This window comes from Micromonospora sp. NPDC047644 (assembly GCF_040704315.1).
Lineage (GTDB): Bacteria > Actinomycetota > Actinomycetes > Mycobacteriales > Micromonosporaceae > Micromonospora.
In genome coordinates, this window is sequence record NZ_JBEYSY010000001.1 from 113,327 (window position 1) to 170,062 (window position 56,736).

Sequence of the window (56,736 nt, forward strand, 5' to 3'; positions counted from 1 at the left end):
GACGGTCTGGCCGGCGTGGACACCGTCGCGACCCTACGCGCGCTCTTCTCCGCACCCGCCTTCGCGCAGACCCGGGGCACGCTGGTGAAGCAGCCGGTGGAGTGGTTGGTCGGTGCGCTGCGGCAACTCGGTATCCGACCGTCCGCGCTGCCCGAGCAGCAACGCAGGCAACTGCTGGCCGGGCTGAACGCGCTCGACCAGGTGCCGCTGCGTCCACCCAGCGTGGGCGGTTGGCCGGCCGGGTCCGCCTGGCTGACCACCTCGTCGTTACAGGCCCGGCTGCGGACGGCCGGGGTGCTCGCCGCCGCCACGGCTCCAGCGGTGCTGGCCCGGCTGACCGCCGCGCCCACCGCCGGGCGCCCGGACGCGCTGGCCCGACTGCTCGTGGTCGACGGCTGGGGCGCGCGCACCCGCGCCGCTCTCACCCCGCTGGCCGGTGAGCCCCGCAAGCTGCTGGCCGCCGGCCTGGTCAGCCCCGAATACACAGTCAGCTGAGCGGAGGAGTCGACATGGACACTGTGACCCGACGCAGGTTCCTGCTCACCAGTGGGGTGGTCGGCGCTGGCGCGTTGGCCGCCGGGGCCGGCGCGTACAGCCTGCGGGACCTGCTCGACACCAGCGGGGACCGCGACCCGCAGTCCCGCACGCTGGTGCTGGTGACCCTCTACGGCGGCAATGACGGCCTCAACACGGTCATTCCGTACGGCGACCCGGCCTACCGGGCGGCTCGCCCGGAGCTGGCGTACCCGGACGGGGAGGTGCGGCGGTTGGACGACGACTTCGGCCTCAACCCGGCGCTGGCCGGCCTGCACCAGCGCTGGTCCGGCGGTGGGCTGGCGATCGTGCGTGGGGTCGGCTACCCGAAGCCGGACCGCAGCCACTTCCGTTCGATGGACATCTGGCACACGGCACAACCGGACCGGCCCGGCAACACCGGCTGGCTGGGACGGTGGCTGGACGGTACCGGGGGCGACCCCCGGCTGGCGGTCTCCTTCGAGCCGGCGCTGCCGCCGCTGCTGGCCGGGGCGCGGAGCGCCGGTGCGGCAGTGCCGGTGACCGACCGCAAGGCCGCCAAGGGCCTGCCGGCGCAGACGCTGACCGCGTTCGAAGCCGCCGAGCCGGGTGAGTCCGCCGCGCGAGCCCGGGCCGCCGCCTGCTTCGCCGACCTGCGGTCGGTGGACGAGATGATCCGCCAGGTACGCGACTCCGACAACCCGGACACAGCGGACCCGGACGGCGAGCAGGCTCCGGCGACCGCCACCGGCGGGGCGAAGACTCCGCTGGACGCGCAACTGGACCTGGTCGCGCAGTGCGTCGAGGCGGGAGTGTCCACCCGGGTCTTCTCGGTGTCGCTGGGCGGCTTCGACACGCACGCCGACGAGAAGCAGTTGCAGGCGGTGCTACTGGGTCAGCTGGACCGGGCGTTGACCGGGTTCGCCGACCGGATGAGTCGCACCGAGGCGGGCCGGAAGGTGGTGGTGGCGGTCTACTCCGAGTTCGGCCGTCGGGTACGCGCCAACGCCTCCGACGGCACCGACCACGGCACCGCCTCGGACGTGCTGCTGCTCGGGGCGGGCGTCCGGGGCGGCTGGCACGGCGCACCGCCGAGCCTCACCGACCTCGACGACGGCGACCTGAAATACACGACGGACTTCCGGGACGTCTACGCCACGCTGCTGGAGCGGGTGCTGGACACCGACCCGGGCCCGGTCCTCGCCGACTGGCGGGGACGGGTCGACAAGCTCTTCTAGTCGTCTTCTTCCGGGTCCTGGTTGGCCTGCTCGCCCAGCACGAACGCCTGCATGGCCAGCTCGTCGCCGGCCGGCGAGACGAAGGCGGGCAGCTCACGCGGGCCCAGCTCCTGCACGTAGGACCAGAACAGCCGCACCGCCTCGGCCGGCGTGTCGGCCTCGATCGGCAGGTCGAGGCTGACCAGCCAGGTGCGGCGCGCCGGGGGTGGGCCGAGCTGGTCGGCCAGCGCCCGGAAGGCCGCCGGCTCCACGGCGGTGACCGGCCCGTCGAGCGTCAGCAGGTCGGCCGGCACCGGCTCGTCGAAGGCCCGCCGGGTGTACGCGACCACGAGCGTGCCCGGCTCGACCGGGGACTGCGGGTCGTCCGGGTCCTCGCGGTGGCGTCGTCCCGGCTCGGTGACCCGGCCGAGGGCCACCAGCCGTGGCGGCGCGTCGACCAGCACCGCCACCTGATCGCCCGGCCCTGGCCGGGTGACGTCGGTCAGCCCGGTCAGCTCCAGCGTGTCGTGGTGCACGAGCCGCTCGGCCTCGTACCGTTCGGCGGGCAGCAGCACGGCCCAGGTGCCCGTCCCGTCGGCGTTCCCGGCCGCACCGGTTCGGTGCGCGGTCTCGGTCGTCATGCCTGCCATCTCATCACGCCGGCTGTGCAAGGGTGACGTGACAGCCGACGATGTGATCGTCGACCATCCCGGTGGCCTGCATCAGCGCGTACGCGGTGGTCGGGCCGACGAACCGGAAGCCGCGCTTCTTGAGCGCCTTGGCCATCGCCGTCGACTCGGATGTGATCGGCGCCAGCTCGGCGAACGAGGCGGGGCGCGTCGGCCGGGGCTCCGGCGCGAAGGACCAGAGCAGCGCGGACAGGCCCTCCGGCAGCTCCAGTGCGGCGCGGGCGTTGGCGACAGCCGCCTCGATCTTGGCCCGGTTGCGGACGATCCCGGCGTCGGCGAGCAGCCGGGTGACGTCGGCGTCGTCGTAGCGGGCGACGGTCGGGATGTGGAAGTCGTCGAAGGCCAGTCGGAACGCCGGACGCTTGCGCAGGATGGTCAGCCAGGACAACCCGGACTGGAACGCCTCCAGCGTCATCCGCTCGTAGAGCGCGTCGTCTCCGCGCAGCGGTCGCCCCCACTCGGTGTCGTGGTAGACGGCGTAGTCGGGGGTGCTCGACCCCCAGGCGCAGCGGGCCAGCCCGTCGGGGCCGATCACCAGGTCAGTCACCCCGTACACGCTAGGGCATCCGTCCGACAGCCCATTGCCACCGGCCGCCCGGCTGCCTATGGTGCTTGTTACCGACCGGTAGGTCGAGGTCACCCAAGGGTGCGCCCCGACCGGTGACGGCGAGCGGAGGCCGCGCGGTGAAAGAGTTCCCGGACGTCATCGCCTGGTCGATCCCGGCCTTCGTGCTTCTCATCGTGTTGGAGCGAATCTCCTACCTGCTGCACCGCGACGACGACGAGGTCGGCTACGGCGGCGCCGACACCGCGACCAGCCTGACGATGGGGCTGGGCAGCATCTTCGCCGACCTGCTCTGGAAGGTGCCGATCGCCGCCGCGTACGCGCTGCTCTACGCGCTCACCCCGCTGCGGGTCGCCGAGCTCTGGTGGACCTGGCCGCTGATCCTGCTCGCGCAGGACTTCTGCTACTACTGGTCGCACCGCGGCCACCACGTGATCCGCATCCTCTGGGCCTCGCACGTGGTGCACCACTCGTCGCAGCGGTTCAACCTCTCCACCGCGCTGCGCCAGCCGTGGACCGGCCTGACCAGTTGGGTGTTCTACATCCCGCTGATCCTGGCCGGCGTCCACCCGGCCGTTGTCGCGTTCTGCGGCTCGGTCAACCTGCTCTACCAGTTCTGGATCCACACCGAGCGGATCGAGAAGATGCCGCGTTGGTACGAGGCGGTGTTCAACACCCCGTCGCACCACCGGGTGCACCACGCGTCGCAGGGCAGCTACCTGGACCGCAACTTCGGCGGCATCCTGATCGTCTGGGACCGGCTCTTCGGGTCGTTCGCGCCGGAAGGGGAACGTTGCGTGTACGGCCTGACCAAGAACGTCGGCAGCTACAACCCGGTCCGGGTGGCCTTCCACGAGTACGCCTCGATCGCCCGGGACCTGCGCGCCGCGGTGACCTGGCGGCACCGGGTCGGGCATCTCTTCCGCGCACCGGGCTGGCAGCCCGCACCGGGCTCCCCGGTCAGGGCAGCCGGCCCTGCTCGACCAGACGGGCAAACCTCTTCAGCGCCTGGGTGAGGCCGAGCTTGGAGCCGGGCCAGAGCACCGGCCACGCCAGTCGACCGGCCCGACCGCCCGGCAGGTGGAACCACTCGTGCCAGACGACCTGGGTGCGGTTGCGGTCCAGCTGGGTGCAGCGCAGCACCCCCGGGCCGCGCAGCAGCTGACCGTGGTGCACAACGCCGATCTCGTACGGTTCGTCGACCCGCACCACCAGCATCTCGTCGCGCAGCGTCGCCCGGCCGAGCGCGGTCACCGCCTCGATCCGGCTGCCCTCACGGCCGTCGCCCTCGACCACCCGGACGCGGGTGAACGGGATCCAGTCGGACTGACGTTCCCAGGCGAGCAGCGCGGCGAACACCCGATCCGCCGGGGCCTCGACGATCACTGTGGCGGTCACCTCTCCCGCGCCGGGTCGGGCCGCCTCGCGAAGATCGTCAGCGCCCTCCGGCTCGGTCACGCCGACTCCGACCGAACCACCGCGTCGTGCTGGTCGGTGCCGGCGGTCCGCGCACGATCGGCCGACTCGTCGTCGGCGGGCGCCACCCCGTCGGAATCCGCCGGGGACGAGCTGGCGGCGGGCAACGGGCCGGGAGTCGTCGAGCCGACCGGGGCCGAACCCGCCTCGCCGCTCAGCGGCACGTCCGTGCCCGGCTCGGCCGACTCGCCCGGCTCGGCCGCGTCCGCGGGAGTCACCTTGCTGGCGGACTGCTCGCGGGCCTGCCGCAGCACGTCCGCGTCGTCGGTGCGCCCCTCACGCAAGGCGATGACCTCCGACTCCAGTACGCCGATCAGCTCGGACTTGTAACCGATGTCGTAGGCGGCACGCCGCAACGCCTTATCGACCTGGTCCATCCGGTACCCGCGCAACCCGGTGTCGAAACGGACCGCCCCCACGTCGGATTCGCGCAACGGCCGGGTGCCCGGCAACGCCACGGCCTGCGAATCCGGCTCGGCCGGCACCAGGCCGGGATCACGCCCGCTGACCAGCACCGTCACGCCGAATATCACCGCCGCGACCGTCAACGCCACGACCAGGAGGAGCAGAAGCTGACCCATGTACTGATCGTGGCATGGCAGCCGGCCGGGAGCGACCCCGCCACCCGCCTCGATCACGATCGGTGCCGACGCCCGCCCGGGACGATGGGCGGGCGACCGACTAGCGTCGGGACCGGCTGACGCGGCGGCGGCGGCGCGAACTTGCAGGAGGCGGGCATGGCCGGGGCGCTTCGGCTGGGTGGGCACACGTTCGCCCCCGGCGAGCTGGTGGTGATGGCGATCATCAACCGCACCCCGGACTCGTTCTTCGACCGCGGGGCCACCTACGCCGCCGACAGCGCCCTGCGCGCGGTGGAGCGGGCGGTGGACGAGGGCGCGGCCATCATCGACATCGGCGGCGTCAAGGCCGGCCCCGGCGCGGACGTGGACGTCGCCGAGGAGATCCGGCGCACGGTGGACACCATCGCCGCCGTCCGCGCCGCGTTTCCGGACGTGGTGATCTCCATCGACACCTGGCGGGCCGAGGTGGCGACGGAGGCCGTGGCGGCCGGCGCCGACCTCCTCAACGACACCTGGTCGGGCCCCGACCCGGCGTTGGTCCGGGTGGCCGCGCGGACCGGCGCCGGCCTGGTCTGTTCGCACGCCGGCGGGCTGACGCCACGGACCAGGCCGCACCGGGCCGCCTTCACCGACGTGGTCGCCGACGTGGTCGCGACGGTGACCGGGCTCGCCGAGCGCGCGGTGGCGGCAGGGGTACGCCCCGACGGCATCCTCATCGACCCGGCGCACGACTTCGGGAAGAACACCCGGCACTCTCTGGAGATCACCCGCCGACTGGACGAGCTGACCGCGACCGACTGGCCGGTGCTGGTGGCGCTCTCCAACAAGGACTTCATCGGGGAGACGTTGGGCCTGCCGGTGGCCGAACGGCTGGAGGGGACGCTGGCCACGACGGCCGTCTCGGCCTGGTTGGGTGCCCGGGTGTTCCGGGCGCACCAGGTCGGCCCCACCCGCCGGGTGCTCGACATGGTGGCCTCGATCCGAGGCGACCGCCCGCCCACCGCCACCCGCCGAGGGCTCGCCTGACCGGTCGTCGCCGCGACTGACAGCGAACGGTCCGCGGGACCGACACGATCGCCGGAGGCAGTGGCGCTCAGGTCCAGCGGAGGATGTTCCTACGCCAGGCGTAGAGGATGCCGAGTGCGAGCACGGCCACGAAGACCGCCATCTCCACCACCGTCACCAGACCGAAGCCCGGCCGGTCGAAGACCACCGCCCAGGGGAAGAGGAACACCGCCTCGACCGCGAACAGCACGTAAAGGTAGGCGTACACGTAGTAGCGGATCTGCATCTGTGCCCAGTCGGCGCCGACCGGGTCGAGCCCGCACTCGTAGTTGGCCCGCTTGCCGAGCGGCTCGGCCGGACGCGCCGGGCGTAACACCCGGTTGGCCGAGAACGCCGTAACGAAGAAGAGAACGCTGGCGAGCAGCAGGAGCCCGAGCGTCGCGTACGAGCCCAGGTATCCGTTCACAGTCGGCAGCCTACCGTCCGCCCGGACGGGCCGTCCCAAACACGTTACGGATTTGTTTCCAGATGGGACTAGTGCTCCAGGGCAACTGTTACCGAATACTGGACCCCCACCCATGTCACCGGAGGACAGATGGCCCGCGTGAAGGCATCGCCCGGTAACCGGGCGGAGGGGCGGCGTTCCACGCCCCTGCTGGCGACCGCGCTCGCGCTCGGCCTGCTCACGGCGCTCGCCGTGGGGCCGGCCTGGGCCAGCGCGGCCACACCGGACGCGGAGCCGGTCACCACCTCGGCCGAGCCGGTGAGCGAGCCGGGAGGCGAGGAGCCGCCGACCACACCGGCGGAGGAGCCCACCCCGACCGAGGACCCGGGCGGTGAACCGGAGCCGACCGCGCCGGCACCCGAGACCGCCGCGCCACCACCGGAGACGACACCACCGGCACCGGTGACCAGCGCCCCGGAGATCCCGCCGGTGCCGACCACCACCGCGACCGCGCCGGGCGGCACCACCCGACCGCCCACCCCGGCTCCCCCGGTGCCACCGACGGCGCCCCCGGCCCCGCCGACACCGCCGGGGCCGACGGTCCGCCCGCCCGCCCCGGGTTCGGCGCCGCCGCCGCAGAGCCCGCTGGGCGTGCAGGTCACCACCGGCGACGTCAGCCTCACCGAGGAGTACTGGAACACGCCGAGCACGGCGGCCACCCTCCAGGTCACCGTGCACAACACCGGCACCACGACCGAACAGATCCGACTCTCGTACACGCTGCCCGTCGGGTTGACCGACGCCGGCACGAAGGGCTGCGCGGCCGCCGGTGGCGGGACGTACCGGTGCGGTGCCTGGACCGCCCAAGCGGGCGTCCGGTTCAGCACCGTGCTGCGGCTGCGGGTCGCTGGCACGGCGTGGAAGCAGATGCCGCTCAGCGGCTCGGTCCAGGTCATCGCGGACGCGCCGGAAGCGGCAGGGGAGGCGACCGACGACCAGGGCTTCGCGGTGCTCTTCCCGGCGGGCCCGCCGGTGCCCGGGATCGCGCTCGCCGCCGACGAGGTGGCCTTCGACATCAGCGGCGGCCCCAGCACCCTCACGCTCCGGCTGGGCAACACCGGCGCGGTGGACGCCGCCGGCCGGGTCGAGGTCGTCCTGCCGGCCGGGGTGACAGTGCCGACCCCACCGCTCGGCTGCGTCGCTGTCGACCCGACGCGTACCCGCTGCGACGCCGGCCTGGTGCTGGCGGGCACGACCGCCGAGGTGCAGCTGCCGGTGGAGGCGACGCCGCAGGCGCAGCGGGAAGCGCCGCTGTCCGGTGCCGTGATCGGGCAACTCGATCCACGCAGCGGCCCGACCCGCCGGGTGCAGATGAGCTTCCGGATCACCGCGGCAGCCGCACTGGCCACGCCGGTGGTCTCCCCGCCCGCGCCGACCGGCTCGCAGGGCGTACTCCCCGCCGGTGCCACGAGCGGAGACGGCGGGTTGACCTCGGTTCAGCGCACCGCGTTCATCCTGATCGCGGTCTCCACGCTGCTGGTGGTGCTGGCCCTCACGCTGGCCACGACCTCGCTGCGCCGCCGGTTCGGCGGTCCACCTCCTGAGCCCGCGCCCAACCCCGCCGACTGATCGATCGACGACCCCGGCACCGCGCGACCGGGGTCGTGGTCGCGACCGGGTGGTGATCTGAATTACGGCGGGCGGTGCGTAAGCCCGCAAAGGCGGGCATTTCACATACAGATCCGGTCCCAGTCGGCGGACCTCCGGGGATGGTTAGGGCTCCCTTAGACGTAGGCTCTCAGGAGAGGAACGACAGCGGCCGGACCAGCCTGGGGCGGTGCGGTGAAGCGTTGCGTCGAGGAGGTTCCGTGGCCGGGCAAGCCCCGCAGTCGCGAACGAAGGTGGCACAGTGACCAAGCAGATCCGTCAACTCGACCGCGTGGTCATCCGGTTCGCCGGTGACTCCGGCGACGGCATGCAGCTGACCGGCGACCGGTTCACCTCGGAGACGGCGCAGCTCGGCAACGACATCTCCACACTGCCAAACTTCCCCGCCGAGATCCGTGCTCCCGCCGGCACCCTGCCCGGCGTGTCGAGCTTCCAGGTGCACTTCGCCGACTACGACATCCTCACCCCGGGCGACGCGCCCAACGTGCTGGTGGCGATGAATCCGGCGGCGCTCAAGGCCAACCTGGCCGATCTGCCGCGCGGCGCGGACATCATCGTCAACACCGACGAGTTCACCAAGCGCAACCTCGCCAAGGTCGGTTACCAGAGCAGCCCGCTGGACGACGACTCGCTGGCCGGTTACGTGGTGCACCCGGTGGCGCTGACCTCGATGACCGTCGGCGCGCTCGCGGCCTACCAGGTCTCCAAGAAGGACGCCGAGCGGTCGAAGAACATGTTCGCCCTCGGCCTGCTCTCCTGGATGTACTCCCGGCCCTACGAGTCGACGCTGCGCTTCCTGGAGCGCAAGTTCGCGGCCCGTCCGGAGCTGGTCGCCGCGAACGTCGCCGCCTTCAAGGCCGGCTGGAACTTCGGCGAGACCACCGAGGACTTCGCAGTCCGCTACGAGGTCAAGCCGGCCAAGATGAAGCCGGGCACCTACCGCAACATCACCGGCAACGCGGCTCTCTCGCTGGGGCTGGTCGCCGCCGGGGTCCGCTCCGGGCTTCCGGTCTTCCTCGGCGCGTACCCGATCACGCCCGCGTCGGACATCCTGCACGAGTTGAGCAAGCACAAGCGCTTCGGCGTTCTCACGATGCAGGCCGAGGACGAGATCGCCGCCGTCGGCGCCGCGCTGGGCGCCTCCTACGGCGGTTCGCTCGGGGTGACCACCACCAGCGGCCCCGGCGTGGCGCTCAAGAGCGAGACGATCTCGCTCGCGGTGGCGCTGGAGCTGCCGCTGGTGATCGTGGACGTGCAGCGCGCCGGCCCGTCGACCGGCATGCCGACCAAGACCGAGCAGGCCGACCTCAACATGGCGCTCTACGGTCGGCACGGCGAGGCGCCGGTCGCGGTGATCGCGCCCCGGTCGCCGTCGGACTGCTTCTTCGCGGCGCTGGAGGCGGCCCGGATCGCGCTCACCTACCGCACCCCGGTGATCCTGCTGTCCGACAACTACGTCGCCAACGGTTCCGAGCCGTGGCTGCTGCCCGACGTGGAGTCGCTGCCCGACCTGCGGGTCGAGTTCGCCACCAAGCCCAACGGCGAGGACGGCACCACCTTCCTGCCCTACCTGCGTGACCCGCAGACCCTGGCCCGGCCATGGGCGATCCCCGGCACCGCGGGCCTGGAGCACCGGATCGGCGGTCTGGAGAAGGCCGACAAGACCGGGGACATCTCCTACGACCCGGCCAACCACGACTTCATGGTGCGCACCCGGGCCGCGCGGATCGAGACCATCGGAGTGCCGGACATCGAGGTGGAGGACCCGGACGGCGACGCCCGGGTGCTGGTCCTCGGTTGGGGCTCGACGTACGGACCGATCGGCGCGGCGTGCCGCGGGGTCCGCCAGCGTGGCCTCTCCATCGCCCAGGCGCACCTGCGGCACCTGGCGCCGATGCCGGCCAACCTCGGTGAGGTGCTCCGCTCGTACGACAAGGTGGTCATCCCGGAGATGAACCTGGGTCAGCTGGCCCACGTCATCCGGGCCCGCTACCTGGTCGACGCGATCAGCTACAACCAGGTCCGCGGCCTGCCGTTCACGGCCGCCGAGCTGGAGACGACGCTGGAAGAGGTGCTGAAGAATGTCTGAGCCCGTCGCCGTCAAGCTCACCGCGAAGGACTTCAAGTCCGACCAGGAGGTGCGCTGGTGCCCCGGCTGCGGCGACTACGCGATCCTGGCAGCCATCCAGCAGTTCATGCCGGAGCTGAACATCCCCCGGGAGCGCACCGTCTTCGTCTCCGGGATCGGCTGCTCGTCCCGCTTCCCGTACTACATGAACACGTACGGGATGCACTCGATCCACGGTCGGGCCCCGGCGATCGCGACCGGCCTGTCGGTGTCCCGGCCGGACCTGTCGGTCTGGGTGGTCACCGGCGACGGCGACGCGCTCTCCATCGGTGGCAACCACCTGATCCACGCGCTGCGTCGCAACGTCAATCTCAAGATCTTGCTGTTCAACAACCGGATCTACGGTCTGACCAAGGGCCAGTATTCTCCGACGTCCGAGGTCGGCAAGGTCACCAAGTCGACACCGGCCGGCTCGGCGGACGCCCCGTTCAACCCGCTCTCGCTCGCCCTCGGGGCGGAGGCCAGCTTCGTCGGCCGCACCATCGACTCGGACCGCAAGCACCTCCAGTCGGTGCTGCGGGCCGCCGCGGAGCACGAGGGCTCGGCCTTCGTGGAGATCTACCAGAACTGCAACATCTTCAACGATGGGGCGTTCGAACAGCTCAAGGACCCGTCGACCCGGGACGACTACCTGATCCGCCTGGAGCACGGGCAGCCGATCACCTTCGGCGCTGCTCGCGAGCCGAACGGCCAGCCCGGCGGAGCGGACGGGCAGTTCTGTGTGGTGCACCCGCCGGGTGGCTTCGGCCTGGAGGTCCGGGAGACCAGCTCGGTCCGCCCGGAGGAGATCGTCGTGCACGACGCGACGGTGACCGACCCGGCGTACGCGTTCGCGCTGTCCCGGCTGCCCGGCCTGGACCTGCGTAACACTCCGATCGGGGTGTTCCGCTCGGTAAACCGACCGTCCTACGACAGCGTGGTGCAGGCTCAGCTCGCGGCCGCCAAGGCGACTGTCACCGAGACCCCCGAGCAGCAGCTCGCCGGCCTGCTGGGCAGCGGCGACACCTGGACCATCCTCTGACCCGTCGTTATTGACGAGAGCGGCCGTCCCCGATCCGGGGGCGGCCGCTCTCTCGTCGTACGGACGATGCCTCAGCGCTGGGCGCCGGCCGGCGTCCAGAGGTTGTCGATCTCCTTCTCGGTGGCCGCGAGACTCGCCTCGTGCAGCGGGATCAGCTCGGCCATCGCCGGCACCGACGGTGCCAGGGTCAGTTCGGTACCGATGAAACGCGGGTCCAGGCCGGTCATCGACAGACCGTGCGGGAGCCACTGCTCGGCGTGGTCCCAGCCATGGCGAGGGGTGCCCTCGCCGTAGCCGCCGCCACGGGTGGCCAGCACCACGAACTCGCGGCCGCCGAGCAGGCCCTCCTGGGTCGTCGGGTCGTAGGTGAGGCCGGCGACGATCAGGTGGTCGACCCAGGACTTCACGCTGCTGGGCACGCCGTAGTTGTAGAGCGGCAGCCCGAGCAGCACCACGTCGGCCCGCTTGACCTCGTCGACGACCTGAAGGCTGAGCTCCCATGACTCGCGCTGCGCCGGGGTGTGCTGCTCCGGTGGCGTCATCCGGGCGAGGCCGCCCTCCGAGTCCAGGTGCGGCAGCGGCTCCGCGCCCAGGTCCCGGTAGGTCACCGTGCCGTCCGGGTGAGCCGCACGCCATGCGTCGACCGCCCGGGCGGTGAGCCGCCGGCTGACCGACCAGTCACCGCGGATGCTCGAGTCGATATGCAGCAGATGCATTATTCCTCCTCTAGTAATCGTCTGTGAAACACCAACTATTTATAGCAGGCCGATGTTCCGCAGACTCGGTAGACTGGGTCACATGTCCGCGCAGCCGCTCGATTCCTCCGAGCACCGCTCGGGCGCACTCCTGGACCATCTGGCCCGGCGGATGCGACTGCGGTCGGAGTCGGTGCTGGCGCCGCTGGGACTACGCCCCCGGCATCTGGTCGCGCTCACCGTGCTGCGTGCCGGCGGCGGCACCGGTCAACAGGCGCTCGCCACCATCCTGGAAATGGACAGCACCAACATCGTCGGGCTGCTCAACGACCTGGAGGCGAAGCAGCTGATCGAGCGCCGGCGCTCACCCGAGGACCGCCGCCGACACGTCGTCGAACTCACCGAAGACGGTGCGAAACGCCTCAGCGAGGCCGAATGCGCGCTGGCCAGCGCCGAGGACGAGGTGCTGGGCGCGCTGGATCGGACCGAGCGGGAGACGCTCTACGAGCTGCTCAGCCGGGCCTCCACCGGCACGGCGGTCACCTGCACCGAGGCGATCTGCGCCACCGACGACACCTGCTGACGCGGCCTCACCCAGCGGCGAAGCCGTCACGCGGCGGCAGAGCCGTCACTCTGCCGACAGCGCGCGGCGGGCACACCACGCCAGCGGCCGCGCCCGGCCGCCGACGGGGGCGGAGGGTCAGGCGGTGGTCGCCGACTGGGGACGGTCGTCGCGTACGTGCACCAGCATGTCGCCGGTCTCGATCACCGCGCCGGCCCGGTCGGCCAGGGTGACCACCTTGCCCCGTCGCACCAGGGCGATCACCAGCGAGTCCAGCTCGCGCGGCGAGCGACCCACCTCGTCCCGCTCCGCCGAACGCATCGCCAGCGCCATGCCCTGGCCGGGGGTGAGCAGGTCCTCCACCACGTCGATGAGCGGCGGCGCCGAAGTGGAGAGGCCGAGCAGCCGGCCCGCCGTGGCCGAGGAGACGATCACATGGTGTGCGCCGCTCTGCTTGAGCAGCGGGGCGTTCTCCGCCTCCCGGGCCGCCGCGATGATGCGGACCTGACCGGCGGTGAGCTGCCGTACGGTCAGCGCGACCAGCACCGACGCGTCGTCGCTGTCGGTCGCGATGATCACGGCCTTCGCGTTCTTGACATGCGCCTCGTTCAGCACCGACGAGCGGGTCGCCGAGCCCTCGATCGCCACCAGCCCGGCGGAGGTGGCCTGTCGCAGGGCGGCGGCGCTGCGCTCCACCACCACGATCCGCGAACGGTCCAGACCGTTCTCCATCAGGGCGGAGACAGCGCTACGCCCCTTGGTGCCGTAGCCGCAGATGATGACGTGGTCCTTCACGGCTCTCCTCCACCGCGACAGGCGACGGCCGGTCCGGTACTGCTCGGTCAGAACTTCCAGGGTGGTGCCGACCAGGATGATAAGGAAGATCACCCGGGCCGGGGTGATGAAGAGGACGTTGACCAGCCGGGCCGACGGCGCGGCCGGAGTGATGTCCCCGTAACCGGTGGTCGAGAGCGACACGACCGCGTAGTAGAAGCAGTCGAGGAGGGTGAGACCGTCCTCATTCACATCGCGGTAGCCGTCCCGGCCGAGGTAGACCGCGGCGACCACCGCGAAGACCAGGCCCAGGGCGGCGGCGAGCCGAAGGCTCAGCGCGCTCAGCGGCCCCCGACGCTGCGCGGGAAAATGGATCACCGTCGAACCTGCTCCCCCGCTGTCGCCTGCACGCCCACAACATAGCGGGTACGGCATCGATCGCACGTCCGGGTTGCACACCGGACAACCCGCGCCGGTGAGCGCCCCGGGTCCGCGCCGTCGGAGCGGCGCGGACCCGGACGGGTCGGCCCAGACGGCCGGGGACGGGCATGATGAGGGTGTTCCCGACGACGACCGCGAAAGTGAGGCCGGCATGTCGTTGCTGCGACGAGTCATCGGCGGGGTGCTGCGTCGCCACCGCCAGCGTCAGGGCCGCACGCTGCGCGAGGTGGCCGAGTCGGCCGACGTGTCGGTGCCCTACCTGTCGGAGGTGGAGCGGGGCCGCAAGGAGGCTTCCTCCGAGGTGCTCGCGGCGATCTGCCGGGCGCTCGGCATCAGCCTCGCCGACCTGCTCGGGGAGGCCCGCGACGACATGCGCCGGGTCGAACCCCGTCTCCCGGCGGCACCCCGCGCCGCGCTGACCCACCTGGAGCCCGTCGAGGCGGTCCGACGTGAGATCGGCAATGCCACCCTTCTGGTAGGTCCGCTCGGCGGCGGGCTGCCCCTGCAGCGGGTGCCCAAGGCCGGCGAGCCGACCATGCGGGTCGGCGTGGCGGTCTCCGCTGGTGGCTCGCGCCCCGGCCCGCGTACCCCTTGCCTGGCTGGCAGGGAGTCGGCCCCGGTCGGCGGGCGGCGGTTGACCGCCGCGTAGGCCGGCCGTTCTGCCGTCGGCGGATCTGCCGGCGGCAGAATCCGTGGGCTGGCCGTCGCGACCGCCGGCACGCTGGAAGGGCCGGTCCACCGGGTGGTCCCACCGCCCGCCGGCACGGCGGAAGGCGGCGGTACATGATGGGGTACGGGGTGCAGATGCTCAACGGCGGGCAGCCGACCTTCGGTGACCAGGTGTTCGAGCGGCTGCTGCGGGAGCGGATCGTCTTCCTCGGCACCGAGGTGACGGAGGAGTCGGCCAACCAGATCTGCGCGCAGATCCTGCTGCTGGCCGCCGAGGACGACGACCGGGACATCTACCTCTACATCAACTCGCCGGGCGGTTCGGTGAGCGCGGGGATGGCGGTCTACGACACGATGCGCTACGTCCGCAACGACGTGGCGACGCTGGCGCTCGGCTTCGCCGGCTCGATGGGGCAGTTCCTGCTCTGCGCGGGTGCGGCCGGCAAGCGGTACGCGCTACCGCACTCGCGGATCATGATGCACCAGCCGTCCGGTGGGATGGGCGGAACGGCCGCCGACATCACCATCCAGGCGGAGAACATGCTGCACGTGAAGCGGACGATGCAGGAGCTCATCGCCCAGCACAGTGGACGTACCCTCGACGAGATCCAGCGCGACTGGGACCGGGACCGGTGGTTCACCGCCGAGCAGGCCCGGGAGTACGGCCTCATCGACCAGGTGGTCACCCGAGCCGAACAGCTGCCGACGCTTTGATCAACGGCTGGTGGCCGGGAACCCGGGCCGCCGCCCCGGGGCTGGACGGCGTCAAGCTCATCTACGCCGCCTGAGTCGCCCACCGCCCCGCTCAGGGGCGGCCGTTGATGCTCGCTCGCGCGCTCGGTGCCAGCGGGTTGGTGGCGGTCAGGTCCCGGGGCAGCAGGTCGAACCCCTGCCAGTGCACGCGCATCGGGCTCTGGTCCTCGTCCCGCGGCAGGTGGTGGAAACCGATCCGAACCCAGAGCACCGGGTCGGTGAGCGTCTCGCCGTTCACGTAGTCCACCACGGACCGGGCCGCGCACTCCGGGTCCAGGTTGAACGAGGCGAACTTCTCGCAGGCCCGCGCCTCGGTGACGGTCAGGTCGGGTGCCATCTCGGGCCGGCTCTCGTAGTCGTCGTTCGCGCCGGTCACGAGTTGGTAGGAGCGCGGGTGCCCGTCGGCGTTCGGCGCGGCGTCGCTGACGACGCGCCACCACCTGCGGTTCGCGCCGGTCAGCGCCCGTTCGGTGGGAATGGCGGTGCGGGTGGTGGCGAGGATCGCCGAGCGACGGCCCTGCTGCCCGGTGGGCGCGGTGTCGAACTGCTCGACGCGTTCGCTGCCCAGGCCGGGATCGACCCGCCAGATTGCGTTGTGGTGATGCGCGGCCGCGTGGTCGGAGGTGCCCGGGCCGATCGGCTGGCCGTACCGCGCGGAGGTGTAGTCGGTCGGGGACAGATCGCCGGTGGCGCCGAGCCGGGCGGTGAACCGGCCGTCGTCGCCGAACCGGTACTCGGTGACGTACTCGTACCAGCCGACCTTGGAGATGGTCCGCAGCACCAGGTCGACTCCCTGGCGGGAGTAGAGGTAGCCGTCGACGGCGACCCGTTGCGCCGGGCCGGTGGGCTCGGCGACGACGCAGAGGACCTTGCCACTGTCGTACGCCGCCCGCCGCGACCCGCCGGGGCACTCGCGCTCGGGCAGACGCTGCATCGCGTCGCCGCCGAAGCCGTACGAGGTGATGTCGTTCCACTCGGTGGTCCCGGTGTCGTACGGCACGTTGAGCTGGCCGAGCGTCACCGACTCCAGCACTGTGGTGACCGGGCCGCCGCGGAAGCTCAGCCGGACGTCCTCCAACACCAGCCCGGTCTGCGGGTCGACGTGCCAGCACATCTGCCAGCGGGCGCCGCCGGGCAACGTCTCCCGGACGGTGGCCGCCGGGCCGCAGGCCGACGTGGCGGGTTCCTCGGCGTGGCCGGCGCTGGCACCGGCCAGCCCGGAGGCCAGGATCACCGACAGCGCGGCGGACAGGGCGAGGGCCAGGGTGCGCTTGGTCATCGCGGGGCTCCTCAGGGCAGACGGACGACGGTGCCGGCGGACAGGTCGACGACCAGGTCGGTGAGATCCACGTAGGGCTCACCCGGCCGGTGCAGGAGCAGCAGGACGCAGCGGTGCACCGCGCACGGCTTACCGGTGTAGGTCTGCGCGCCCGGCTCAAGCTCCGCCGCCGACGCCGGTGCGGCGCCGGTGGCCTGCCGGAACCGCTCGCGCATCAGTTCGCCGAGGTCGTGCCGCCAGAGCAGGTCCACCGCCGTCGCCACCTCCCTCGGGGTGGCCGGCGGCTGCATGCCGGCGGCGGCGAACGTGCCGGTGACCCGCCCGGCGGTGAGGTCGACGGCGACCTTGACCAGCTTGTCGCCACGGTAGTCATAGGCGAGCACGTCGGCTCGGCGTGCGCTGCCGTCGCCGTCCGCGCGGCGGACGGTCAACAACTCCGGCCCGGCCGCTCCGGTGACGTCGGTGGGCCCAGCCGGCCCAGCGGTCGCCAGCCCGGCCAGTGCCAGCTCGCGGGCCCGGTCGGTCTCGGCCGGGGTGAGCGGGTCCCGCCCGGTGCCGGTGGCCGGCACCGGAACCTCGGGCGGGTCGGTTATCCGGGGGACGACGAGCGCGGCGCCGGGATTCTCCGCGCCGGCCGACGAGCCGAGCACCCAGCCCAGTGACCACATCGCGACCACCGCCGCGACCATGGCCGCGGCTGTTCTCTTCTGCATGTGCCGGCCCCCCGTGAGTGTGCCGGGCCGGCCGGTCGTGACCGGCCGGCCCGGATCGTGCGTGCTACTTGTTACGCGAACGCAGGAACAGGATCACCACGATGGCGACCGCCACGAGGACGAAGAAACCGACCAGCACAGGTGTGGCGACTGGTGACTTCGGTCCGCCAACCACGGCGAGGTTTTCGAGCATGTCCATCTCCGTCCGATGAGGAGGGTGCGGGTCAGAACTTCTGTGTTCCCGAAATGCCCAGCGAACAACCCGCTCCGGTGCTGCCCGGACTGACCGAGGCGCTGTACTCGTCCTCACCGGTCGCCGCGGACTCCTCGACGTTGGCGTTGAACGGCCCAGCGTGACACTGTCCGTATCCGCTGACGCCCTCCTCGACGGTGCCGCCACCGATCTCGCTGTTGAAGCCACCACCGGCGCCGACCCCGATGGTGCCGGTGACGCCCTGGTTGCCCTGGTCGTCGATCTCGTAGTTCAGACCGGCGCAGATGACGTAGCAGACCTCGAAGCCGATGCTGGCCACCACCAGACCCGTCGGGTCCGAGTTGTTGATCGGGTCGGCCCCGGCGAACGCGTAGCGGTTGCCCACCGTCGGGTCGCCGATGGTGTTGAGGCTGTCCTGCTGGGTGAACCGGCCGGTCTCCGGGTCGTACCACCGCTTGCCGAACTTCGTCAGCCCGGTGCTGGCGTGCCGGAGCCCGCCGGCGTAGCCGATCGCGAACGAGTTGACCACCGGCTGGTTGGCAGTGGTGTTCGTGGTGCGGCCGTACGGGTCGTAGGTCCAGTGGCCGGCGTAGGTGCCGTTCTGGTTGGTCAGGCCGACCACCGAACCGTTGCCGTCGATCGTCGGGAAGTAGTGCACCCACTTGCCGGTCTTCTTCTCGGCGACCCGCACACCCACCAGCGCGCCGGTGCCGTCCCGCTCAAGGTAGTGGGTGTCACCGTCGACGGCCTGGTAGTCCTCCAGCGAGGTGCCGCCCTGCGAGCCACGACCCCAGGCGAAGTACATCTGGTCGTTGTCGTCCTCGTCCACCCAGACGGACTGCAGCTCGGACTGGTCGCCGGTCAGGTAGTGGAAGTAGGCGTCCTTGTTGCCACTGGTCCGGTTGCCGATCGTCTGTCCGGCCGCGTTGTAGTCGGTGCTCCGGGTGGCCGAGCCGTTGAGCTGGTTGCCCGCGCCGTCGTACGAGTAGCCGCTGGAGGTGATCTGGTTGGCGGAGTTGAACGTCAGGCGCTGCGTCTCGGTGCCGTTGACCTTGACGGTGGTGCGGTTGCCGTTCGCGTCATAGGTGTAGTCGAACGTACCCGGCGCCAGGTTGGTGGCCTTGGTCAGCCGGTTCGCCTTGTCGTACGTGTAAACCTGCACGACACCACCACGGTGGTGCTCGGTCTGCCACTGGCGCAGGGAGCTGTCCTGGGTCGTGTCGGTGGTGTTGCACGCGGCGGTGCCGACCCGCTTGCTGTAGCAGTACGAGACGTCGTACGTGACGAACTCCTGGTCAGCGTTGTTCACCCGCTCCCACCGCTTGCTCGTGGTCCGGGTGATGCGGCCCGACTTGTCGTAGGTCAGCTTGGTGTGCGCGGTGGTGGCCGGTCCGGCGTCCTCGACGCTGAGCTTCGTGTCGGTGCGTCGACCCTCCTTGTCGTACTCGAAGGTGTAGGTCGCGCCGTCGACCTCCATCTTCTTGAGCAGGTTGCGCTTGTCGTACGAGTAGACGGTGTCGCCCCGGTAGTCACCGTGCAGCTTGGTGAGGTTGCCGGCCGGGTCGTACGTGTACTGCGTCAGGTAGTAGTCCGGCCCCCGCTGGACGAGTCGGTTGAGCCGGTCGAAGACGAACGTCTCGCTCTTGCCGCGGGTGCGCTCGACCAGGTTGCCGGAGCCGTCGTACTCGTACTCCATCGACTCCGTGTCGTCGGAGTACGTCGTCCGAACGAGGCGGTCGTCGGTGTCGTACTCGTTGGTGGTGACCCGTCCGCCGCCGTCGCTAGCGGTACGCACCCGGCCGAACGCGTCGTAGGTGAACTCCCGCTTGGCCAGGCTGTTGCCGGTGGGCGGGGTGATCGTGATGAGCTGCTTGTCGCTGTTGTACGCGTAGTTCGTCGGGTTGCCGGTGTTCGCCGGGTCGGTGGCGGTCTTCACAGTGCCGTCACTGTTGTAGTCGACCTTGGCCTCGGCCGCCTCGGCGTTCTTGGCCGACATCTTGTTGCCGGCGCCGTTGTACGAGTACGAGCTCTGGTTCTTCTGCGCGTCCCCGCCGCTGGAGGGCTGGTAGCCGGCGGTCGGGTTGGACGACGTGGCCGCGTTGTTGTACGCCGCCGAACTCGACGCGCCGGTCGGCGTGGTGGTGGAGGTCAGCGACTGACCGTTGTTGGCGTCGTACTTGTTGCCGACGCTCTGCCCCATCGCGTCGGTCGAGGTCGCCACGTCGTGGTACGGGGTGTAGGAGCGGCTGCGCTCGTTGCCGTCCGGGTCGACCGCCTTGGTGATCCGCTTGTCACTGTCGGTGGTGTAGGTGGTGTGCGCGACATCCGACACCCGCTTGGTGATGTCGGTGTTCGGGTCGGCCACCTGCACCTCGGTGGACGACGTGTACCCCCACCGGGTGATCGCGAGCCGGCCGTCCGGGTTGTCCACCGACTCGTTCTCCAGCACGCGGACGACCGCGGCGACGCGGTGCAGGCTGTCGTACTCGACCCGGGTCTCGGTGCCCGGCTCGGAGGAGAACCCGGTGCTGATCCGCTTCACCCGCTGGGACGAGTCGTAGGCGAACTTCACCGCGCGCCCGGAGGTGGGCATGATCTGCGTCAGGTTGCCCGCGTTGTTGTACGAGTAGATGACCTGGCGCGAGTTGGAGGCGTCGACCGCCTGCTGGAGTCGCTGGATCCGACCGTTCTTGTACGTCACCACAGCGGTGCGCGCGCCGGTGGAACCCCGGTCGGTGACCACCTTGGTCAGCTCGCCGGAGCTGTTGTACTGGTAGTCGATGACGTTGTCGTTGCGGTCCTCGACCTTGTCGAGCAGCCCGGACGAGGTGAAGTACATGTCGCGTCCACCATTGTTCTCGGTGAACTTCCAGCCCGAGCCGTCCTGCTTCAGGGTGCCCTTGAACTCCTTGGGCGTGTCGTAGCCGCCGCTGACCGGCGTGAACGTGCCGACCAGCCCGTCCGCTGCCGCGTACGTCACCGAGTTGTCGTCGTTCTTGATGAGCTTGACGTCCGGGCCGGTGCGCGACCGCCAGCCGCGCCCGTGTGCGCCGGTCTCGATGTCGCTGCCGACCAGCAGGCTGTTGAACGCCGCACCCAGCACCACGTTGGTGCTGATGCCCGGCAGCACCAGGTCGGTGGTACGCAGGAGGAGGTTGCCGGAGCCGGCGTGGACCTGGAGCACCACCCGGTCGGACAGGTCGAACGTGGTGAACGTCGCGTTCGTACCGGCACCCGTTCCCTTGGGCACCTCCACCGCGCCGGGGACCATCGCGAGCGTCCCGTTGCTGGGGCCGAGCGCGAGACGGCCGGAGCCCGGCGAGCCGGGCTGCACCGGGGTGGCCTTGGGGGCCTTCTCCGGAGCGGCGAGCGCCGGCCCGGTCACCGGCATGAGAACGGTCGCGGCGGAAACCGCCGCGACCGTGAACACTCTGAGAACGCGCACTACCGAACCTCCCCGTAGTCATGGCAAAGCACGGGAAGGCTCCCATCGAGATCACTGGATGGTCTGCCCCGTCGGCGTCGAATGCGCAGCATCCTCCATTGAGGACGATTGCTCTTAGGCAACTAACCGATGTCGTGGTATTAGATCACGGGCGGTGATCGAGCGGGGTGCCGGAGGGCGCGCCTGGAGAAGGCGAAGAGACGCCCACCGAACCGTGATCACGACTCTCGGCTGGAGCGGGCAAGCTCGTCCTCGACGAACGCGGGCTTGGCCAGCGTGATCGCCGGGATGGCCGCCACGAGCGCGACGGCGAGCAGAAACAGCAGCGGCACGGTCCATCCGCCGCTCACGTCGTGCAGCAGCCCGACGAGCAGCGGACCGAGCGCGCCGAGCGCGTACGCGACCCCCTGCGCGAAGCCGCTCAGCGCGACAGTGCCGCGCTGGGTTCGGGTGCGATCGTTGATGAGTATGAGGCTGATCGGGAAGAGGATCGACCCCGAGCCGATGAGCAGCACCCAGAGCAGGGTGAGTGTCGCGGGCGCGAGCAGCAGGCCGAGGTAGCCGAGCACGAAGCTGGCGGCACCGGCGGCGATCAGCCGGCTGACAGCGCCCAGCCGCGCGACGAGCAGGGGCGCTACGAGCGCGATGGGCGCGCTGATGATGCCGGTGACGGCGAGCAGCACTCCGGCCTCGGTCGGCGTCGAGCTGGCGATGTCGCCGAGAATCTCGGGCAGCCACGCGAAACACGCGTAGGTGAGGATCGTGCTGGTCGAGAACAAGACGGTGATCGACAGGGCCACGCGTGAACGCCACAGTCGCGTGACGAGGGTGGTGGGCGCAGACCCGTCGGCGTCGGCGTCGGCGTCGGCGTCGGCGTCGGCGTCAGAGAGTCGCGCGCGGCGCTCCCGCGCGATGATGACGAGCCACGGGACGAGCGCGACCACCGCGGTCACCGCCCATATGCCGAGCGAGAACCGCCATCCGACCTGCTCGGCGACCGGAGCGGCGACCGCGGCGGGCAGGGCTGTGCTCACGCCCAGGATGCAGACGTAGACGGCGGTCAGCAGCGCTACACGGTCGGGGAAGTAGCGCCGCACGATCGGCGGCAGCAGCACATTGCCGATGCCCGTGCCGGCGAGCGCGACGACACTACCGATGAGCAGCACCGCGTAGCCCGGGGCGACTGCGCGCACGAGATGGCCGACGGTCATGAACAGCAGCGCCAGCACGATGCCGCCGGCGAGGCCGATGCCGCGGGCGACGCGCGGCGCGACGAAACCCGATACCGCCAGCAGGATCGGTGGCATCGTGCCGAGCAGCCCGACTCCGATGTTCGACATCGGGATGTCCGCCCGGACGTCGTCGAGGATCGGCGACATCACCGCAACTGTCTGGCGCAGGGTGAGCGCCACAAGCACGATGCCCAGCAACGCGGCCACGCGCCCGACCCAAGAGGTAAGGGGTTTGACCGAAGGCACCCCCTTACCCTAGTGCTTCAGGCGGGATCGTGATCATCACGTTTCGATGAGCGCCCGGCAACGTCGTCGCCGGACCGTCAGTCGTCTACGTCGCGACACCGGTAGGACCTCAGTCGCCGTTCCTCAGCGCTCGCGGCGAGGCGGCTGACCGATCGCGAGGGCTCGGTTGATCAGGCTGGCGCGGTCGTCGCCCGCTGACTTTGCCGGCGCGCACGGCACACCAGAGCCCCTGGCAACTCACGGAGAAGCCGCGGAGGAAGTCGCTTCCTGCGGAAGCGGCGGGGCCACGCGAAGTGCCAGATCATCGAGGTGATCCGCGTTTCGCCTGGTGCCCCCGGCAGGATTCGAACCTGCGACACACGGTTTAGGAAACCGATGCTCTATCCCCTGAGCTACGGGGGCGCGAGCGCCTAGTCTAGCGACCTGGGGTTCACCTGGGGTGGCAGGGAGTGGCCCACGTTCACCCACGTTCCCCGGACCGCCGTTCTCCCAGCCCACGACCACAGCCGGAGCACACGAAACCCGGGTTGCGACCGGCGGTCGGCCGCGGTGACCCGTGTTGGCACCGGTTCACCCGGGTTGGCATCCGCTGGAGAGCACACACCGCGCACAACATCGGAGATCATGACGTGCGCGCGACCCGAGCCCGGGACCGCCAGCCGCAAGGGGCGCGGCTCCGCGAGCTTCGTTCGCTGGCTCAGGTTGTCGGCGTACCGGTCCGAGTACAGAGGCAGGTACGGCTTCAAGTGCCGCGGATCTTGACCTGTGCACAGCGTCGCGGCCCCCTCGACTTGGCGACGGTCCAAGCCGGTGACGTGCGCGCCAAATGAGAGCCACGCGACCAGCGTGGGCAGCCGAAATGAGAGCGAGGCCCCCGGCCACCCCGAGTCCAAATAATGCATGGACACTCGCCAACCTTGAGCCTATAGTCGCCGAGTTGTCCGACAAGGATGGCATTGGCTCTGATATAGGAAAGACTTAGTGACAGAGCAGATCTCTCGGAAGCCCCGGGGGCAGGGCCCTCGTGCCATGAGGGCAGCAGCGCTCCGCGCCCTCGAGGAGGGGATCGTCCGCGAGCACCAGGAGAGGCAGAAGCGCGAATGCCAGCAGGCGGAGGCGATCGACAGGTTGGTTGCTGCCGCCGCCGCAACCGGAGCGAACCTCACGCGAGGCGACCATCGCCTGGCCCTGCGCTTTGAGTTGGCCGGACAGCCATTCGAGGCTCCCCTTTCCGACGACCGCCCAGGGTCGATAGACAGTCTGACGGCGATGGTGGGGCCCGGCTTGGTGATTCTCGGTGCGTACAGCGCGTTCGCCCAACTTGACCAGGGCTACATCGAAGCCCTCGTCGTTGGAGCCGGCCCTGAGCCGGAGGCGGACACCGTAGAGGAGTGGCACCACTGGGACAGTTACCGCCCCGGAATCATCCGCGCGGTAGCCCCTGACGGTGGTTGGCGAATCGAGTTGTCGCCCGGCTCGGCGGCATTTTGGTGCCTGCGCCGCCGATTTGTCGATATGAGTAGGGAGTTCAACCGGGACGAACCGACGTATACCACACTGAAGATCAGTGGCAGGCCGCTATCCACCCCGGACGAGGCCTTGAAACTGCTGACTCTTGCTGCCGGTTCGTGGTCTTTTGACATCGACGGGGAGTGCGGGCTGGGTTTCCGTCTTGCGCTGCGTCCGCCGTGGCCGCTGCCCGACCGCCGGCCTAGTCCAAGGCGGGCACGTCCTGCGGCAATCGAGCCCTCTGTTGAAGTGCCGTCACGGGCGTATGACTCCGAAGCGTTGGCGTTTTACTGGTACGCCCGGGCCATGCCGCGTGCCCCGTTTGTGCAGTTCCTGGCCTTCTACCAGGTGCTTGAATACCACTTCACCCGCTACGCCCACAATCGAGGCGTCCAAGAGGTGGCCGCGCTACTGGCCAGCCCAGGCGCGGATTTACACAGTCTTGCCTTCCATGCCAAAGTCTTCGACGCGATCGCCCAGGTGGCTCGGTCACAGCGCACCGAACTGGCCCAGCTACGGGCCACGATCGAGGCCACGGCGACGGCAACCGGACTCAAACAGCGGATCTTGTCCGACCCGGCCTTGAGGGCCCACCTGCGAGCCAACGCCGTGACCGGTGTCGCATCTGTACGCGTCAACGCCAACAGCTCGCCCGCCTCAGTTGTCGAGGCCGTCGCCAAACGCGTTTACGACCTGCGCTGCATGGTGGTGCACAGCAAAGAAGGCGGCGGTGCCACCGCGCAGGTACTGCTGCTGCCGCAGACGCCCCAGTTCCTCGCCGTCGAGCGTGACTTGCCGTTGATGCGCTACCTGGCGCGAGCCGCTTTGTCGGCTAGCAGCTCACCGCTGCCGCCCCTGTGACACGCGATCGACGCCGCGATGCCGGCGATCCGACTCCGATCGAGCGGGGGTGAGTGCCTCTGGTGGGTCCAACCGAGGACGCAGGCCCGTCAGGGGTGAAAAATTCTGTCGTAGCTGTAGTCGTACCAGCCGTCGGTGTTGTGCTTATGAAGGGTGCCAGCGACGCGTGTCAGCATCAGCACGTCGCCGTTGAGGGTCAGGGCGGCGTCCTCGGCCCTGACGGCGAGGATTCTGGCCACGGTCGCCAGCATGTGGGGTTTGCCCTTGTCGGCCAGGGTGTCCTTGCGCATGTAGAAGCTGACGTCGACGTAGGTCTCCGGCTCCCACTGCCACAGAGCGCCACCGTCGTCCTCGGCGCTGTAGTAGCCGTGCCGGCCGCCGGTGATGTCCACGACGTACCCGTGCTCGTCGTTCAGGTCGGCACTGAGCATCCTGCCGCCGGACGCCGTGGACGTCTCGACCGCTCCGGGAGCAGCCAGTTCCGCCACCTGTTCGAGTGGGATGTTGCCCGCCAGCGTCAGCCGGTACTCGACAGCCATTTGCACCCCTTCATCAGTCTCGCCGGATGATCTGAATAATCGCACCGTCGCGCGTTACCGCCGCCAGTTCCTTCAGCCCTGCTACGGGCCAGTCGTGGAACTGCTTGTGCAGGGCGGCGAGGTCTCCCCGCCAGTCGTGGAGGTTCAACATCACGCGTTGGGTCTGCTCCGCGTCGACCTTCCTGGACACCGCGCTCCAGACGGCGCGGGCCGGCACGGGGGCAGTGGGCGCGTAGCAGTCGAAGACATGTCCCTCGATGAGGAAGTCGGGTGCCTTTTCCGGCCTCCCAGAATCCCCGGTCTCGCGTCGCGCGTCCGCGACCTCCTGCCTCGTAGGGTTCTGGTGAACCCGGTACCCCTTGCCGGCGACCCTGTCGGCACACTCGTTCTCCAACTCCAGGGCACGCCGCTCCCGTGGCTTCTCGTTCGCGGAGATCCGGGTTCGACGTCCGGCAGGTGACCTGCCGAGCAAGCCGGTGGGACGCCTGGTCCACGGGGTTCCTGCGTCAGTGTCCGTGGAGACGGTGCCGCCCGGGGTGGGGGTCGTCGGGGATGGGCTGCCGGTGGTAGCAGGGGCAGGGCTGGCCGGTGGATGACCGCCAGCCCCTGTTAGTTTCCCGACGAGCCCAGCTGGCGGGCCTGCGCGATCGCCGCTTCGACAGCCTGCCGGGCCCCGCCCGTTCGCTGAACCATCAGCACCAGGACCTGCTTGATGGCCTCCAACGCCTGCAACAGCGGCCCAGGCTGCCCACCCTGCAGGACCACGGCGACGAGCTGCTGTGCCTCACCGACTCCAGTGATGGCCCCAGCCGCTGCGTCACGGGCGGCGTCCATGGCGCTCTGCACGGGCGCCAGGCCGGCGATCGTCTCCTGCGGGGTGGCCTCGTTCGGCACCGCCGCGGTGGCCTTCGTCGCCTCACCGATCGAACCGGCAAGACTTCCCAGGCCGCCCTGGATGCCCGTGATCGCGCTGCGCAACCGCGCCACACCCGCCGCCACGGCGACGAAGCCCGCGCCCGCGGCCCGTAACGCCACCTCCTGCGCCTGGCTGTCGGCGGCGGCTGCCAACCCCTGCGCGCGTTCGACCCCGGTCATCAACGCGCGGAGTTCACCGGTGATCTTCTCGATCTGCGACACGTGGGCGGCACCTCCAATCGATGAAAGCGAAAGTGGTCGACAGCTGAAACTACCGGGCTCCTTGCGAGGCCACTAGACACCGACGAGGTCGTCGACACCACAGACCGACCCCCTAACTTTCGGTCATCTCTGCATCTGCGAACAGATGCAGGGTGTCGTTGTGGCTGGTCAGAGTTGGATCATGCTGACCTCGCTGCAATGAGCCGTTGTACGCGGGTGCCGGCGGAGGTCCAAGCGGCCTCAATGATCGGCAGACAGCGCCTCCGGGCCGGGTCGTCCTCGGGCAGTTCGTGGTGCAGGCGCAGCTCGCGGGTCAAGACCATAGCGAGGTTGAGCGCGAATGCGGCCTCGATGCCCGTCTCACTCACGATCGCCTCGATGCGCTCGCGGATCAATGGTGTACCTGCGCCGACCTGGGCGTGGAGCATCGCAAGGTCGAAGCCAGGAAGGAACAGCCCGGTGAACTCCAGTCGACTAGCACCGCCGTGGTCTCGGCCTCGTCATCGCTGTCGGAACGGCCGGCATTGAGGAGGAGGATGTTGCTGGCCAGCGGGTCGCCGTGATTGAGCTGTGCCGGCGCGTCGCAGCGGGCCAGCAGACTGTCCAGAGCCTCTCGTTGGCCCTCAGTGAGGTATCCCTTGGCCTGGTACCGAGCCAGGCGGTCGGAGTAGTCGAAGGTGGGCGAGAACCGGACGGCCGGGTAGGTCCACTCATTCAACGCGGTGATGCAGTCCAGGACGGCGTCGACCTCCCGGGTATCGAGCTCTCGCTGGGGGTAGCGTTCGACCGCGAGGGGCGATGCGTCAACCCATTCCAGGACCAGCAGCCGGTCACGGTCGGTATGGAGCAGCCGAGGAACGCGGACAGGCGGTGTGGTGTCACCGAAGACCTCGTACACGTCCAGCTCGTGCCGCCACTTGGCCGCCCAGAACGGTTCCGGGTCGATCAGATATTTCACCGTTGCCGGTTCGCCGCGGAACGAGCCTCGCGCCAGTAGGGTCTTGTCCGTGCGCCGTAGTACCGTGTCGATGCTCAGCCCGATCGTGACTGCTGAGCCAGGCAGATCAGGCGGCGTGTGCGACATCGGCGGTCTCCTTGATCGAGTCGATGAGCCGTTGGCGAAGGCTGATCTCGAAGCGCTCCCCGTGCTAGACCACGGCGATCTGCCGACCCGTTGCCCATTTTGGGCTTTTCTGTGTCCGTCTGATTAGTGGAATGTTGATCGTCGAAGATGGTCGAGCTTCTGGGAGTACGAATGCTCAAGTGGAGCCCGAGCCGAGATACAGCCCTCGACGTAGTAATCAAGAAGCTTGATAAAAGCGGGGTAGCTCACATCAAGCCCGGCTGACAACGGCCGGCCAGGGGCTCCGTGTCGGATCGGGACGCTTGAGAACCACCGACGTTGTAATGGTGGCAGTCGGTCAATCGGGACGTCGTCGATAGTGCAGCCCTGGTGCTCGATCGAGATCAAGAACAAAGCCATTGGGCACTGGCAGATCCTCATCCGCCGAGGAGGTATCGAGTGTCAGCGTGTAGCCGTCCGCAACGTACGTGGACCCGGTGCAGGTGAGTCGGTCGAGGGTTCCCCGACGCCACAAGTACAGCGAGCCCGCACTGCGGGTCAGGCGTACGGTGCCGGGAACCTCGTCCCCGACATAGGTGCCGAGCGACGTGTGAGCCGTTTCGGTGTCGGCGCTGCCCGTGGAGGTGGTGGTCTTGGGCGCAGGAAGGCTTGCCAACGCGCGAGACAGCAGTTGGCCCGTATCAGCGCCGGATTCATGGGTGGGGTCGGCGAGGGCCGCGGCGAGCACCTGGTCGGCGGCGATTCCGGCGTGGTTTGACAGGCAGGTAACGCGGAGCCCTGAGTTGGTGAGGTGTGCGGCGGCGGAGAACCCCTGTTCGTGGCCAAAGTGGAAGACGGCGGTGCGGCCGGGGCGCGGATCGGCGTACAGCCCAGCGCCGTATTTGAACGGTGCGTGGTCGCTGGACTGGTAGTCGAGGTGCTGTTCGAACGGGAGCGCGGCGTCGACCGAGGGATGCCATTCGTGCCAGAGGTGGGCGAGCCAGCGGTCCAGGTCTGCGGCGGCGCACCACAGGGAGCCAGGGCCGGGCAGGGTGACCGGGCGCTGCTGGTGCTGCCATCCGCCGGCGACGGCCTGGTAGCTGGCGGCGGCGCCGGGGATCACCTCGCGTGGATTGGCCCTGAAGCGGGCCGAGGTCATGCCGAGCGGGGTGAAGACGCGCCGGTCTGCGATCTCGTGGAATCCCGCGCCGTACGCGTGCGTGAGGACTTCAGCGAGAAGGAGGTAGCCGGTGTTGCTGTACAGGAAGTGGCCCGGCTCGACGGCTCGGTGCCGCTGGCGGTAGGCGAGTTGCAGCAGGTCGTCGGCGGTGTAGTGGTCGAGTTCGCGGAAGCCGGCCAGGGACAGGAGGGATTCGGCGTCCCGGACGCCGCCCCGGTGCTTGATGAGGTCGCCGATGGTGACATCGGGGATGCGGAAGCGGGGCAGGATGTCGCCGACGGGCCGGTCAAGGGTGACGAGACGGTCGCGGGCGGCGCGGATGCACAGGTACGCGGTGATCTGTTTGGCGACGGAGCCGATGTTGAAGGCGGTGTTCTCCCCGATGGGCGCGGCGAGTTCGAGACTGGCCAATCCAGTGTGCGCCTGCGCCGTCGGATGGCCGGCCTGGCCGACGCGCAGGATGACGCCGGGCTCGCCCAGCCGGACCGCGAGGGCGGTCTCGGTAGCGGGGACCGAGGTGTCGGTGGAGTTCACAGGCTGAGGGCTTCGCGGTGGACAGAGCGCAGGCGTTCCCGCAAGGCGGGGTCGTTGATCAGGGCGAGTGCGCGGTCGTGGTCGGCGGCGGTGGTGGCAAGCAGTCCGCGCTGCTGGTCCAAGTAGGCGGTCAGGAATCGGTACAGGTCGCCGCTTGTTTCGGGCAGGACACGAGCGGCGTAGATCATGGTGAGGGGGAAGGCGAAGCAGGCGTGCAGGAAGCCGAAGGCGGGCCTGCTCGTCTCCTTCCAGGGGGAGTAGAACCTGACTTCGTCGCTGATCTCGCAGGCGGTGGCGCCAAGGGCGTCGTTGAGCCAGTTGTGGCCCGCCTCGTGAATCAGGTCGCGAGCCAGGACGACGGGCTCGTTGATGTGGTCGCAGAAGATGGTGCCGGGCAGCCGGCTGAGGGTCCAGCTGTCGAGGGTGTCGCCGAGCTTCTTGTGGCGCAGCAGGCAGACGACGACTGCGTGGCCGGCGAGAAGGTCGGCGAAACCGGTCTTCGCGCCGTTGGCGTATGCGGCGGCGGCCAGTTCCCGTAGGTCCGGCGGGGCGGCGGTGGTGTCCGAGTTCAGTACGTAGTAGGGGGTATCGGAGATCGTCGAGCGGGGCAGGCGGTCCAGTTCGGGGGCGAGGACGATGCGCGGACCGACGGAGGTGGCGGTCGATAGCGCTGAGGCGTTCGCGTCCGGGTGGGCGCCGTACCAGTTGAAGGTGGCGGTCTCGCGGGAGCGGGCGGCGGCCTCGGCACCTTCGAGGACGTGGTGGGCCAAGCAGTAGTCGGCGGCGTCCGACCCCGAAGAGTCGGGGATGTTGACGGTCGGCCGGGCGGCGGGCTTGAGGGCGGCGCGTATCCGGCGAGTGCGGTCGCGGTGGTGGGCCTGAATGGGGGCGAACGAGAAGGAAATGGCGGGCGCTTCCACGGGGTGGGTCCTTCCGACGGGCTAGGGCTGGGGCCGGCCCCGTGAGGGTCCGGCCCCAGGAGGTACTCACCGACGGCGCGCCGTCGGTGTGATGCGGGGCGTTCAGACGTCGGTGCCCTCGGGTGCCGCGGTGCTCGCCGGGGCCTCAGCGGTCGGCCAGCCCTCGGCGGAGACGCTGGAGGTGTGACGGGTGCTGCGGACGGTCTCGTCGTCGCCGCGAAGGTCGTCCACGGCGGCGAGGAAGTCGCTGATCCGGTCGTTGTCCATGAGTGCGCTCGTCCTTTCCGAAAAGGGGTTTAGGTCGTGCACCTTCTGGAGCCGATTCCTGTGGCGGCGAGCGGGCGGTGGGCACCGCGTCTCCTTCCGATGGGTGGTGGGTCAACTGCTGCGCTGGGCCGGCGTGGCGGCGGGAGTGGCCGCCTGGCGCAGGGCGTCGCGCAGCTCTCTCATGGCGGGCCGGTCCTCGGGTGCTTGGGCGAGCGCTGCGGTGATGATCGGGCGGAGTCCGGCGGGCGCGGTGTGCAGCAGGGAAGGGCCGTAGCGGGGGATGTCGGCGCACAGGTAGCGGTAGGTCAGGACTCCGAGGCTGAAGGTGTCCGCCGCTGGGGTGGCGCGGTCGTAGGAGGTGGCGTACTCCGGCGGCCAATGCACCTCCGGGCCCCGAGCGGCGGGGCCGCGCGAGGTTTCTGTCCGGCGCGCGGCGCCAAGGTCGGTGATCAGCCCGTGGCCGTCGTGGATGAGGATGTTCTCCTGGTAGACGTCGCGGTGCACGATCCCGCGTTCGTGCAGGGTGCGCAGACCCTCGGCGACGTCGGCCAAGATACTGAGCCCAGCCGTCACCTGGTCTCGGTTGAGGGCGGTGGTGAGGTACCGCCCGAAGTTGCCGCCGACGAAGTGGGGCATGGTGTACCAGTCGAACCGGTCGGTGCTGCCCTGCTCCAGCAGGGGCACGACGTGCTCGGCGCCTTGGGCGGCGTGGGTTACGGCGATCTCGTGGCGGAAGTCCTCACGGGTCAAGGCCCTTTCGGCCTCGGTCATCTCCGCGTACCAGTAGAAGCCGTAGGCGGCCTTGCGGGTGGCCTCGTCGAGGTCGGCCAGAACGTGGTTGCTGCCGAAGCCGGCCTTGAGAACCACCGGAGGCGTCCCGTTGCGGCTGGCGAGCACGAGCGTGCTGGCGCGAGTGAAGCAGAGGAGGTCGTGGACGTGCCAGCCGGCGTAGCGAAGCTGGTCAAGGACCCAGGCGGCTGGGTGCATCGGGTGCAGGTGCATGGGCTGCCTTCTCATGTTCGCGCCGCATCCGTTGCGGTTTGGCGTAGCCGCTCCAGGCAGGCGGCGGCCAGCCGGTCGAGGTCGGGCTTGGTGGTGCACGGGCGGCGCAGCACGGGCAGGCCGGTTGCCTCGGTCCACGCGTTGACTGCCTGCTCGTACAGGTCGGCATACCGAGCGGCGGTCGGGCGGTCCTCCCCGAAGCGACGCGTTGTGGGCCGCTCGGACAGCCGGGCATGGCACAGCTCGGGCTCGGTGGTGAGCAGGACGATCAGGTCCGCCCGCGCGGCCGTGACCTCGGCGAGCTGCTGAACGTAGTGGGCGACAGGACGGTCGTGCAGCAGGGCGATCAGGCAGGCGGTCGACAAGGTGAGCCGGTCGGCGATGACCGGGCCGAGGGACAGCGCGGGAGCGAGGTTATGGCGGGCATGGAGTTCCAGGTCGCGGCGGACCGCGGCCACCGCCCGCACGCCGTCTGCTGCTGGACGGCCGGCCCGCAGGCTGACGATGGAGCGGGTCGCTTCCAGCGACAGCCAGGAGAATTGGCCGATGTGCCCGAGGCGGATGCTCTCGCAGGCGGCGTTGGCCAGGATCCGGTCGCGTAGCGTGCTCTTCCCGGCTCCAGCGATTCCTTCCAAGGCCAGCAGCATGCCTCGCTCCTAGTTCTTCTCGGCGATCAGCCAGCTGATGAACTTCGCGACGCGGCCGAGAGAGACCGGTTTGGTGCCGTGAGTGAGCTGGGAGCCGTAGAGCAGGGCGGTGCCGGGGGCGGGGCTCACGCTCCATCGGGTTCGGGGCATGGCCGCATACCAGTCAGCGGAGTGGTCGGCGCCGTCGTGGGCCAGCCACATACCGCCCGCGTATCCCTGTTCCCGGGCGTCGTGCTCCAGCCGGGCGTTCCACAGGCGGTCGCTGGACGTGCTTTCGACGTAGAACGCGCCGCCGGCCTCGGCCTCACGGATCACGACGCTGATGCCGGCGATCTGTCGCGGCCAAGCGAGCGGGTCGGGGGCGATGCCGTCGAGGTGGCCGGTGATGTGCTGGCCGGGGCCGTACTCGACGTAGGTCCACGGCCGACAAGCGGTGATCGACGGCATGACGCGGGACAGAGCGGGGCGGGCGCGGTCGAAGGCATGCTGAAGCAGTGCCTCGGCTCTGTCCGGGATCCTTGGGACCTCGATCCGTCCGGCCGGCTCGTAGACGGCCATGGCCTGCTCCTTGGAGCGACCGGGGATCTCATGGATGGAGTTGGCCCGCCTCGCGCCGAAGCGGAGCCGGGCCTCATCGCTGAGGAAGTCGTTCATCATGGCTGCGAGCTGGTCCCGCTCCTCGGTGTCGACGAATCCCTCGACGCTGCCGACCGCGACGGTCTCGGCGATGTGAATCACGAGTAGGTCCTCCTCGTCTCGAGCACGCGGCGGACGTCGTCCAGGCCGGTGCAGTGATTGAGCCAACTGGCCACAGGGTGGTGAGGGTTGGCGGCCGGATTGGCCCACAGGGCCAGCAGCTCGCCGGTCAACGGCAGCTCCTCCGCGCCGGGCAGCGGCTCCCACACCGTCAACTGGTCCAACGCCGGGCACCAAGCGACGTGCTGTGTGGCGAAGGCCCGCCCCAGCCGTGCCGCCGCCGCGAGCCGGCAGGAGCGCAGGAGCGTTTCGGCAGGCTCAGCCCGCTGGTAGCTGCGGTGCTCGGTCTGCGCCCATCCAGCTCCGACCGCTGCGGCTGCGACAACAACGCGGCAGGTAGCACAGCACGCGCCGTTGGCCATCGGGCACGGATGATCATGGGCGGGGAGGGTGGCTGCGACCTCAACGAGGGCCGCCCAGGCGGAGTCCGTCAACAACTCACTGACGGTGCTGCGGCCCGAGTCCGGGCCATGGTTGCAGCACACCGGACCAGGCCGGCGCGCGGCGCTGGGAAGGAGTGCGGGCTCGATGAACAGGGCGTGGAAGTACACGATCCGCCCCAGCAACTGATGGATCGTCAGCGAGGCCGTGACGCTACCCACGCCGCCTCCTCGCTGGTCGAAGCAGTGCTCTGAGGTGCTGGGCAATAGCAACCGTCCTCGGTGGGCCGCTCGCCGCGTAGCGCGTCGGTGACGGCGCGGGTGGCCGCGTCAACGGCATCGAAGTACGCCGGCCAGCCGTGCCTGGTGCCCCGGCGCAGCACCAGGTCGAGTACGGGGCTCGCACGTCCGGTGGTCTCGCACCTCAGCTCCGCACGCCCGACGGCCACCTGCACGGCGGCGGGTAGGTCGGTGGTCACAGCGGTGATCGCGCGGCATAGGGCGGCAGCAGCTCGCGCGTACTCGGTTCGGTCACGCGGAAGGATGCCGACCCGGCGCTCGGCGGGCGGCAGATCAAGGCCTGGATAGAGATGTCCCTGGCAGCTGTCGTACGTGATCAGGCGCCAGTCCTGGGTGACGGCGTCGACCAGGGAGCGGACGCCGGGCTCGATCGCCCCTCGCCACTGGGGGTGGGCCGGGTCGAGGTCATCGGCCTCGTGCACGCCGGGCAGGCCAACGGTGTTGATGTTGCCGTGCGAGCTGGTGCGCAGCCGTACAGGTGGGCGGTTCGCCTCGGGGTGGTCCCAGTGGGCGAGGAAGGAGGCGACGTCACGCATGCTGTTCGGCATACGCGGGTGCGAGCGCACCTTGCGGCACCAGGCCCCTGCCGGGTGGGCGGGCTGGGCGAGGAGTGCGGCGATGCCGTCGATCATCCGCATCCGGTAGTCGCAGTAGGCGTCCTGGTCACCGGCCTGGTCGTGACGCCAGCGGGTGGCCACGCAGCCGCCGCCGCACGTTGACTGGTACGTGCAGGTGGTGCACCGCTCCATCAGGGCCTTGCCCTGGTTCAGCAGCGGCAGCCGCCGCTGAGCCGCGACGACCGCCTTCTGTCCGGAGGGCTGGTCCAAGAGGGTGAGCTGGGCCTGCGGCCAGGGCAGTTCGTCACAACTGCCGAGCCGTCCGTCCGGATAGAGCGTGAAGACGTGGTCGCACTTCAGGTTGGAGAAGTGACAGAAGCCGGTATCCAGCCCGCGCAACCGTCGAATGGTGGATACGGACGGTTCTAGCTTCAGCCGGGAGAAGTGGCCAGCGCCGATCCAGCGAACGGTGGCGGCGAGTACAAATTCGGCGTACTGGTCCGGGGTGGTCGCCCACCCGGGCCCTTGCGAGCCGCGCAGAGCCGCGCGCTGAAGGATCCGGCTCGCGGGAACGCGCTGCCCTTGGGCAGCGGTAGGGCCTTGAACGGAGGAATCGAAGCAGGGTACGAAGCTGACGGCGTTGACCGCCTCGAAGCCGGCGAGGTGGTCCAGGACGGCCTCGGCACGGCCGAGCACGGTCGGAGTGACCGCGGCGATCACGCCCACCTTCCGGCCGTGCCCAGCCAGCAGCCGCAGGGCGTTGGCCACGCGCGGGTAGACCGGCTGGCCGTCGTATCCAACCCGCCAGGCGTTGCCCGCCGCGTCCCCGTCGAGGGAGATGCCGATCTGGAGGCGCGGGTACAGGGCGTCAAACAGATCCAGCCACTGCTCATCGAGCAGCATGCCGTTGGTTTGCATCGATACCCGCACGACGCTGGGCTGGGATGCCAGTTCGCGCAGGACCTCGGCGACATGGTCGCGTCCGGCCGTCAGCGGCTCGCCGCCATGCAGTTCCACGGCGAGCGGACGCCCCGAGAAGAGCTCGGTGAGTCGACGCACTTGACTCGCGTCGATCCGGGCTCCGCCCGGGGCCTCCTTGCGTTTCTCGTAGCAGTACAGGCAGTCGATGTCGCAGGTCTCACCCCGTAGCTTCAAGATCACCGATACGGCACTGTCGGCGTCTTCGACGTCGAGGCCGCGGTACAGATGGGCCATCGGGTGATCGGTGGTGCCGTACATCGGCTGCCTCCCAGGGGTGGCCGTGACCGGACGGGGTCAGTCGTACAGGCGTCCCAACAGGGCGCCCTGGCCGGACTGGAGGATGTGGGCGGCCTCCAGCGGAACCCAGAAGCATTCGAAGTGCGTCGGCTCCTGCTCTCCGTCGTGGTCCTCCTGGCTCATCCACCGCTCCGACGTCGGCTCGGTCAGTTCCAGGTGGAAGACGTGGCGGCGTTGGAGCTCGAACCGGTACGGGCTGATGTCGTACTCGGTCTCGCCGAGCTTCCGCACGATCTTGAAGTCCTTCAGGCCGGTTTCCTCGCCGGCCTCGCGCAGCGCCGCAGCCTCCGGCGTCTCGCCGGCGCGGATGCTGCCGGCCGGAACCTGGATGCCGACTTCCTCGTAGCTGTAATCGGTGTGCCGGAAGACCAGCAGCTTGCCGTCACGTACGACGTAACAGAGAACCTTTTCCTTGGTGATCCGCTCCGGCATGGGAGAACCCCTCTTCATTCGTTGACTTCAGAAGCTCGTAGGCCCGGAGGTATTAACGGAACCGCATGCGGTACTGAGCAGCGCCCGCCGACCTGCTAGGCAAACGACCTTGAGTCTAGGTTTGGTAACCGAACGTCATGAAGAGCCAAGTGATCCATCAGGAGGGGCGTTGCACTGGGCTCATCGCCTGATGCCCGAGCTGCGGGCTCTATCCCAATCCCAGCACCCGTCACGACCACGGAGGATGGCTTCGTCTCGTGCTCCATAACCACCTCCGAGGGTTCCTCAAGATTCGAAGCGGATTTGACGAGTGGTCGGTATCCGGTCCTCCACACCCTCGCCCTTCGAGCCGCAGTCGTGAACACCGAGCATGCGGACGGAGTGGTTGTCCGCATGGCGCTCGCCCCGTGAGCGGGTTCGGATCGACACCCTTTCGTCGTTCCTGGTTGCGCCGCGCCGAACGCTGAGTGACCCTATGTGCGCGATGTCCACGCTGCTCAATGCCATCCGGAAGTGGGCAGCCTGAAAGGCGGTGTCATGGGCCAGACCCCGCGGGCGCTTCAACCGTCCATGTCTGAGCGACACTTCTTCGGCGCCGAGTTGCGTCGGCTGCGGGAGCACGCCGGCTTTTCGCAGGCGCGGCTGGGTGCCATGATCCGATTCAGTGCCGACCTGGTGCGTCGAATCGAGACGGCGGACCGGTTCCCCTCGCGGGACTTCGTCGAGGCATGCGACAAGGCGTTGACGACCGGTGGCGCCTTGATGCGCCTGCTACCGCTGCTCGAGAAGAATCGGATCAACGCGGCCAAGCTGGCGACGGCGCCGACGAGCGCCATCACCCTGCTCTCCACTCAGCCGGCGGATACCTCGGGGTTGACCGACATGGTCGTCCGGGTTCCGTTCCAGCCAGGTGTCCTCGATCGCGCCGCTCTGGACTGGCTGAACGCTGCTGCGGGACCCCGACTGTCTGCCGCCGGCCGCCCCGGCTCACCTGATCAGGTTCGCGAGGAGGACCTCAGCTCCGCTGAGACCGCTCTGGCGATGTTCCGGCAGCTGGACCACACCCACGGTGCCGGACGAGTCCATGCCCAGGTGCAGCGGTACGTCGAAGGCGAACTAAACCGATTGCTGGCAAACAGCCCCGCCTCGGAAGCGATCGGTCGGCGCCTGTACAGGCTGGCGGCGGGCTTCTTCGAACTGTGCGGGTATCAGGCAGTCGACACCGGAGCCCACGGTCTCGCGCAGCGCCGCTACTTGCGCGCTCTGCGGCTGACGCGGGCCGCCGACGACTGCCTCTACGGCAGCTACCTGCTCGCCGTGAACATCGGCCACCTGGCACTGCACTGCGGTCATCCCGAGCCGGCGCTGCGGATGGCGCTCACGGCGGTCAGGGGTAGTGAGACTCAGGCGACGCCCGCCGTGGAAGCCGCGCTACACGCCGTGGTGGCGCGGACGTACGCCCGCCTCGGACGCGAAAGCGACTGCATGGCCCACCTCGAAGTCGCAGAGAGGCAACTGAATCGCAGCAGGACCGAGGACGAGCCGCTGTGGATCCAGTACTTCGATCCGGCCTATCTCGCCGACGAGCTTGCCCACTGTTTCCATGATCTGGGCCGGCCGCAGCAGACCCAACGGCACCTGGGCGATGCCCTTGCCGCGCTGAGTCCCACACATGTCCGCCGACTGGCCATCGACACCGCGCTCCTGGCCTCATCGTTGGCTGCCGCTGGCCGCATCGACGAAGCCTGCGCCGCCGGCCGAGTGGCGGTGGATCATGCCGCGCGGACCACCTCGCACCGCTGTTTGGAGCGCATCGTTGAGGTGCAAGCCGATCTTGAGCCCTACCGGTGTGAGCCGGAGGTCCGTGAGTTCGGCGAGTACGTGCGTTCTCAACTACCGCTGGCTGCGGTGTAGTTCCCTTAATCGGCAGCCGCAGCCGTCATCACGAAACGGTAGTGCGCGAGTTCCGCTTCCAGCGCCGTGCCCGCCTGGGTGGAGGTCGCGACGTAGTGGCCGACGTCGGGGAGAAGCAGCATGTCGTGGGGCACGCTGTGAGCTGTCAGCTGATCGGCGAGTTCCCGCACATCCTCGACCACCGCCACGTCATCGGCGGTGCCGTGGACGAGCAGCACCGGCCGCTGAACGCTTGCGGCGTTGACCCGCCCGGCACCGCCTCGCAGCCGTCTGGCGTGCGCGCGCTGGAAGCGGGGCACGGTTTCCGCCCAACGGTCGGGATCCACGATCGCTGACACGGCCGTGGCGGCAGCGAACGGACCGCTCTGCGCCACGGCGTGCAGGGCTGTGTATCCGCCGGCGCTGGCTCCGCGAATGAAGACCTGACCCGGTACGGCTCGTCCTGTTGCGAGCAGGTGGTCCGCCACCGCCGCGCAGTCATTAACGTCGTCGAGGCCCCACCGGCCGTACAGCGCTTCCCGGAAGACCCGGCCGTACCCGGTGCTGCCGAGATAGTCGACGTCCACGACGGCGAACCCCCGACTGGTGAAGAACTGCGCCTGCCAGTCCAAGCGCAGGAGGCACGAGGCGGTCGGCCCAGGATGCGCCCTCACGATCACCGGTGCCCGCCAGTCCGCCGCCGAGGCCGTTGGCGGATACACCAAGGCAATTACCTCTCGATCACCCGCGACATGAACCCGCAGTTCCGTCGGCGTCGATACTTGCGCCCCGTCGAGTTTGGCGTGCTCCGACCGGGCAAGCACCTCCACCTGAGGATCGGCGGCCGTGAGGTGCACGAGCGCGACCTGTGGGGCCGCAGTCGGCGACGCCCCGATCAATGCCACCGTCGTTCCTTGAGCGGCCAGATAGGGCTTGATGGACGTATATGGAAGGTCGACCGGGCGAACAGTGCCGTCAGGGTCGATGACGATGAGGCGGTGCCGCGGCCCGTCCTGCACCGCCACGACGATCCGGCCGTCGTCAAGGAAGTCGTACGACGCGTAGCCCAGCTCCCACGGCTCTGCGGCGCACTCACCCGCGATCGGTGCCACCCGCTTCACCTGGTGGCCGTCCCACCGGTAAAGGTTCCACCAGCCACTGCGGTCTGACACGAAGTACAACGCCCCGTCGGGACCCCACCTAGGCTCCACCGCCGACTCTTCCGAACCGCCGGCGAGCATTACCGGGTTCCCGACCTGGCCACGCGGCGAGTAGGAGGCGACCCATATCTCACACCTATCCCAAGGCATGTCGGGCTCGCTCCAAGTGGTCCAGGCCAACATGCCTGAACCCGGCCGCGGTGCGCCGAGAAATCCCCGGCATGTTGCGAGAGCCCGTATGTCCGGGACGCCTGTGAGCGACACCGCGATGAGGTCGTCACCATGCTCTGACTCCCGCACAGCCAGTAACTCGCCGTCGCCAATCGTCAGGTCGCCGAAGGATCCCAGACTGATCAACTCGAGTTGATCGTCGTGAAGACGGCTCCGGTAAAGGCCGTCTCCGCCGACGCACCACAACGTCCCGTCAATGACAACGAACGCCCCGCCTCCGTACGCGTGAACGCCGCTGGTGACGTCGAAGCCCTCCGGACTGACGTCTCGCGCACCCTCGCCGGGCCGCCAACATGTCACCGTCGCGACCCCGCCGACTTCGGGGCGGGTCTCCAACCAGTACAGCGCGCCATCCCCGGCACGCAGCTGGTCATAGCTCACAGAGGCGCGAACCGCGTCCTCCGTCGAGACCACAGCGATCCTGTCCGCCAGCCTCACGGGTCCTCCTCGAACAACTTCCGTACGCGACCGTAAGACAGCGCCCTCGTCGACCGGCCTCGGGTGCACCGGCGACGGCGTAGAAGAAGTTGTCGTGCCGCCGAGCCGGCGCGAGTGCTCCCCAGGCACGGTCGACTCTACGCGCAAGCACTTCGTCCCTGCCGCTGGACGGTACGGCTCGAACTGCCGCTGGGCAGCTCAAGTTCGGAGCGACAAATTCGATGCGGACAACATCCTTTGTCCGCATTTTCGGTATCGACCGCGCCATTCGAATCGAGCGATCATTCGGAGCGTGAAGCAATTCACGCGCGGCCCAACATTGGACGTTTCGCCGCTGCCGACGAGCTCTTCGGAAGGGTGCAATGCAGCTACAAGATGAATTGACACGCTACGGCTACCGCCAGGAGTTAGCCCGGAGGCTTTGGTTCCGGGACCTGGTCGCGTATGGGTTGGTGTACATGGTGCCGATCGCGCCGATGGCGATCTTCGGCAGCGTCTATGCCGGATCTGGTGGGATGGTGGCCTTGGCGTACGCGATCGGCGTGGTGGCGCTGGTGTTTACCGCGTTCTCCTACGCGCAGATGGTCAAGGCGTTCCCCATGAGCGGCAGCGTCTACAACTACGCCGGTCGGGGCATCAGCCCGCCGGTGGGTTTCTTGGCCGGCTGGGTGATCCTCCTCGATTACGTGCTCGTGCCTGGCCTGCTGTACCTGGTGGCGTCGATGGCGATGCACGCCACGGTCCCGTCGGTGCCGGTGTGGCTGTGGCTGCTCGGGTTCGTGGCGGTCAACACGGTCGTCAACTCGGTCGGGATCCGGATGACCGCGGTGGTCACTCGGGTCATGCTCGTCGGCGAGTTGATCGTCCTGGCGATCTTCTTGGCCATTGCCGGCTGGGCCCTCGCCTCGGGCAGGGGCCGATTCAGCTGGGAGGCGTTCTACAACGCCGACACCTTCACCTGGTCGCTCGTCGCGGGCGCGGTGTCGATCGCGGTCCTGTCGTTCCTCGGCTTCGACGGCATCAGCATGCTGGCCGAGGAGACCAAGGGCGGCTCCCGTCAGATCGGCCGCGCCATGGCCGCCGTCCTGATCCTGGCCGGGGTGCTGTTCATCGTCCAGACGTGGCTGGCCGCGATGCTCGTCCCCGACCCGGCCGGTCTCCTGGCGATTGGTGACCCGAACGGGACCGCGTTCTACGACGCCGCCGCCGTGGCCGGCGGGAGTTGGCTGGCGACCCTGTGCGCGGTGGCGACGGCCATCGCCTGGGGGCTGCCGAACTCGATGGTCGCGCAGGTCGCCACCTCGCGGCTGCTGTACGCGATGGCCCGCGATCGGCAACTGCCCGCGTTCCTGGCGAAGGTGTCGATCCGCCGCAACGTGCCGATCAACGCCACCCTGCTCACCGGTGCCGTGTCCCTCGCCCTCGGCCTCTACATGGCCACCCGCGCCGACGGGATCACCCTTCTGTCGTCGCTGATCAACTTCGGGGCGATGGTCGCCTTCCTCGTGCTGCACGTCTCCGTGGTCGTGCACCACCTCATCCGCCAGCGCAGCGGCAACTGGTGGGCGCACCTGGTCATGCCCGGGATCGGGTTCGCGATCCTCGCCTACGTGGTGGTCAACGCCAATATCGCCGCGCAGCGCCTCGGCCTGGCCTGGCTCGCCCTCGGCATGGTCGTTCTCGCCGGCCTGTACCTGGTCGGCCGCCGGCCCGCGCTGTCGGGTTTGGCGCCCGCGCAGCCGCAGGCCCGTCACGTGGAACGGGTGTGACCGGCATGGACACGATCACTTACCGTCCGGCTCGCGATGAGTTGGCCTACACCTTCGGTGGCCGGATGCCGGTGGCCCACGTCCGCTCCGGCGACGTGCTGCGGGTGTTCACGGAGGACTGCTTCGGCGGTCTCGTGCGCGGGCCGGCGGATTTGCCGTCGCGGGTGTGCCGGATGCCGTACCTGAACCCGGTGTCGGGGCCGTTCTTCGTCGAGGACGCTGAGCCCGGCGACACCCTCGCGATCTACCTCGCTGCCATCGAGCCCGCCCGGGACTGGGGAGTCTCGTCGACGTTCCCGCACTTCGGAGCACTCACTTCGACCTCGCACACCGTTACGCTGCAGCCGCCGCTGGAGGAGCGGGTGTGGGTGTACGACATCGACCGGCAGGCCGGGACGATCCGCTTCCACGCCACGGGCAGCGACCACAGCGTCGACCTGCCGCTGGATCCGATGATCGGCACGATCGGGGTCGCGCCCGGCGGGTTCGAGGCCCGCTCCACGATCGTCCCCGACTCCCACGGCGGGAACCTGGACAGCCCGGAGCTGCGCGCCGGGGCCACCCTGTACCTGGGGGTGAACGTGCACGGGGCGATGCTCGCCCTCGGCGACGGGCACGCCCGCCAGGGCGAGGGTGAGGCCTGCGGGGTCGGGGTGGAGATCGCCACGACCACCACCCTGATCATCGAGGTCATCAAGGGCGTCCCGACGGTGTGGCCCCGCCTGGAGACAGACACGTCGATCATGTCCGTTGGTTGCGCCCGTCCCCTGGAAGACGCGTACCGGGTCGCGCACCGCGACCTGGTCGGCTGGGTGGGTGACCTCACCGGCCTGGAGCAGCTCGACGCCTACCAGCTGGTGTCGCAGGCGGGGCGGGCGCCGATCGGCAACGTCTGCGACCCGAACTACACGGTCCTCGCCGCCGTCGACAAGTTGCTGCTTCCGCAGCCGCAGGCCGCCTACGGCGGGATGCACGCCCGCCTCCGACAGCACGCCGGCGGGCCGCGGTAGAGGGGACTGGACCAAATGACCTCCTCGATCCCCCAGTTGCCGTTGCGCGACGAGTTGTTCCTGCTCGGTCACGACGACGACACCGGTCAGCCGCACATTCACCGCCGGGCCCTCGCCCTTGGCCTGGCTGGTGCGGTTCTTATCGACCTGTTCCTCGCCGGGCGGATCGCTCTCGACACCACGGACGACACCCCATCGGGCGAGGAGCAGCGTCTCTGGCTGCACCTGGACCGCCCGGTCGGGGACCTGATCGCCGACACCGCCCTGGCCTCCATCCGCTACGCCCACCCGACCCCGCCCCTGCGGGGGTGGCTGCGCGGGTTCGCCGACGATCTGTACGACCGCACCCGCGCCGGCCTGCACGCTGGCGGGATCCTGCGCCACGACGTGCGCCGCCGCCTCGGCGGGCTGGCCCGCACCGACCGTTATCTGCCCGCCGACCTCAAGTGGCCGGTCGTCGCCCGCGCCCGGCTGCACTACATCGCCGCCGGCCGTGATCAGCCCGACAACCACACCGCCGCCCTGGGCGGCCTCGTCGCGACCCTCGGCCTGACCCACCACCTGTACCTCGCCGACGACATCGCCGCCCTCACCGTGCAGCTGCGCACCATCGCCGCGCAGCACCACCGGCAGGTCCGCGACATTACCGCCGCGGTGGACGCCGTCGTCGGTGACCTCGCCACCGCCGCCTACCGGTGAGCCCCGCGCCATCCCACCCGATCCGCTGCCCTTGGAGGCATCTCATGGACGTCATTCCGCGTATCCGTGCCGCCCGGTGGGCGGATAAGGAACCGGTCGCCGCGATCGTCGCCGACGCCCTGCATTCCGGCCCGCTCGCCCAGTGGCTAGTGCCGGATCCGACCTGCCGGCGGCGGATCCTGGCCGATGTGGCAGTGATCTGGGTGGAGCACGCCATGTTCTTCGGCGACATTCAGATCACCGACGACCTGAGCGCCGCCGCGATGGGGTTTCACCGCTACCGCAGCATCCCGCCACCGTCGAACTACCGCAGCCGACTGGCCGACGCCGCCGGCCCGCACGCGCGGCAGTTTGAACTCCTCGACCAGCTGCTCACCCAAGTCCGACCCACCGAGCCTCACTACCACCTGGCAGTGCTCGCCGTCCTTCCCGCCGCCCAGCGGCGCGGCATCGGCGCGGCGATGCTCACCCACCACGAGAGCCGCCTCGACCGCATCGACATGCCCTCCTGGACCGAGACCATCCACGGCAGCCAGGACGTGTACCGCCGGCACGGCTACCTCCCGAGACCCGGGCTCACCCTGCCCGACGGGCCGCTCATCGCCCCGATGCGCCGCAACCCTCACCCGGCTCGCGGAGCCTGGCCCGTGAACACCGCCAGGCCGGCAACCGTCACCGCGCCGACGCGCCCCCAGTCCGACGCGCAACGCTAGGCCGGGTGCAGACGCCCAGGTCCAGGTCACAGCCCTGACTGAGTTTATCGATCACCGTCCCCGCGTCACCGCCCGCCAGCTGTGCTCGGCCCACGAAGGGGGCGTACAAGCCGGTCGCCCGCCCGTAGAGGGACGGCAGGGGCGACCGACGTGGCCGGCGACGACGGTCCCCCGCTGTCGCCGCCGGCCACACCCTCCGCCCAGATCGGCAGCAGCCTTGGGCCGTGACCGCCTGCGCCACCCCAGCGGCTCTACCCGCACCCACCACCCGAACACGAACAGCAGGAAGGAACGCCGATGCCGACGCGGACGCCAGTCCTCGCCGCGTGGACACCCGCCTTTGTCGCCGAAGTCGTCGCCGCGAGCATCGAGCACGCCGCCGTCAACGGCCTGCACCGAGCGTTCCGGGACGTGGCCCGCGGCCATGGCCTGTCGCCCGCGACGGTCGAGGAATGGGTCTCGCGGGCCCGCGCCGTACAGGCCGCGCCCGTGCCACCCGACCTCCTGGCCTGCCACACCTGCGCGCGATCCATGGTCCTCATCCGGCTGCCCGGCTGCGGCAGGGTCTACCTGTGCTCGCCGTCCTGCGGGCGCACACCGGTTCCGGCCGACGAGATCCGCGACGCCGTCGCCGCAGTGATCCTGCACCGCACCCCACACCTTGTCCCAGCCGGCAAGACGACCCAGGCCGCCTCCTACGCGCTCGGCCCGATCCACCGCGTCGCCGTCGGCGCGACCGGCACAGACCTGCACATCACCTGGAGGGCCATCTCACGCCAGATCACCGGCCCGATGATGGGCATGGCTCAGCGTCTGCACGTGGCCCAGCGCCACGCCGCCGACAACACGCTCGAACGTGCCATCGACGTCCTGCACAGCGGGCTCCTGCACATCAATCCCACCAGCGGCAGGCTCGCCCTGGACACCGCGACCGCCCGCGCCGCCGCGCTCCTGGCCACCCTCACCCTCACCAGCGGCGAGCCAGCCGCCGCGCTGCCCTGGGCCCAGTGGGGACACCGCAGCCTGCGCCACCTCCTCCGAGACCCCACCAACCCGGAGGTCCGCGCCGCCCTGCGCGTCCTGGCCGCCACCCACCGCGCCGCCGGGAACCTCACCGCCGCCAGCGACTGCTACAGCGACCTCATCCGCCACCACACCCAAGCCGACGGACCCTACGCACTACCCACCCTCGCCGCCCAAGCCACCCTCGCCGTCGTCCTACACGAACACGGCCGCCAGGAACCGGCGCGGCAACTCCTCGCCCGGACCATCGCCGACCACCGCCGCGCCCATCCCCACCACCCCGCCGTCGCCCGCATGGCAGCCGCCCTGTACCGCATGCACACCACAGCTACCGGCCCGCCGGGTCATCCCACGCACTTTGCGATGACCGCCATGCCCGGCACCGGCCGGACCGCCCGAACCTGAACGCCCACTACCGGGACAGATTGCCTGGGCGCACCCGCACCAGACTCGCATCGGAAGGACACGAGACACCTTGCTCCGCACCACCCTCACCACGCGCCGATTCTCGGCGGGGCTGATCGCCGGCCTCCTAGTCGCTGGCTGCCAACCTGGACCCTCCGGCCCGTCATCGGCAACACCAGCTCCCGCGACGCCCTCGGCGTCCCCAATCCCGGCACTCGCGGCGACCGCGCCCGGCTTCACCCCACAGCAGCGCCTGCGCCTGCTCGCCGACACCATCACCGCCGCCCCCGCCGATCGCACGATCGACCTGCCCTACACCTACCTGCACACCCAATCCTGGACCCGTGCCACCAATGTCATCACCCGCTCAGACCTACAGCGCTGGCGCCGCGACGCCGATGATTCCGGGCGCGAGGTGACGCGCCGGCTCCCCGACGTGCGTGGCCTCGCCCACCGCCCGACATCCGACGAACGCCGCCAGTTCGCCGCTGCCGGGACGAAGTCGACGCGATACGTCAGCGGCGATCTCGAGCCGTACCTTCCCGAACCGCTGACCACCGACATCGCCGAGCTCGCTGGTGCGCTGGCCCCACGCGAACTGGCCAGCGAGCCCGCCTACCCGCGCATGCTCGTCCACGGCGTCATCGGCGTCGCCACCAGCCAATACCTCAACCGAGCACAGCGCGCAGCCACACTGCGCGTCCTCGCGGACGTGCCGACCATCGCCTACCAGGGCGAGCGGACTGACCTCACCGGACGAACCGGCCTCGGCTTCACCGTGACGGCCGACAACTCCCAGACGCAGCTCATCGTCCACCCCCGCACGGGCGAAATCCTCTCTGCCCACGAACAGGTGCACGGTGCGAAGCCCGGCCTGTTCTCCTACCTGCTGATCCTCGAACGCGGCCACACCGCCACCGACACCGGAACACCCTCCGGGCGGCCCTGAGCTGCCCCGTCCACTGGGAGGGGCGCATCGGCTTGCAGGTGGTGTCCGGCTCCTGCAGTCCCGGCTGGCCCAGTCCCTGTTGAAGGCGTGGATCGCTGGGGGTCTTCAGTCGTCCGCTGCCCGCTTTCAAGAACCGGCCGGAAGGGCGGAGTTGTCTCGCCGCGGTGCCGTGTACAGCGCGGTGACGTAGTGGTCGATCGCCATCGCCCCGGGTTGGCGGGCGATCACCTCGGCGACGTCGTCGAGGAACGCCTCGCGCTGGTCAGTACTCAGCTCGCGTACGTTCGGGAAGGTCCTCCACAGCCCGCGCGCGCCGTGCGGGGTCAGCTGGTGCTCCCAGCGGATCATCTCGACCTGGACGGGGCCGAACCAGTCACCTGCCCGCAGTTCCGCCGTGCGCTCGGCGACCCGCAGCGGCGCTGGCCTACCGGCGGGGCCGCGCCCCTGCCCCGGTAGCCACCGTCGGTACACCGCGTCCAGCTCCGTACGCCAGGGCGGGCTGCGGTCGGGGTCGCCGAAGACCGTCCACCACACCGCCAGCCCTCCGCCCGGCCGCACCAGGCGGGCCAGTCGTCGCACAGCCGCGCCCGTGTCCAGCCAGTGGAACGCGGTGGCGCAGACCGCCAGGTCGAAGGTGTCGTCGGGCAGCGCCACGGTGGCGAAGTCGCCCTCGACGACGGTCACGTCGTGGCCGGTCAGGTTCGTTCGCAGCCGGGCCGCCAGCCGGCCACCGAGTTCCACCGCCAGCACCGACGCGCCCGCGGCCACGAGGGGACGGGTCACCTGCCCGGTTCCAGGTCCGACCTCCAGGACGCGCGCACCCGGTCGCAGCCCGCACTCGGCAAGCACCTCGTACACCCGCTGCGGGTATCCCGGCCGAGCCGCCTGGTAGTTGTCCGGGTCCTCGTCGAAGCTGCCCCGCCGGCTCAGCCGCTGGTCGTCACCGCCCACGTCGCGAGCGTATTCGCTCGGGCGACCGGGGCCGGCCCGGCCCGCGGTCGTCCGCTGCCGCTTCAGTGAGGATGGGTTCACCCTGCCTTGCGGCGTTTCTGGTTGATTTTCTTCGCGACGGCGTCGGCGGCGTCCTGGTGCAGCTGTTTGGTGACGCTCTGGTAGGTGTCGCGGGTCAGGGTCGTGGTGGAGTGGCCGAGTTGGTCGGAGAGGACCTTGATGTCTACGCCGGCGTCGAGGGCGATGGTGGCGGCGCTGTGGCGCAGGTCGTGCAGCCGGATCGGTGGTAGACCGGCCTTGCGTACAAGCCGGCGGAAGCGTTGGGTGACGGCGTTGGGGTGCCACGGCTTGCCGTCGGGGCGGACGAAGAACAGTCCGGTGTCGGGCCACGCCGGGCCGGCGGCGAGTTGCCACTGGGCGCGGCGTGCCTTGTAGGCGGTGAGGACCTTGACGGTGTCGGCGTCGAGGGCGACGTCGCGGTTGCCGGCTCTGCTCTTCGGCGGTTTCTGCACCGGGGTGTAGCCGTGGGTGGCGATCTGGTTGTTGATGGTGGTCTCCCGTCGGTGCAGGCGGACCTCGCTGTCACGCAGGCCGCACGCCTCGCCGCGGCGGGGCCCCCGGTAGGCCATGTAGTGCCACATCGGGTGCAGGTCGGGAGCGTGTTGGGCGGCGTCGTCGAGAAAGTCGACGACCTGGTTGTCGGTCCACACCATCACCGGTCCGGGCACCTTTCCGGTGTCCTTCCAGCGCTGCACGCGTTCGTCCTCCCACACGATCGGCAGCGGCCGATCACCCGGGGTCTTGACCAGGGCGGCCGGGTTAGAGCCGACGATCAGTTCGTCGGCGAGGGCATCGTTGATGGCCTTGCGCAGGCAGGCGCGGATGCGCTGCCGGGTCGTGGGGCCGGTGGGCCGCACCCCGGCTGCGGACCTGCGCACCGCCGGGTCGGGACTGGTCTTCGCGGCACGGATGTCGTCGTTGCGGCGTTCGATCGCGGCGAGCATGGCACGGACGTGGCTGGTGCGCAGCTTGTCTAGCGGGACCTCGCCGAGGTGCGGGATCAGGTGCACCCGCACGATGGACTCGTAGCCGTGCAGGGTGTTGTCGTCCACGCTGAGGTGGGTGAGCCAGCCGGTGAGGTAGTCGGCGACGGTGGGCGCGTCAACGAGGGGGCCATCGCCGCGCAGCCGCTGGCGGATCCGGTCGACCTCGGGCAGGGGCCGTTTGGTGCGTGCGGCGTTCTGGAGCAGGTCGCCGATCTCGGTGCGGCGGCGCCGGTCGCCCTTGGCGAGGGCGAGCAGTTCGCGGGCGTGGTCGAGTTCGTCGGCGGCGGCCCGCCGGGAGGGTAGGCCGGAGCGGCGTAGTTGCCGGCGCGCGCCGTCGGCGGCGGGTGGGAGTTCGAGCTGGTAGGTCCAATGGCCGTGCTCGGAACTCCAGGCGCGGTTGGGGCGACGCAGCTTGGGGCAGTCGTTTCCGAGTGGCTTGCCGGTGTCGGGGTGGCGGCAGCCGCAGCGTTTGAAGATGCTTCCGTCAGGCATGGCTGGTGGTGCTCCTCGATCAGGTGGGGGTGCATCGGTTTCGTCGATCGACATCCACGCGTGATCCGCGGGCACGATCAAGTCGCCGGGACCGTCAGACGACGGTCCCGGCGCACGGTCGGAATGGGAACAGAGCCGCGCGTGTCAGCGGGGCGTAAGGGTTGAACGGGAGGCGTCCACGCCGGCGCGGAAGGCACCTACGGTGGAACGCTCGCGGCACCGGCGGCTTGCTCCAGAGTGGTCCCCGGGTCGTGCAGGTGCAGGGCGGCGAGTAGCGGCGCCGTCGGTATCCGGTAGTGGGCACCGACGCGGAAGTGCGGCACGGGGAACGCGTCGCGGCGGATCAGCTTGTAGGCGGCGGAGCGGGACATGCCGAGCACTGCCGCGGCGGTGGCCAGGTCGGTGCTGGCGCCCAGGGCGCGTATCCGCTCGGCCGTCCACGTCGGCTCCCGCTCACCGCCGGCCGGTCCTTCCCCGGACTGAGGTGGCAGGGTTCGAATGCGTCTGGACGATCTCATGGTCATCTCCTCAACGGTGGGTACGGGCGTACGGCGTCAGGCACGGGGGCGCGCGGCGGTGAGGCCGGATGCCCGAATGCGGACTCGGCCCTCACGGCCGGACCGCAGGAGCAGCTCCGACAGGCGCTCGACCTGGCTCGGAGACATCCAGCACGGCCGGCCGGGACGACTCAAGCGGTACTTACGTCGGTGCTCGCTCATCTCGATGCCGGCTCCGCGCCGCGCCGGTCAGGGCGCTGACACCTGTAAAACCGCGCCTGTGTGCTCTGGCGAACGCCTGCCTGACTCACCGCCGCTCACAGGGGCTCACAGGCCGCCCGTCCGTGCGCTCACACGAGGGCCGGCGCCGATACCAACGCCGATGCGCCGCCGCCCCGGCGCCAACCACCCGGACAGTGGCAGAAGTCGATGACATGGTGGGCGGCGTGGCGGTTGACGAATGCTCCGACAGCCTGTCCGCCGACGACTCCGCCACGGTGCCAACGTGTCACACGGCGAAGTGGCACGACCGGCCAGGCACTCATGCGGGTCGATGACAAGTTGTCCGCGAAAATGTCCGTCACCGACGAGCGCGGACACCGCTGGCGAGCGGTTGACACACCCGCCCACGCGGCGCGGTGATGTCATGCCGGCTGGTCATCGCCGCCACGGGACGGACCTCCGCCAACCTGCGCCAGCGTCACTCCCGGCCGGTGACACGCGAGGAAGAGTTGTCCCGGGCCTGATCAGCGACCCGCCGGACAAGTTGTCAACGACGAGCATCGATGACATGCGCGACGTCACGGACACCGGTCCAGGCACGGAGGACATGCTGTGCCCACCTTGAGGCCATGGCCGCGCGCACGATACCCATCGACACTTCTCGACGTCGTGTGACCGCTCGTGAACGCGTGTCCGGACAACGTGACACAGCGCCCATGCCGACGTTCCTGCCCTCTCGGACGCGATCGCCAACGCCCGCACGGACAACCTGTCAATCGACCGCCCTCGTTGACACCGGATCGCCCGCTTTCCGGCGAGGCAGCCGGGACCGAGGGTTCTCCCACTGGTGCGCACACCTCGGCGGTCGACATGGGTGAGGCGCCGGGCATGACGCCCAGGGACGAGGACGCGGCATTTGGTTGGGGTTCGCGCCACGCCGGCGTCGTCCGCTGGCCTACCGGGCGTGCCGGCAGCGGATGCCACGCCGCTGTGAGTCGCTGTGAGCGGCTGTGAGCCGCTGTGAGTGACTGTGAGCGGTGGGCGCGGCTCGACGATCGTGACCTCTTCGCTGAGCCGTCCGGGTGCCGCCCACGGTGCGCCTCGGTGGCTCACAGCCCTGCTCAGCCGTACCGCGGCCCGTCCGCGTCGCCCGCCAGGTGCCGGACTGACACCCGGAGTTCGGGTGGGGCGCTACGGCGGTCCGCTGGGGGCAGAAAGCGGTCCTGACCTGCGCTGTGAGCGGTTGTGAGTGGGTCATGGCGTAATCGGCATCCCAGCGTCGCCGAAAAGACGGCGGCGGCCCTCGATGGTCTCTGACCGAGGAGTACTGATCATGAGTGTGTCCGACACGATCTGGCCCGCCGCGCCCCTGGACGCCGTCGACGTGGCGTTCGCGGCGCTGACCAGCGACCCGGCGCCCCTGTCCCTCGACCTCGAGATGTTCGGTCCGGATGATGGCCTGCCAAGGGGTGTCGTGGCGCTGCCGGCGCTGCGGGACTGGCTGCTGGCGAACCCGCGCGCTTACACGGCCCGCGACGTGGTGTGGCGGGAGTTGATCCGTCGTTCCCGCCTGGACGGGCCGCAGTGGGTCATCGCTGCGGTCGGCATGGCGATGCCGGCGCTGCGCCGCTACGCGAGACGGTTGTCCGACGGCTACCGCGGTGACCCCGACGACATCGGCGCGGAGATCCTCGCGGGTTTCCTGGCGGCGCTGCGTGACCACGTGGACGTGGCCCGCCGGGCGCCGTACGCGTCGTTGTGCCGGGCCGGGTGGCGCGCCGGGCACGCGCTGCGTCAGCAGGCCGGCGAGTTCACTACGGTCGAGGACGTGGAGCGCGTCACGGGACCGCGGACCCCGCAGGTGCCCTACGGGCATCCCGACGTGCTGGTACGCCGCGCGGTGCGCCTGGGGATCCTCGACGCCGACGACGAGCAGCCCTACATCGACGTGCGACTGGGACGGCGGGCCATGGATCCGATCGCGGCCCGGATGGGCATCAGCACCGACGCCCTGCGCATGCGGTTGGGTCGCATTGACACCCGACTCGCCGAAGCCCTCGCCAGCGGCATGCTGACCGGCGCGGCGTCCCCGCAGGCCGCCGAGGCGTTGGCGGCGCGAGCCCAACGCCGGGCCAGTCTGCGCGCCGCCAGCCGCAATCGCGTCCCCACCACCACCGCCACGTCGACGGCAGTCGCGTAGGTCCGCTCTCGGAGAACCCCCTCGTGACGACGTTATTTCCTTGCGGGGTTCACCTGAGCCTGGGCCGGATCTGTCCGTTGAGAGCGAAGCCGAACCACGTCCGCCCCGTGAACAGGGGTGGGTCATCTTCGATGGCAGAAACTCGATCCGAGCCAGATTCGATGGCAAGAATTTCAACGTCGCCCGCAACGGACAAGATCACCTCGGCTGGAAAACCGCCCGCTGTGAGTGGCTGTGAGTGGTTGTGAGTGAGGCAGGCGTTCGCCAGAGCACACAAACGGCGGTTCCTTAATGACGGCACCAGAAGCCGCACTCGGATCCTCGCCCTACCGCAGGTACCAGCCGGCGATCCGGCCGCGCGGACCGGTCGGTGCCGTGCCCGGGCTGCCGTCCGGGCACGGGACCGGCGATCTGGCAACGCCCTGTCACCCGCTGCGACGCACGACCGCGGTGGCGTGATCCGCCCGAGGTGTGCCGCACCGACGCGGTCGCACAGGCATTCATCCACCCCTGCCACCCCCAACCCCGGGATGGCACCACCTTGGAGGTACCGGTCATGTCGACCACCTACCATCCCCAGTTCACTGTCCCGTCCACCCGATCGATTCCTGCGGAGCTGCTCTTGGCCGAGAGCGGCCGCATGCGCCGGCCCGACTGGTGGGCCGTCGAGATGCTCGCCGAGCACCGCGTCCTGACCACCGGGCAGCTCACCGCACTCGGCTTCGCCACCACCACGGCGTCGGCCACCCGACGTCTGGCGATCCTCGCCCGCCGCGGCTGGATCGACCGCCTCTGGAACACCAGCGTTGCGGTCACCACCGACACCTGGTGGTGCCTCGGCCCGATCGGCGCCCAACTCACCCCACTCAGCGAAGACCGCGATGTCACCCCGGCGCAGGCGTACCGGGCCCGCGACCGGCTCCGCGAACACACGGGCCTGCCCGGCCTGCTGCGGGCCAACGACTTCTTCGTCGACCTGGCCACCCACGCGCTCACCAAGCCCGGGAGTGACCTACGCACCTGGTGGTCACCGCGCACCTGCCGATATGTCACCGCGGCGCGACATGCCGCCTGGCACGGCGAGTACATCCACGACCGCGACCGCCACGCGTTCTGGTACCAGCCCGACCCCGGCGAGATCCGTCCCGCCGACCTCGCCGACCACGTCCACGCCTACCGGCGGCTGGCCGAACAAACCGGCCTGGCGACCCTGCTGGTCCACGCCGCCGACCCGCAGCGCGAGCAGGAACTACGCCGCTACCTCGAGCGCCGCAACACGCGGCACCTCACCGTCGTCACCAGCAACCCCGAGCACGGCCACCCGGCCGACCCGGTCTGGCAGCCGATCGGCGATACACACCGCCTCGCCCTGACCGACCTTCCCCACACCCCCGAGCAGTGGCCGCCCGACACCGTGACCTTCAAGGAGGTACGGCCCCGAGCCCCACACCCCATCTACGACCCCGAGCGCCCCTACGAAGAATCCATCGCCAACGGCGAGTACCACTACCCGCCGCGCCCCTGACCAACCGACCGCTGCTCCTCGACCGGCCCACCCGGGCCGGTCGAGGAGCAGACCGGGGCGGCCAACGAAGCGCTTACACGGTCGCTGTCAGGAGGACTACCGGAGGCTGCCGTTCGCTTCGAATCCGAACGGCAACGCCGACGGCTCTCACACCGCAGGTCGCAGCCGCTGTGACCAACTTCGACCTTCAGGCGACTGACTGCCCGTGTCACCGGAAGTTCGCCACACGAGCGAGACCAGGCAGGTTGGCATGTCCAACCAGGCTTCCGCACAGCCCTGCGGACCTCCGGTTGCGCCCGCCCGCTGCGGCCGCGGGGCGCACCAACCCCACACCCCCTCGCACCTCTGACCTTGGAGCAACAACGATGATCACCCCGCACCGCGAACCTCACCAGCGTCACCGGCCCGACTCACACCCACCCTCACCGCACTGTCACGCCGAACCCGTTGTGCCCGGCGCTTCAGCGGTCAGTGCCGATCTCCGTTCTACCGTCCGTCTTGATCCTGACCCTCAACCCGACCCCCCACAGTCACTCACAGCCCAGGTCAGCCCCGCTGTCAGCAGTCGGGGACCGCTCCAGACAGACCCTCCAGTCTCGGGTCTCTCCCCCAGGGCTTGTGCCCATGGCTAAACACCTACCCGCCGCGGACCCGCTGCTGCGCCTGCAGGCCAGCATCACCGCCCGCGACGACCGGCTCCTGGGCTGGCTCTACGACCACGGCGTGCTCACCACCGACCAGATCGCCGCCGCCCTGTTCCCATCCCTGGACTTCACCCAACGCCGCCTACGCCGCCTCACCGCCCTGCGAGCGGTCGACCGGTTCCGACCCAACAAAGCCGACGGAGGCTCGCACCCCTACCACTACGTCCTGGACCAACTCGGCTACGACCACGTCCACGCCCAACGCGGACTCCCACGAGGCCGCCGCGACCAAGCCCGCCGCCGCAAACACTCCCTCACCAACCGACCGGACCTGCCGCACCTGCTCGGCGGCAACCAGGTCTTCATCGACCTCGCCGCCCACGCCCGCACCCACCCCGACACCGACCTCGTTCGCTGGCAACCCGCATCGGCCTACCACGAACCCGGCACCCTCTACCGCAAAGGCGCCAACCCGCACCTCATCCTCGCCGGAGCGACCGGCTTCCCCCGCCCGGACGGCGCCGGAATATGGACCGAGGACGGAAGATCCGTGCCGTTCTTCCTCGAGTACGACACCAGCGGTGAGAACCTGCAGGTCCTCATCGACAAAATCATCAAATACGAGCGGCTCTACCTCCTGAGCACCTGGGCGTGGCCGGTGCTGTTGCACCTACCCTCCGCACGACGCGAGGCGAACCTGCACCACCGGATCGCCGGCACCGACCCAAAGGCGGCCATCGCCACCACCACCGCCGAACTACGCACCGCCCTCGCCGCCAGCCCCGCCCACCAGATCTGGCAACTCCCCGGCCGTACCGGCCGTCACCGCCTCATCGACCTGCCCTACACCGACACCCACCACGACGACCAATACCCCACCCACGACCAGCCCACCCCGGACGAGCGGGCCGCCTAAGATGGGGAGTGGGACACGTGGCGTGTGCGGCGGCCTGCGGGCCGCACACGCCGCTGAACCCCACCCCCCACCCCCCACCCACCAGCTCCCGCAGGGCCCGTAACCGTCACCCGCCGTGCGGGCGCGCACCGGGGCGACCAGAGCGGACTGCGCCTCGATCGGAAGCGTTGAGTCGGCCTGAGCCGCGGTGTCAGGATTGCTCCTGGTCCGTTTCCTCAGGCCGCTCGGGGCACGCCCGCCGCCGAATAGACCCACCGCCGCCAACCGGTGGCCGACAGCCTCAGCGCATCACACTGCGCCTGCTCCTCGCACCTCAAGGCCACGAGCGGACGAACGACTTGACCTTCAGGCGAAGGTGAGCGTCGATCGTGTCTGCCGCCCGCCACCGTCCCGGCGGACGGCGAACACGACCGACAGAAGGAAACCCGCAGTGTCCCGTGAACGCCTCAGCCTGCTCGCCGCGCTACCCGACGACGTGACCGACCCGCTCCTGTGGCGGCTCACCTCGACGTCACCGCCGCCCACCAACCCGACCAGAACGGCAACTGCCGCAACCTGCAGTGCAGCAAGCACCGCGGCATGTGTCCTGCCGCCCGCACCGCCCGGCACGCCATGAACCTCGCCCGGCGCGCACGCCCAACTGCTACCCCGCACGCGCAGGGACGCACCGTTGCGGCTACGCGCCCACCCGGGGCATTTCACGGCTGGTTCGCTACCGCACAAGCACCCTCGCGACTGGGGGCTGGCCAACCGCCGCGAGAGGCAACCTTGCGATCCATGCCGGCCGCCGCCGCGTAGGAGTACGCGCTGTCCCCGCGAAACTTCGCTGCGGGGGCGACCTGCTGTGCGTGGATGTACCGACCGGCCGGACCGTTCACTACATGCGTCGCCGTGCAAGCGCCTTCCCCGCTGGCCACCGGAGCGCACCCCACGGTCTGAGTGACGAAGGGTCTGCCATGCGCTGTCCGCCCCTGCCGGTGGCCGACCCAGCAACCTCACTTCCTGTCGAACTACTTCACCGCTTCCTCGCCGTTATACCTTCATCGCCGGTATATTGAGGCTATGGCCACACCTACGCCGTTACGGGAACCGACCTTTCTCATCCTGACCGCGCTCGCGCGGGAGTCCATGCACGGTTACGGCGTCATCAGCGACGTCGCTGCGCTCTCCGGTGGGCGGTTGGCGCTGCGGCCCGGCACCCTCTACGGCGCGCTCGACCGCCTCACCGACGAGGGTCTAGTCGAGCGAGACCGCGAGGAGGTCGTGGAGGGACGGCTTCGCCGTTACTACCGGCTCACCGAAGCAGGCAGGTCTGTGCTCGTCGCCGAGACCGAGCGGTTGCGCCGCAACGTCGAGGCCGCCACCCAACGGCTCCGTGCCCGGCCCGCGGGAATCCTCGCCGTCGACCCCGCGTCACGCGGGCGCCTCACTTTGCCCGGACCGACCGCCCACCCCACTCTTCGACCGACCGGAGGCCTGGCATGAACCAGCCCAACCCAGCACCGGAACCTAGGGCCGGGTCACCGTTGGCGTCCCGCTACCGACGGCTGCTGCGGGCCTACCCTGGCGACTACCGGGCCGAGCGGGGCGAGGAGATCGTCGGGACGTACCTTGACACAGTCGGACCGGGGCGGCGCTGGCCCTCCCCGCACGACGCCCTCGACCTCCTCGGTGCCGGGCTCCGGGAGCGACTGCGCGGGTACGGCGCCCTCAGGCTGGCCGCGGCCTTCCCGCTGGCCGCGACCGTCGCGCTGAACACCCTCGTCGCGGTCGCGACCTTCCTGCTCCTGCAGGTCGAGTTCGAAGACCCCCGCTTCGCCAGGCTGGACCCGGTTGGTCCGTTCCAGACCCTCGGCGCTCTCATCTGGCTGGGCTGGCTGGTCGTCGGCCTCACCGCCACGGCGCTACCTGGGGCCTGGACCCGCGCCGCCGCGGCCGGTGGTCTCCTGCTGACTGTCGCCGTGCCACTCGTGGCTACTCTCATCGGACAACCCCGGCCGCCGCTGTTCGTGCTACTTCCCGCCGTCGCGCTTGGCGTCGGTACCCTCGCGCTGCCCTCCCACCCCCGGTGGGTAGCACGTAGCCTGCCGCTACTCACGGCCGGCTGTGTAGCAGCCGTATCCGTGGCATTCAGCGCCGCCGAGAAGGGCGGAAACATGTTCACCTCGTACAGCTCGACTCCTGAGCTGTTGGCCATGGCCGGTGGGCTAATGTTCGCGCTGGTCCTGCTCATCGGCCTCGGGCGCGCCCTACGGGCCGA

At 69.8% G+C, this 56,736-nt stretch carries 53 protein-coding genes and 1 tRNA gene (2 of these 54 only partly in view); 23 read left to right on the plus strand and 31 right to left on the minus strand.

Going from position 1 to position 56,736, the window contains the following annotated elements; genetic code table 11:
* A protein-coding gene (locus AB0877_RS00565) for a DUF1800 domain-containing protein (protein ID WP_366605350.1) crosses the window boundary here: on the plus strand, positions 1–495 show its end. 804 nt of this gene lie to the left of the window's left edge; the window shows 495 of its 1,299 coding nt (coding positions 805–1,299); its start codon lies beyond the left edge, outside the window; its stop codon occupies positions 493–495.
* A 14-nt stretch (positions 496–509) separates the two neighbouring features.
* Positions 510–1,751, plus strand: coding sequence for a DUF1501 domain-containing protein (locus tag AB0877_RS00570; protein ID WP_366605352.1), 1,242 nt, complete (start codon positions 510–512; stop codon positions 1,749–1,751).
* Here the strand turns inward: AB0877_RS00570 and AB0877_RS00575 are convergent.
* Positions 1,748–2,371: a hypothetical protein gene (locus AB0877_RS00575; RefSeq protein ID WP_366605354.1), complete on the minus strand. Its 624-nt coding sequence runs from the start codon at positions 2,369–2,371 to the stop codon at positions 1,748–1,750. The genes AB0877_RS00570 and AB0877_RS00575 overlap by 4 nt on opposite strands.
* Positions 2,372–2,384: 13 nt before the next feature.
* On the minus strand, positions 2,385–2,966 hold the full coding sequence (locus AB0877_RS00580; RefSeq protein WP_366605356.1) for a DNA-3-methyladenine glycosylase I: 582 nt from the start codon (positions 2,964–2,966) through the stop codon (positions 2,385–2,387).
* Positions 2,967–3,103: 137 nt separating this feature from the next.
* Here AB0877_RS00580 and AB0877_RS00585 point away from each other — a divergent pair, with 137 nt between their 5' ends.
* Positions 3,104–4,000, plus strand: a complete 897-nt coding sequence (locus AB0877_RS00585) for a sterol desaturase family protein (protein ID WP_366605357.1) — start codon at positions 3,104–3,106, stop codon at positions 3,998–4,000.
* Here AB0877_RS00585 and AB0877_RS00590 read toward each other — a convergent pair.
* Together AB0877_RS00590 and AB0877_RS00595 are read right to left on the minus strand one after the other, a co-directional pair.
* Complete coding sequence (locus AB0877_RS00590) at positions 3,945–4,442, minus strand: SRPBCC family protein (protein WP_366605359.1); 498 nt, start codon at positions 4,440–4,442, stop codon at positions 3,945–3,947. The genes AB0877_RS00585 and AB0877_RS00590 overlap by 56 nt on opposite strands.
* A complete protein-coding gene (locus AB0877_RS00595) occupies positions 4,439–5,041 on the minus strand; it encodes a DivIVA domain-containing protein (protein ID WP_366605361.1) in 603 nt (200 codons plus the stop codon). The genes AB0877_RS00590 and AB0877_RS00595 overlap by 4 nt, the downstream gene beginning before the upstream one ends.
* A gap of 156 nt (positions 5,042–5,197) precedes the next feature.
* On the opposite strand from AB0877_RS00595, the gene folP reads away from it, so the two are divergent.
* Positions 5,198–6,067 (plus strand): dihydropteroate synthase, encoded by an 870-nt coding sequence (gene folP / locus AB0877_RS00600; protein ID WP_366605363.1) that lies wholly within the window; start codon positions 5,198–5,200, stop codon positions 6,065–6,067.
* Positions 6,068–6,134: 67 nt separating this feature from the next.
* Here the strand turns inward: folP and ndhC are convergent, their stop codons facing one another.
* Positions 6,135–6,512, minus strand: coding sequence for an NADH-quinone oxidoreductase subunit A (ndhC, locus tag AB0877_RS00605; RefSeq protein WP_366605365.1), 378 nt, complete (start codon positions 6,510–6,512; stop codon positions 6,135–6,137).
* Positions 6,513–6,641: 129 nt separating this feature from the next.
* Between ndhC and AB0877_RS00610 the strand changes: the two genes are divergently transcribed.
* The 3 genes from AB0877_RS00610 to AB0877_RS00620 all read left to right on the plus strand — a co-directional run bounded on the left by AB0877_RS00610 (position 6,642) and on the right by AB0877_RS00620 (position 11,308).
* Positions 6,642–8,120 (plus strand): hypothetical protein, encoded by a 1,479-nt coding sequence (locus AB0877_RS00610; RefSeq protein WP_366605367.1) that lies wholly within the window; start codon positions 6,642–6,644, stop codon positions 8,118–8,120.
* Positions 8,121–8,400: 280 nt separating this feature from the next.
* On the plus strand, positions 8,401–10,248 hold the full coding sequence (locus tag AB0877_RS00615; protein WP_366605369.1) for a 2-oxoacid:acceptor oxidoreductase subunit alpha: 1,848 nt from the start codon (positions 8,401–8,403) through the stop codon (positions 10,246–10,248).
* Positions 10,241–11,308 (plus strand): 2-oxoacid:ferredoxin oxidoreductase subunit beta, encoded by a 1,068-nt coding sequence (locus AB0877_RS00620; protein WP_366605370.1) that lies wholly within the window; start codon positions 10,241–10,243, stop codon positions 11,306–11,308. Before AB0877_RS00615 ends, AB0877_RS00620 begins: the two co-directional genes overlap by 8 nt.
* A 71-nt stretch (positions 11,309–11,379) precedes the next feature.
* Here AB0877_RS00620 and AB0877_RS00625 read toward each other — a convergent pair whose 3' ends face one another.
* Positions 11,380–12,024, minus strand: coding sequence for an NAD(P)H-dependent oxidoreductase (locus AB0877_RS00625; protein WP_366605371.1), 645 nt, complete (start codon positions 12,022–12,024; stop codon positions 11,380–11,382).
* Between the two features lie 82 nt (positions 12,025–12,106).
* Between AB0877_RS00625 and AB0877_RS00630 the strand changes: the two genes are divergently transcribed.
* Entirely contained in the window at positions 12,107–12,586 is a 480-nt protein-coding gene (locus AB0877_RS00630; RefSeq protein WP_366605373.1) for a MarR family winged helix-turn-helix transcriptional regulator, read from the plus strand.
* Between the two features lie 117 nt (positions 12,587–12,703).
* On the opposite strand, the gene AB0877_RS00635 is transcribed toward AB0877_RS00630, so the two are convergent.
* On the minus strand, positions 12,704–13,717 hold the full coding sequence (locus AB0877_RS00635; protein ID WP_124777438.1) for a TrkA family potassium uptake protein: 1,014 nt from the start codon (positions 13,715–13,717) through the stop codon (positions 12,704–12,706).
* Between the two features lie 214 nt (positions 13,718–13,931).
* Here AB0877_RS00635 and AB0877_RS00640 point away from each other — a divergent pair, with 214 nt between their 5' ends.
* Together AB0877_RS00640 and AB0877_RS00645 are read left to right on the plus strand one after the other, a co-directional pair.
* Positions 13,932–14,429, plus strand: coding sequence for a helix-turn-helix transcriptional regulator (locus AB0877_RS00640; RefSeq protein ID WP_366605375.1), 498 nt, complete (start codon positions 13,932–13,934; stop codon positions 14,427–14,429).
* A gap of 137 nt (positions 14,430–14,566) precedes the next feature.
* Entirely contained in the window at positions 14,567–15,163 is a 597-nt protein-coding gene (locus AB0877_RS00645; protein ID WP_366606149.1) for an ATP-dependent Clp protease proteolytic subunit, read from the plus strand.
* 91 nt (positions 15,164–15,254) lie between these two features.
* On the opposite strand, the gene AB0877_RS00650 is transcribed toward AB0877_RS00645, so the two are convergent.
* From AB0877_RS00650 to AB0877_RS00675, 6 genes are all read right to left on the minus strand, one after another.
* Positions 15,255–16,481: a primary-amine oxidase gene (locus AB0877_RS00650; protein ID WP_366605377.1), complete on the minus strand. Its 1,227-nt coding sequence runs from the start codon at positions 16,479–16,481 to the stop codon at positions 15,255–15,257.
* Positions 16,482–16,492: 11 nt separating this feature from the next.
* Positions 16,493–17,194, minus strand: a complete 702-nt coding sequence (locus AB0877_RS00655) for a hypothetical protein (RefSeq protein WP_366605379.1) — start codon at positions 17,192–17,194, stop codon at positions 16,493–16,495.
* Between the two features lie 64 nt (positions 17,195–17,258).
* Positions 17,259–17,387, minus strand: coding sequence for a hypothetical protein (locus AB0877_RS00660; RefSeq protein ID WP_366605381.1), 129 nt, complete (start codon positions 17,385–17,387; stop codon positions 17,259–17,261).
* Between the two features lie 31 nt (positions 17,388–17,418).
* Positions 17,419–20,853 (minus strand): RHS repeat-associated core domain-containing protein, encoded by a 3,435-nt coding sequence (locus tag AB0877_RS00665; RefSeq protein WP_366605383.1) that lies wholly within the window; start codon positions 20,851–20,853, stop codon positions 17,419–17,421.
* A gap of 218 nt (positions 20,854–21,071) precedes the next feature.
* Positions 21,072–22,292 (minus strand): MFS transporter, encoded by a 1,221-nt coding sequence (locus AB0877_RS00670; protein WP_366605384.1) that lies wholly within the window; start codon positions 22,290–22,292, stop codon positions 21,072–21,074.
* A gap of 365 nt (positions 22,293–22,657) precedes the next feature.
* A tRNA-Arg gene (locus AB0877_RS00675) sits at positions 22,658–22,733 on the minus strand.
* 627 nt (positions 22,734–23,360) lie between these two features.
* Between AB0877_RS00675 and AB0877_RS00680 the strand changes: the two genes are divergently transcribed.
* Positions 23,361–24,701 (plus strand): hypothetical protein, encoded by a 1,341-nt coding sequence (locus AB0877_RS00680; protein ID WP_366605386.1) that lies wholly within the window; start codon positions 23,361–23,363, stop codon positions 24,699–24,701.
* A gap of 89 nt (positions 24,702–24,790) precedes the next feature.
* Here AB0877_RS00680 and AB0877_RS00685 read toward each other — a convergent pair whose 3' ends face one another.
* The 14 genes from AB0877_RS00685 to AB0877_RS00750 form a co-directional block, all read right to left on the minus strand.
* Positions 24,791–25,240, minus strand: coding sequence for a SitI3 family protein (locus AB0877_RS00685; RefSeq protein WP_366605388.1), 450 nt, complete (start codon positions 25,238–25,240; stop codon positions 24,791–24,793).
* Positions 25,241–25,253: 13 nt separating this feature from the next.
* Positions 25,254–25,640 (minus strand): hypothetical protein, encoded by a 387-nt coding sequence (locus AB0877_RS00690; protein ID WP_366606151.1) that lies wholly within the window; start codon positions 25,638–25,640, stop codon positions 25,254–25,256.
* A gap of 209 nt (positions 25,641–25,849) precedes the next feature.
* Positions 25,850–26,377, minus strand: coding sequence for a DUF6244 family protein (locus AB0877_RS00695; RefSeq protein WP_366605389.1), 528 nt, complete (start codon positions 26,375–26,377; stop codon positions 25,850–25,852).
* Between the two features lie 179 nt (positions 26,378–26,556).
* Positions 26,557–26,772: a hypothetical protein gene (locus tag AB0877_RS00700; RefSeq protein WP_366605391.1), complete on the minus strand. Its 216-nt coding sequence runs from the start codon at positions 26,770–26,772 to the stop codon at positions 26,557–26,559.
* Entirely contained in the window at positions 26,769–27,461 is a 693-nt protein-coding gene (locus AB0877_RS00705) for a phosphotransferase (protein WP_366605393.1), read from the minus strand. The genes AB0877_RS00700 and AB0877_RS00705 overlap by 4 nt, the downstream gene beginning before the upstream one ends.
* Before the next feature lie 337 nt (positions 27,462–27,798).
* Positions 27,799–29,154: a serine hydrolase domain-containing protein gene (locus AB0877_RS00710; RefSeq protein ID WP_366605395.1), complete on the minus strand. Its 1,356-nt coding sequence runs from the start codon at positions 29,152–29,154 to the stop codon at positions 27,799–27,801.
* Positions 29,151–30,074 (minus strand): HEXXH motif-containing putative peptide modification protein, encoded by a 924-nt coding sequence (locus AB0877_RS00715; RefSeq protein ID WP_366605397.1) that lies wholly within the window; start codon positions 30,072–30,074, stop codon positions 29,151–29,153. Before AB0877_RS00715 ends, AB0877_RS00710 begins: the two co-directional genes overlap by 4 nt.
* 102 nt (positions 30,075–30,176) lie before the next feature.
* On the minus strand, positions 30,177–30,341 hold the full coding sequence (locus tag AB0877_RS00720; protein WP_357186169.1) for a hypothetical protein: 165 nt from the start codon (positions 30,339–30,341) through the stop codon (positions 30,177–30,179).
* 111 nt (positions 30,342–30,452) lie between these two features.
* Positions 30,453–31,358 (minus strand): protein kinase, encoded by a 906-nt coding sequence (locus AB0877_RS00725; RefSeq protein ID WP_366605400.1) that lies wholly within the window; start codon positions 31,356–31,358, stop codon positions 30,453–30,455.
* A complete protein-coding gene (locus AB0877_RS00730) occupies positions 31,355–31,990 on the minus strand; it encodes a hypothetical protein (RefSeq protein WP_366605402.1) in 636 nt (211 codons plus the stop codon). The genes AB0877_RS00725 and AB0877_RS00730 overlap by 4 nt, the downstream gene beginning before the upstream one ends.
* A gap of 9 nt (positions 31,991–31,999) precedes the next feature.
* Entirely contained in the window at positions 32,000–32,728 is a 729-nt protein-coding gene (locus tag AB0877_RS00735) for a hypothetical protein (RefSeq protein ID WP_366605404.1), read from the minus strand.
* Positions 32,725–33,348, minus strand: a complete 624-nt coding sequence (locus AB0877_RS00740; RefSeq protein WP_366605405.1) for a hypothetical protein — start codon at positions 33,346–33,348, stop codon at positions 32,725–32,727. Before AB0877_RS00740 ends, AB0877_RS00735 begins: the two co-directional genes overlap by 4 nt.
* On the minus strand, positions 33,324–35,222 hold the full coding sequence (locus AB0877_RS00745; protein WP_366605407.1) for a radical SAM protein: 1,899 nt from the start codon (positions 35,220–35,222) through the stop codon (positions 33,324–33,326). Before AB0877_RS00745 ends, AB0877_RS00740 begins: the two co-directional genes overlap by 25 nt.
* A gap of 36 nt (positions 35,223–35,258) precedes the next feature.
* Entirely contained in the window at positions 35,259–35,693 is a 435-nt protein-coding gene (locus AB0877_RS00750; RefSeq protein WP_366605409.1) for an NUDIX domain-containing protein, read from the minus strand.
* 537 nt (positions 35,694–36,230) lie between these two features.
* Between AB0877_RS00750 and AB0877_RS00755 the strand changes: the two genes are divergently transcribed.
* Entirely contained in the window at positions 36,231–37,607 is a 1,377-nt protein-coding gene (locus AB0877_RS00755) for a helix-turn-helix transcriptional regulator (RefSeq protein ID WP_366606153.1), read from the plus strand.
* 5 nt (positions 37,608–37,612) lie between these two features.
* Here the strand turns inward: AB0877_RS00755 and AB0877_RS00760 are convergent, their stop codons facing one another.
* Positions 37,613–39,415 (minus strand): prolyl oligopeptidase family serine peptidase, encoded by a 1,803-nt coding sequence (locus tag AB0877_RS00760; RefSeq protein ID WP_366605411.1) that lies wholly within the window; start codon positions 39,413–39,415, stop codon positions 37,613–37,615.
* 362 nt (positions 39,416–39,777) lie between these two features.
* Here AB0877_RS00760 and AB0877_RS00765 point away from each other — a divergent pair, with 362 nt between their 5' ends.
* The 6 genes from AB0877_RS00765 (at position 39,778) to AB0877_RS00790 (ending at position 45,983) form a co-directional block, all read left to right on the plus strand.
* Positions 39,778–41,184 carry an APC family permease gene (locus AB0877_RS00765; protein ID WP_366605413.1) on the plus strand — a complete coding sequence of 469 codons (1,407 nt, stop codon included), beginning with the start codon at positions 39,778–39,780 and terminating at the stop codon, positions 41,182–41,184.
* The gene (locus AB0877_RS00770; RefSeq protein WP_366605414.1) at positions 41,181–42,194 is read left to right on the plus strand and encodes an acetamidase/formamidase family protein; all 1,014 of its coding nucleotides are present in this window, start codon (positions 41,181–41,183) and stop codon (positions 42,192–42,194) included. Before AB0877_RS00765 ends, AB0877_RS00770 begins: the two co-directional genes overlap by 4 nt.
* 15 nt (positions 42,195–42,209) lie before the next feature.
* Positions 42,210–42,893, plus strand: coding sequence for a GPP34 family phosphoprotein (locus AB0877_RS00775; RefSeq protein WP_366605416.1), 684 nt, complete (start codon positions 42,210–42,212; stop codon positions 42,891–42,893).
* A 44-nt stretch (positions 42,894–42,937) separates the two neighbouring features.
* Entirely contained in the window at positions 42,938–43,606 is a 669-nt protein-coding gene (locus tag AB0877_RS00780) for a GNAT family N-acetyltransferase (RefSeq protein ID WP_366605418.1), read from the plus strand.
* 297 nt (positions 43,607–43,903) lie between these two features.
* Entirely contained in the window at positions 43,904–45,034 is a 1,131-nt protein-coding gene (locus tag AB0877_RS00785; protein WP_366605420.1) for a tetratricopeptide repeat protein, read from the plus strand.
* 70 nt (positions 45,035–45,104) lie between these two features.
* On the plus strand, positions 45,105–45,983 hold the full coding sequence (locus AB0877_RS00790) for a hypothetical protein (RefSeq protein ID WP_366605422.1): 879 nt from the start codon (positions 45,105–45,107) through the stop codon (positions 45,981–45,983).
* Between the two features lie 126 nt (positions 45,984–46,109).
* On the opposite strand, the gene AB0877_RS00795 is transcribed toward AB0877_RS00790, so the two are convergent.
* The 3 genes from AB0877_RS00795 to AB0877_RS00805 form a co-directional block, all read right to left on the minus strand.
* On the minus strand, positions 46,110–46,934 hold the full coding sequence (locus tag AB0877_RS00795; RefSeq protein WP_366605424.1) for a methyltransferase domain-containing protein: 825 nt from the start codon (positions 46,932–46,934) through the stop codon (positions 46,110–46,112).
* A gap of 77 nt (positions 46,935–47,011) precedes the next feature.
* On the minus strand, positions 47,012–48,472 hold the full coding sequence (locus AB0877_RS00800; RefSeq protein WP_366605426.1) for a tyrosine-type recombinase/integrase: 1,461 nt from the start codon (positions 48,470–48,472) through the stop codon (positions 47,012–47,014).
* Between the two features lie 197 nt (positions 48,473–48,669).
* Positions 48,670–48,990: a helix-turn-helix domain-containing protein gene (locus tag AB0877_RS00805; protein WP_366605428.1), complete on the minus strand. Its 321-nt coding sequence runs from the start codon at positions 48,988–48,990 to the stop codon at positions 48,670–48,672.
* Positions 48,991–50,524: 1,534 nt separating this feature from the next.
* Here AB0877_RS00805 and AB0877_RS00810 point away from each other — a divergent pair.
* The 5 genes from AB0877_RS00810 to AB0877_RS00830 form a co-directional block, all read left to right on the plus strand.
* Positions 50,525–51,391, plus strand: coding sequence for a hypothetical protein (locus tag AB0877_RS00810; protein ID WP_366605430.1), 867 nt, complete (start codon positions 50,525–50,527; stop codon positions 51,389–51,391).
* A gap of 556 nt (positions 51,392–51,947) precedes the next feature.
* Positions 51,948–52,916, plus strand: a complete 969-nt coding sequence (locus AB0877_RS00815) for a replication-relaxation family protein (RefSeq protein WP_366605432.1) — start codon at positions 51,948–51,950, stop codon at positions 52,914–52,916.
* A gap of 624 nt (positions 52,917–53,540) precedes the next feature.
* Positions 53,541–54,476 (plus strand): replication-relaxation family protein, encoded by a 936-nt coding sequence (locus tag AB0877_RS00820; protein ID WP_366605434.1) that lies wholly within the window; start codon positions 53,541–53,543, stop codon positions 54,474–54,476.
* A 1,062-nt stretch (positions 54,477–55,538) separates the two neighbouring features.
* Positions 55,539–55,961, plus strand: a complete 423-nt coding sequence (locus AB0877_RS00825) for a PadR family transcriptional regulator (RefSeq protein ID WP_366605436.1) — start codon at positions 55,539–55,541, stop codon at positions 55,959–55,961.
* Positions 55,958–56,736: the 5' portion of a GlsB/YeaQ/YmgE family stress response membrane protein gene (locus tag AB0877_RS00830; protein ID WP_366605438.1), read on the plus strand. Its footprint extends 274 nt past the window's final position; the window shows 779 of its 1,053 coding nt (coding positions 1–779); its start codon is at positions 55,958–55,960; its stop codon lies beyond the right edge, outside the window. Before AB0877_RS00825 ends, AB0877_RS00830 begins: the two co-directional genes overlap by 4 nt.

What these genes read in the sequence shown, in the direction of transcription:
- AB0877_RS00570 (WP_366605352.1), top strand. Translation starts at nt 510, where the DNA reads ATGGACACTGTGACCCGACGCAGGTTCCTGCTCACCAGTGGGGTGGTC.
- AB0877_RS00620 (WP_366605370.1), top strand. Translation starts at nt 10,241, where the DNA reads ATGTCTGAGCCCGTCGCCGTCAAGCTCACCGCGAAGGACTTCAAGTCC.
- AB0877_RS00625 (WP_366605371.1), bottom strand. Translation starts at nt 12,024, where the DNA reads ATGCATCTGCTGCATATCGACTCGAGCATCCGCGGTGACTGGTCGGTC.
- AB0877_RS00725 (WP_366605400.1), bottom strand. Translation starts at nt 31,358, where the DNA reads ATGAGAAGGCAGCCCATGCACCTGCACCCGATGCACCCAGCCGCCTGG.
- AB0877_RS00595 (WP_366605361.1), bottom strand. Translation starts at nt 5,041, where the DNA reads ATGGGTCAGCTTCTGCTCCTCCTGGTCGTGGCGTTGACGGTCGCGGCG.
- AB0877_RS00610 (WP_366605367.1), top strand. Translation starts at nt 6,642, where the DNA reads ATGGCCCGCGTGAAGGCATCGCCCGGTAACCGGGCGGAGGGGCGGCGT.
- folP (WP_366605363.1), top strand. Translation starts at nt 5,198, where the DNA reads ATGGCCGGGGCGCTTCGGCTGGGTGGGCACACGTTCGCCCCCGGCGAG.
- AB0877_RS00655 (WP_366605379.1), bottom strand. Translation starts at nt 17,194, where the DNA reads ATGCAGAAGAGAACAGCCGCGGCCATGGTCGCGGCGGTGGTCGCGATG.
- AB0877_RS00800 (WP_366605426.1), bottom strand. Translation starts at nt 48,472, where the DNA reads ATGCCTGACGGAAGCATCTTCAAACGCTGCGGCTGCCGCCACCCCGAC.
- AB0877_RS00705 (WP_366605393.1), bottom strand. Translation starts at nt 27,461, where the DNA reads ATGTCGCACACGCCGCCTGATCTGCCTGGCTCAGCAGTCACGATCGGG.
- AB0877_RS00775 (WP_366605416.1), top strand. Translation starts at nt 42,210, where the DNA reads ATGACCTCCTCGATCCCCCAGTTGCCGTTGCGCGACGAGTTGTTCCTG.
- AB0877_RS00780 (WP_366605418.1), top strand. Translation starts at nt 42,938, where the DNA reads ATGGACGTCATTCCGCGTATCCGTGCCGCCCGGTGGGCGGATAAGGAA.
- AB0877_RS00810 (WP_366605430.1), top strand. Translation starts at nt 50,525, where the DNA reads ATGAGTGTGTCCGACACGATCTGGCCCGCCGCGCCCCTGGACGCCGTC.
- AB0877_RS00745 (WP_366605407.1), bottom strand. Translation starts at nt 35,222, where the DNA reads ATGTACGGCACCACCGATCACCCGATGGCCCATCTGTACCGCGGCCTC.
- AB0877_RS00805 (WP_366605428.1), bottom strand. Translation starts at nt 48,990, where the DNA reads ATGAGATCGTCCAGACGCATTCGAACCCTGCCACCTCAGTCCGGGGAA.
- AB0877_RS00645 (WP_366606149.1), top strand. Translation starts at nt 14,567, where the DNA reads ATGGGGTACGGGGTGCAGATGCTCAACGGCGGGCAGCCGACCTTCGGT.
- AB0877_RS00575 (WP_366605354.1), bottom strand. Translation starts at nt 2,371, where the DNA reads ATGACGACCGAGACCGCGCACCGAACCGGTGCGGCCGGGAACGCCGAC.
- AB0877_RS00720 (WP_357186169.1), bottom strand. Translation starts at nt 30,341, where the DNA reads ATGGACAACGACCGGATCAGCGACTTCCTCGCCGCCGTGGACGACCTT.
- AB0877_RS00630 (WP_366605373.1), top strand. Translation starts at nt 12,107, where the DNA reads ATGTCCGCGCAGCCGCTCGATTCCTCCGAGCACCGCTCGGGCGCACTC.
- AB0877_RS00785 (WP_366605420.1), top strand. Translation starts at nt 43,904, where the DNA reads ATGCCGACGCGGACGCCAGTCCTCGCCGCGTGGACACCCGCCTTTGTC.
- AB0877_RS00820 (WP_366605434.1), top strand. Translation starts at nt 53,541, where the DNA reads ATGGCTAAACACCTACCCGCCGCGGACCCGCTGCTGCGCCTGCAGGCC.
- AB0877_RS00750 (WP_366605409.1), bottom strand. Translation starts at nt 35,693, where the DNA reads ATGCCGGAGCGGATCACCAAGGAAAAGGTTCTCTGTTACGTCGTACGT.
- AB0877_RS00680 (WP_366605386.1), top strand. Translation starts at nt 23,361, where the DNA reads ATGAGGGCAGCAGCGCTCCGCGCCCTCGAGGAGGGGATCGTCCGCGAG.
- AB0877_RS00825 (WP_366605436.1), top strand. Translation starts at nt 55,539, where the DNA reads ATGGCCACACCTACGCCGTTACGGGAACCGACCTTTCTCATCCTGACC.
- AB0877_RS00815 (WP_366605432.1), top strand. Translation starts at nt 51,948, where the DNA reads ATGTCGACCACCTACCATCCCCAGTTCACTGTCCCGTCCACCCGATCG.
- AB0877_RS00660 (WP_366605381.1), bottom strand. Translation starts at nt 17,387, where the DNA reads ATGCTCGAAAACCTCGCCGTGGTTGGCGGACCGAAGTCACCAGTCGCC.
- AB0877_RS00685 (WP_366605388.1), bottom strand. Translation starts at nt 25,240, where the DNA reads ATGGCTGTCGAGTACCGGCTGACGCTGGCGGGCAACATCCCACTCGAA.
- AB0877_RS00755 (WP_366606153.1), top strand. Translation starts at nt 36,231, where the DNA reads ATGGGCCAGACCCCGCGGGCGCTTCAACCGTCCATGTCTGAGCGACAC.
- AB0877_RS00640 (WP_366605375.1), top strand. Translation starts at nt 13,932, where the DNA reads ATGTCGTTGCTGCGACGAGTCATCGGCGGGGTGCTGCGTCGCCACCGC.
- AB0877_RS00765 (WP_366605413.1), top strand. Translation starts at nt 39,778, where the DNA reads ATGCAGCTACAAGATGAATTGACACGCTACGGCTACCGCCAGGAGTTA.
- AB0877_RS00730 (WP_366605402.1), bottom strand. Translation starts at nt 31,990, where the DNA reads ATGCTGCTGGCCTTGGAAGGAATCGCTGGAGCCGGGAAGAGCACGCTA.
- AB0877_RS00650 (WP_366605377.1), bottom strand. Translation starts at nt 16,481, where the DNA reads ATGACCAAGCGCACCCTGGCCCTCGCCCTGTCCGCCGCGCTGTCGGTG.